General features: G+C 64.1%; 49 protein-coding genes and 1 other RNA gene (2 of these 50 cut by a window edge). 21 read left to right on the plus strand and 29 right to left on the minus strand.

Annotated elements, in window-relative coordinates:
- The 15 genes from ureC to P9239_RS08215 form a co-directional block, all read right to left on the minus strand.
- Positions 1-1,337, minus strand: partial view of an urease subunit alpha gene (gene ureC / locus P9239_RS08145; RefSeq protein WP_206466785.1) — the 5' portion only. Its footprint begins 370 nt before the window's first position; the window shows 1,337 of its 1,707 coding nt (coding positions 1-1,337); it begins with the start codon at positions 1,335-1,337; its stop codon lies beyond the left edge, outside the window.
- A 16-nt stretch (positions 1,338-1,353) separates the two neighbouring features.
- Positions 1,354-1,659, minus strand: a complete 306-nt coding sequence (locus P9239_RS08150) for an urease subunit beta (RefSeq protein WP_175944699.1) — start codon at positions 1,657-1,659, stop codon at positions 1,354-1,356.
- Positions 1,660-1,669: 10 nt separating this feature from the next.
- Positions 1,670-1,972, minus strand: coding sequence for an urease subunit gamma (locus P9239_RS08155; protein WP_008342482.1), 303 nt, complete (start codon positions 1,970-1,972; stop codon positions 1,670-1,672).
- 79 nt (positions 1,973-2,051) lie between these two features.
- Positions 2,052-2,771: an amino acid ABC transporter ATP-binding protein gene (locus tag P9239_RS08160; RefSeq protein WP_309749992.1), complete on the minus strand. Its 720-nt coding sequence runs from the start codon at positions 2,769-2,771 to the stop codon at positions 2,052-2,054.
- A complete protein-coding gene (locus P9239_RS08165; protein ID WP_309749993.1) occupies positions 2,758-3,408 on the minus strand; it encodes an amino acid ABC transporter permease in 651 nt (216 codons plus the stop codon). The genes P9239_RS08160 and P9239_RS08165 overlap by 14 nt, the downstream gene beginning before the upstream one ends.
- A complete protein-coding gene (locus tag P9239_RS08170) occupies positions 3,405-4,094 on the minus strand; it encodes an amino acid ABC transporter permease (protein ID WP_309749994.1) in 690 nt (229 codons plus the stop codon). The genes P9239_RS08165 and P9239_RS08170 overlap by 4 nt, the downstream gene beginning before the upstream one ends.
- 18 nt (positions 4,095-4,112) lie before the next feature.
- Positions 4,113-4,910, minus strand: coding sequence for a transporter substrate-binding domain-containing protein (locus P9239_RS08175; protein WP_309749995.1), 798 nt, complete (start codon positions 4,908-4,910; stop codon positions 4,113-4,115).
- Positions 4,911-5,083: 173 nt separating this feature from the next.
- Positions 5,084-5,944, minus strand: coding sequence for an urease accessory protein UreD (locus tag P9239_RS08180; RefSeq protein ID WP_309749996.1), 861 nt, complete (start codon positions 5,942-5,944; stop codon positions 5,084-5,086).
- 29 nt (positions 5,945-5,973) lie between these two features.
- On the minus strand, positions 5,974-6,666 hold the full coding sequence (urtE, locus tag P9239_RS08185) for an urea ABC transporter ATP-binding subunit UrtE (protein ID WP_309749997.1): 693 nt from the start codon (positions 6,664-6,666) through the stop codon (positions 5,974-5,976).
- Between the two features lie 15 nt (positions 6,667-6,681).
- On the minus strand, positions 6,682-7,566 hold the full coding sequence (gene urtD, locus P9239_RS08190) for an urea ABC transporter ATP-binding protein UrtD (protein WP_309749998.1): 885 nt from the start codon (positions 7,564-7,566) through the stop codon (positions 6,682-6,684).
- A complete protein-coding gene (gene urtC, locus P9239_RS08195) occupies positions 7,563-8,756 on the minus strand; it encodes an urea ABC transporter permease subunit UrtC (protein WP_309750000.1) in 1,194 nt (397 codons plus the stop codon). The genes urtD and urtC overlap by 4 nt, the downstream gene beginning before the upstream one ends.
- Positions 8,757-8,759: 3 nt before the next feature.
- Complete coding sequence (gene urtB / locus P9239_RS08200) at positions 8,760-10,376, minus strand: urea ABC transporter permease subunit UrtB (RefSeq protein WP_309750001.1); 1,617 nt, start codon at positions 10,374-10,376, stop codon at positions 8,760-8,762.
- A 78-nt stretch (positions 10,377-10,454) separates the two neighbouring features.
- Entirely contained in the window at positions 10,455-11,762 is a 1,308-nt protein-coding gene (urtA, locus tag P9239_RS08205; protein ID WP_309753941.1) for an urea ABC transporter substrate-binding protein, read from the minus strand.
- Between the two features lie 397 nt (positions 11,763-12,159).
- On the minus strand, positions 12,160-12,936 hold the full coding sequence (locus P9239_RS08210) for an SDR family oxidoreductase (protein ID WP_309750002.1): 777 nt from the start codon (positions 12,934-12,936) through the stop codon (positions 12,160-12,162).
- A 10-nt stretch (positions 12,937-12,946) separates the two neighbouring features.
- The gene (locus tag P9239_RS08215) at positions 12,947-14,386 is read right to left on the minus strand and encodes an aldehyde dehydrogenase family protein (protein WP_309753942.1); all 1,440 of its coding nucleotides are present in this window, start codon (positions 14,384-14,386) and stop codon (positions 12,947-12,949) included.
- Between the two features lie 189 nt (positions 14,387-14,575).
- Between P9239_RS08215 and ppa the strand changes: the two genes are divergently transcribed.
- Positions 14,576-15,103 (plus strand): inorganic diphosphatase, encoded by a 528-nt coding sequence (gene ppa, locus P9239_RS08220; RefSeq protein ID WP_250472821.1) that lies wholly within the window; start codon positions 14,576-14,578, stop codon positions 15,101-15,103.
- A gap of 85 nt (positions 15,104-15,188) precedes the next feature.
- Here ppa and P9239_RS08225 read toward each other — a convergent pair whose 3' ends face one another.
- The gene (locus P9239_RS08225; protein WP_309750003.1) at positions 15,189-15,488 is read right to left on the minus strand and encodes a GIY-YIG nuclease family protein; all 300 of its coding nucleotides are present in this window, start codon (positions 15,486-15,488) and stop codon (positions 15,189-15,191) included.
- Between the two features lie 148 nt (positions 15,489-15,636).
- Here P9239_RS08225 and P9239_RS08230 point away from each other — a divergent pair, with 148 nt between their 5' ends.
- From P9239_RS08230 to P9239_RS08250, 5 genes are all read left to right on the plus strand, one after another.
- Complete coding sequence (locus P9239_RS08230) at positions 15,637-16,779, plus strand: GNAT family N-acetyltransferase (protein WP_309750004.1); 1,143 nt, start codon at positions 15,637-15,639, stop codon at positions 16,777-16,779.
- Between the two features lie 71 nt (positions 16,780-16,850).
- Positions 16,851-18,905 carry an NAD(+) synthase gene (locus P9239_RS08235; RefSeq protein ID WP_309750005.1) on the plus strand — a complete coding sequence of 685 codons (2,055 nt, stop codon included), beginning with the start codon at positions 16,851-16,853 and terminating at the stop codon, positions 18,903-18,905.
- Between the two features lie 121 nt (positions 18,906-19,026).
- Positions 19,027-19,365, plus strand: a complete 339-nt coding sequence (glnK, locus tag P9239_RS08240; protein WP_008342452.1) for a P-II family nitrogen regulator — start codon at positions 19,027-19,029, stop codon at positions 19,363-19,365.
- A 115-nt stretch (positions 19,366-19,480) separates the two neighbouring features.
- Complete coding sequence (locus tag P9239_RS08245; RefSeq protein WP_309750006.1) at positions 19,481-21,238, plus strand: cation:proton antiporter; 1,758 nt, start codon at positions 19,481-19,483, stop codon at positions 21,236-21,238.
- Positions 21,239-21,370: 132 nt separating this feature from the next.
- Positions 21,371-22,795, plus strand: a complete 1,425-nt coding sequence (locus P9239_RS08250; RefSeq protein WP_309750007.1) for a type 1 glutamine amidotransferase — start codon at positions 21,371-21,373, stop codon at positions 22,793-22,795.
- 73 nt (positions 22,796-22,868) lie between these two features.
- Here the strand turns inward: P9239_RS08250 and P9239_RS08255 are convergent, their stop codons facing one another.
- From P9239_RS08255 to P9239_RS08265, 3 genes are all read right to left on the minus strand, one after another.
- Positions 22,869-23,549 carry a DUF2968 domain-containing protein gene (locus P9239_RS08255; RefSeq protein WP_309750008.1) on the minus strand — a complete coding sequence of 227 codons (681 nt, stop codon included), beginning with the start codon at positions 23,547-23,549 and terminating at the stop codon, positions 22,869-22,871.
- Between the two features lie 69 nt (positions 23,550-23,618).
- Entirely contained in the window at positions 23,619-24,605 is a 987-nt protein-coding gene (locus P9239_RS08260; protein WP_309750009.1) for a hypothetical protein, read from the minus strand.
- Positions 24,606-24,837: 232 nt separating this feature from the next.
- Positions 24,838-25,356 (minus strand): GNAT family N-acetyltransferase, encoded by a 519-nt coding sequence (locus P9239_RS08265; protein WP_309750010.1) that lies wholly within the window; start codon positions 25,354-25,356, stop codon positions 24,838-24,840.
- 186 nt (positions 25,357-25,542) lie between these two features.
- Between P9239_RS08265 and P9239_RS08270 the strand changes: the two genes are divergently transcribed.
- Positions 25,543-26,838: an MFS transporter gene (locus P9239_RS08270; RefSeq protein WP_309750011.1), complete on the plus strand. Its 1,296-nt coding sequence runs from the start codon at positions 25,543-25,545 to the stop codon at positions 26,836-26,838.
- Between the two features lie 75 nt (positions 26,839-26,913).
- Here P9239_RS08270 and P9239_RS08275 read toward each other — a convergent pair whose 3' ends face one another.
- The gene (locus P9239_RS08275; RefSeq protein ID WP_309750013.1) at positions 26,914-28,764 is read right to left on the minus strand and encodes a tetratricopeptide repeat protein; all 1,851 of its coding nucleotides are present in this window, start codon (positions 28,762-28,764) and stop codon (positions 26,914-26,916) included.
- Between the two features lie 126 nt (positions 28,765-28,890).
- Between P9239_RS08275 and P9239_RS08280 the strand changes: the two genes are divergently transcribed.
- The 3 genes from P9239_RS08280 to P9239_RS08290 all read left to right on the plus strand — a co-directional run bounded on the left by P9239_RS08280 (position 28,891) and on the right by P9239_RS08290 (position 32,106).
- Positions 28,891-29,232, plus strand: a complete 342-nt coding sequence (locus tag P9239_RS08280) for a metalloregulator ArsR/SmtB family transcription factor (protein WP_309750014.1) — start codon at positions 28,891-28,893, stop codon at positions 29,230-29,232.
- Between the two features lie 50 nt (positions 29,233-29,282).
- Complete coding sequence (locus tag P9239_RS08285; RefSeq protein ID WP_309750015.1) at positions 29,283-30,278, plus strand: cation diffusion facilitator family transporter; 996 nt, start codon at positions 29,283-29,285, stop codon at positions 30,276-30,278.
- Positions 30,279-30,372: 94 nt separating this feature from the next.
- Positions 30,373-32,106 (plus strand): FAD-dependent monooxygenase, encoded by a 1,734-nt coding sequence (locus P9239_RS08290; protein WP_309750016.1) that lies wholly within the window; start codon positions 30,373-30,375, stop codon positions 32,104-32,106.
- Positions 32,107-32,185: 79 nt separating this feature from the next.
- Here P9239_RS08290 and P9239_RS08295 read toward each other — a convergent pair whose 3' ends face one another.
- From P9239_RS08295 to P9239_RS08310, 4 genes are read right to left on the minus strand one after another with little or no spacing between them, the layout of a single operon-like run.
- Entirely contained in the window at positions 32,186-32,431 is a 246-nt protein-coding gene (locus P9239_RS08295; protein ID WP_309750017.1) for a formate dehydrogenase subunit delta, read from the minus strand.
- Positions 32,432-32,434: 3 nt separating this feature from the next.
- Entirely contained in the window at positions 32,435-35,362 is a 2,928-nt protein-coding gene (gene fdhF / locus P9239_RS08300; RefSeq protein WP_309750018.1) for a formate dehydrogenase subunit alpha, read from the minus strand.
- A gap of 19 nt (positions 35,363-35,381) precedes the next feature.
- A complete protein-coding gene (locus P9239_RS08305) occupies positions 35,382-36,938 on the minus strand; it encodes an NADH-ubiquinone oxidoreductase-F iron-sulfur binding region domain-containing protein (RefSeq protein ID WP_309750019.1) in 1,557 nt (518 codons plus the stop codon).
- Entirely contained in the window at positions 36,935-37,420 is a 486-nt protein-coding gene (locus tag P9239_RS08310) for an NAD(P)H-dependent oxidoreductase subunit E (protein WP_309750020.1), read from the minus strand. Before P9239_RS08310 ends, P9239_RS08305 begins: the two co-directional genes overlap by 4 nt.
- Before the next feature lie 126 nt (positions 37,421-37,546).
- Between P9239_RS08310 and P9239_RS08315 the strand changes: the two genes are divergently transcribed.
- The 3 genes from P9239_RS08315 to P9239_RS08325 all read left to right on the plus strand — a co-directional run bounded on the left by P9239_RS08315 (position 37,547) and on the right by P9239_RS08325 (position 40,495).
- A complete protein-coding gene (locus tag P9239_RS08315; RefSeq protein WP_309750021.1) occupies positions 37,547-38,617 on the plus strand; it encodes a substrate-binding domain-containing protein in 1,071 nt (356 codons plus the stop codon).
- 154 nt (positions 38,618-38,771) lie between these two features.
- Positions 38,772-39,041: a hypothetical protein gene (locus P9239_RS08320; RefSeq protein WP_309750022.1), complete on the plus strand. Its 270-nt coding sequence runs from the start codon at positions 38,772-38,774 to the stop codon at positions 39,039-39,041.
- A 377-nt stretch (positions 39,042-39,418) separates the two neighbouring features.
- Complete coding sequence (locus tag P9239_RS08325) at positions 39,419-40,495, plus strand: glycosyltransferase family 4 protein (protein ID WP_309750023.1); 1,077 nt, start codon at positions 39,419-39,421, stop codon at positions 40,493-40,495.
- A 1,226-nt stretch (positions 40,496-41,721) separates the two neighbouring features.
- Here P9239_RS08325 and P9239_RS08330 read toward each other — a convergent pair.
- The 5 genes from P9239_RS08330 to ompA all read right to left on the minus strand — a co-directional run bounded on the left by P9239_RS08330 (position 41,722) and on the right by ompA (position 47,416).
- Complete coding sequence (locus P9239_RS08330) at positions 41,722-44,136, minus strand: FG-GAP-like repeat-containing protein (RefSeq protein ID WP_309750024.1); 2,415 nt, start codon at positions 44,134-44,136, stop codon at positions 41,722-41,724.
- 528 nt (positions 44,137-44,664) lie between these two features.
- Positions 44,665-45,022, minus strand: a transfer-messenger RNA (tmRNA) gene (gene ssrA / locus P9239_RS08335).
- A 76-nt stretch (positions 45,023-45,098) separates the two neighbouring features.
- Complete coding sequence (gene gph / locus P9239_RS08340) at positions 45,099-45,863, minus strand: phosphoglycolate phosphatase (protein ID WP_309750025.1); 765 nt, start codon at positions 45,861-45,863, stop codon at positions 45,099-45,101.
- A gap of 4 nt (positions 45,864-45,867) precedes the next feature.
- A complete protein-coding gene (gene ubiG, locus P9239_RS08345; protein WP_309750026.1) occupies positions 45,868-46,566 on the minus strand; it encodes a bifunctional 2-polyprenyl-6-hydroxyphenol methylase/3-demethylubiquinol 3-O-methyltransferase UbiG in 699 nt (232 codons plus the stop codon).
- Between the two features lie 184 nt (positions 46,567-46,750).
- On the minus strand, positions 46,751-47,416 hold the full coding sequence (gene ompA / locus P9239_RS08350) for an outer membrane protein OmpA (protein WP_175944633.1): 666 nt from the start codon (positions 47,414-47,416) through the stop codon (positions 46,751-46,753).
- 663 nt (positions 47,417-48,079) lie between these two features.
- Here ompA and gyrA point away from each other — a divergent pair.
- The 8 genes from gyrA to rpsA form a co-directional block, all read left to right on the plus strand.
- On the plus strand, positions 48,080-50,743 hold the full coding sequence (gene gyrA, locus P9239_RS08355; RefSeq protein ID WP_309750027.1) for a DNA gyrase subunit A: 2,664 nt from the start codon (positions 48,080-48,082) through the stop codon (positions 50,741-50,743).
- 178 nt (positions 50,744-50,921) lie between these two features.
- A complete protein-coding gene (locus P9239_RS08360; protein WP_159838093.1) occupies positions 50,922-51,530 on the plus strand; it encodes a DUF2059 domain-containing protein in 609 nt (202 codons plus the stop codon).
- A gap of 185 nt (positions 51,531-51,715) precedes the next feature.
- On the plus strand, positions 51,716-52,798 hold the full coding sequence (gene serC / locus P9239_RS08365; RefSeq protein ID WP_309750028.1) for a 3-phosphoserine/phosphohydroxythreonine transaminase: 1,083 nt from the start codon (positions 51,716-51,718) through the stop codon (positions 52,796-52,798).
- A 44-nt stretch (positions 52,799-52,842) separates the two neighbouring features.
- Positions 52,843-53,925 (plus strand): prephenate dehydratase, encoded by a 1,083-nt coding sequence (pheA, locus tag P9239_RS08370; RefSeq protein ID WP_309750029.1) that lies wholly within the window; start codon positions 52,843-52,845, stop codon positions 53,923-53,925.
- A 59-nt stretch (positions 53,926-53,984) separates the two neighbouring features.
- Complete coding sequence (locus tag P9239_RS08375; protein WP_309750030.1) at positions 53,985-54,911, plus strand: prephenate dehydrogenase/arogenate dehydrogenase family protein; 927 nt, start codon at positions 53,985-53,987, stop codon at positions 54,909-54,911.
- A 17-nt stretch (positions 54,912-54,928) separates the two neighbouring features.
- A complete protein-coding gene (gene aroA, locus P9239_RS08380; RefSeq protein ID WP_309750031.1) occupies positions 54,929-56,233 on the plus strand; it encodes a 3-phosphoshikimate 1-carboxyvinyltransferase in 1,305 nt (434 codons plus the stop codon).
- A 58-nt stretch (positions 56,234-56,291) separates the two neighbouring features.
- Entirely contained in the window at positions 56,292-56,972 is a 681-nt protein-coding gene (gene cmk / locus P9239_RS08385; RefSeq protein ID WP_175944621.1) for a (d)CMP kinase, read from the plus strand.
- 151 nt (positions 56,973-57,123) lie between these two features.
- Positions 57,124-57,671, plus strand: partial view of a 30S ribosomal protein S1 gene (rpsA, locus tag P9239_RS08390; RefSeq protein ID WP_175944619.1) — the beginning only. Its footprint extends 1,186 nt past the window's final position; 548 of the gene's 1,734 nt are visible here — the first part of the coding sequence; it begins with the start codon at positions 57,124-57,126; its stop codon lies beyond the right edge, outside the window.

The following is a 57,671-nucleotide window of genomic DNA, read 5'->3' on the forward strand; positions in this document are numbered from 1 at the left end:
GCGGGCTTCACGCCGAAGAACGCCGGCTCCCAGAACACGAGATCGGCCCACTTGCCCGGCTCGATGGAACCGACTTCATGCGCGATGCCGTGCGTGATCGCAGGGTTGATCGTGTACTTCGCGACATAGCGTTTCGCGCGGAAGTTGTCGTTGCGTGCGTTGTCCTCCGCAAGCGCGCCGCGCTGCACTTTCATCTTGTGCGCCGTCTGCCACGTGCGGATGATGACTTCGCCCACGCGGCCCATCGCCTGCGAGTCGGACGACAACATCGAGAGCGCGCCAAGATCGTGAAGAATGTCTTCCGCTGCGATGGTCTCGCGGCGAATGCGCGACTCCGCGAACGCAATGTCTTCCGCAATCGACGGGTCCAGATGGTGGCACACCATCAGCATGTCGAGATGCTCGTCGAGCGTGTTGACGGTGTAGGGCCGCGTCGGATTGGTGGAAGAGGGCAGCACGTTCGGCTCGCCGCACACCTTGATGATGTCGGGCGCATGGCCGCCGCCCGCGCCTTCCGTGTGATACGTGTGAATCGTGCGGCCCTTGAACGCGGCCACCGTCGTTTCGACGAAGCCCGCTTCGTTCAGCGTGTCCGTGTGAATGGCGACTTGCGTGTCGGTATCGTCCGCGACGGAAAGACAGTTGTCGATGGCCGCGGGCGTCGTGCCCCAGTCCTCGTGCAGCTTGAGACCAATGGCGCCCGCCTTCACTTGCTCGATGAGCGGCTCCGGCAGGCTCGCATTGCCCTTGCCGAGAAAGCCGAGGTTCATCGGCCAGCCATCGGCGGCTTGCAGCATGCGTTCCATGTGCCACGGCCCCGGCGTGCAGGTGGTCGCGTTCGTGCCCGTGGCGGGACCTGTGCCGCCGCCGAGCATCGTCGTGACGCCGCTTGCGAGCGCCTCGTCGATCTGCTGCGGGCTGATGAAATGGATATGCGTGTCGATGCCGCCCGCGGTCACGATCATGCCTTCGCCCGCGATCACTTCGGTGGCCGCGCCGATCGCAATGGTCACGTTCGGCTGGATGTCGGGATTGCCCGCCTTGCCGATGGCGAAGATGCGCCCGCTCTTGATGCCGATATCCGCCTTCACGATGCCCCAGTGATCGAGAATCAGCGCATTGGTGATGACGGTATCGACCACGTCGGCGGACGTGCGCTGCGACTGGCCCATGCCGTCGCGAATCACCTTGCCGCCGCCGAACTTCACTTCTTCGCCATAGGTCGTGAAGTCCCGTTCGACTTCGATGATGAGATCGGTGTCCGCGAGGCGCACGCGGTCGCCGGTGGTCGGGCCGAACATTTCCGCATATGCGCGGCGGCCGATGCGTAGCGTCATGTCGTGAATATCCTGATCAGAGTGGGCCCATCACGAGGCCGTTGAAGCCATACACGTGGCGATTGCCCGCCAGCGCGACGAGTTCGACCGTGCGTTCCTGTCCCGGCTCGAAGCGCACGGCGGTACCAGCCGCGATGTTCAGCCGAAAGCCGCGCGTCTTCTCGCGGTCGAAGAGAAGCGCCGTGTTGACTTCGTAGAAGTGGTAGTGCGAGCCGACCTGCACAGGCCGGTCGCCGCTGTTCGCGACGACGACGGACACGGTCTCGCGGCCTGCGTTGAGTTCGTGCTCGCCGTCGTCGATCAGATATTCGCCGGGAATCATCGCGTGCGTCTCAAGGAATGGGATGGTGGACGGTCACGAGCTTCGTGCCATCGGGGAAGGTGGCTTCGATCTGTATGTCGGGGATCATCTCGGGCACGCCTTCCATGACGTCGTCGCGCGTGAGCAGCGTGGTGCCGTAATGCATGACTTCCGCGACGGTCTTGCCGTCGCGCGCGGCTTCCATCAACGCGGCTGAGATGAACGCGACCGCTTCGGGATGATTCAGCTTGAGGCCCCGTGCGCGGCGCCGTTCGGCGAGCAGCGCGGCCGTGAAAATCAGGAGCTTGTCCTTTTCGCGAGGCGTGAGTTTCATGAACTTGTTCTGTTAGGCGATGGGCTTCGTCATGCTAGCACTTGCTTCTACTTTTTCGGACCGCTTTGTGGCGGGCTTCTCATTGGATGAAGCGTTGCAGTTCGACGCTCGCGGGCCGCTCGAAGATCTGTTCGGGCGAGCCGGATTCCCACACGCGACCTTGATGCATGAAGACGACTTTGTCGCTCACGTTGCGCGCAAACCGCATCTCGTGCGTGACCATGATAAGCGTCATGCCATCGCGCGCAAGGTCTTCGACGACGGCCAGCACTTCGCCGACGAGTTCGGGATCGAGCGCGGACGTGATTTCATCGCACAAGAGCACGCTCGGATTCATCGCCAGCGCGCGTGCAATGGCGACGCGTTGCTGTTGTCCGCCGGACAATTGCTCCGGATAGGCATCGAACTTGTCGCCAAGGCCGACGCGTTCCAGCACCGTATGCGCGGTCGCGCGCGCCTTCGCCTTGTGAATCTTCTTGACGACCGTTTGCGCCAGCATCACGTTCTGCCCGGCGGTGAGATGCGGAAAGAGATTGTATTGCTGAAAGACCATGCCGACCTTGAGGCGCAGCGCGCGCAAGTCGGCGCGGCGCGCGTCGATATGCTCACCGTCGATTTCGATCGAGCCTTCGTCGATGCTCTCCAAGCCATTGAGCGTGCGCAGCAGCGTGCTCTTGCCCGAGCCGCTCTTGCCGATGATGGCTACCACTTGCCCGCGCTCGACCGAGAAGTCGATGCCCTTGAGGACCTGATTCGAGCCGAAATGCTTGTGCAGATTGCGCGTTTCAACGAGCGGCATGCCATTTCCTTTCGAGCGTGCGCGCATAGCGCGTCAGCGGATAGCAGAGAACGAAGTAGATGATCGCGACGAGGCCATAGACGAGAAACGGGCGGAACGTCGCGTTCGAAATCATCGTGCCGGCCTTCGTGAGTTCCGTGAAGCCGATGATGGACACGAGCGCCGTATCCTTCACTGCCTGCACCGCGAAGCCGACCGTCGGCGCCACGGCGATGCGCGTGGCTTGCGGAAGAATTACATGACGAAGCTGCTCGAAATAGCTCATGGCAAGACTGGACGACGCTTCCCACTGGCCCTTCGGCACGGCTTCCACCGCTCCGCGCCATATTTCCGCGAGATAGGCGCTCGTGAAAAGCGTGAGCCCGACGGTGGCGGCGAGCCACGGCGACACATCGATGCCGAGCAAGGGCAGCCCGAAGAAAACGAGGAACAGTTGCATCAAAAGCGGCGTGCCCTGGAAAAGCTGAATGTAGCCCTTCACCAGCGCGCGCAGGACCTCGTACTTCGATACGCGCATCAAGAGAAGCGCGAAGCCGGCGATGCCGCCGAGCACGAACGATACGAGCGACAGCACGACGGTCCAGCGCGCGGCCAGCAGCAGGTTCTCGACGATTTGCGTGAAAGTGAATTCGATCATCGCGCGCGGCTTCCGTTGGCGCGCGCGGCAGGCATGAGAAGACGCTTGCCTGCTGCATTGAGCGCCGCGCGCAGGACGAGCGCGAGCGCCAGATATGAAGCGGTGACCAGGAAGCACGTCTCGAATGCGCGAAAGTTGCGTGACTCGATATAGCTCGCGGCATACGTCAGATCGGGCACGGAAATCTGCGAGACCACGGCGGAGCCGAGCATCGTGATGACGATCTGGCTCGTGAGCGCGGGAAAGACCTTGGCGAGCGCCTGTGGCAGCACGATATGCCGAAAGACTTCCTTGCGCGACATCGCAAGCGATGCCGCCGCTTCGTGATGCCCCTTCGGCACCGCCGCGATGCCCGCACGAATGATCTCGATGGAATACGCGCCGAGGTTCAAGGTCATGGCGATGATGGCTGCGACATACTCGCTCAGATGAATGCCGAGCGCGGGCAGCCCGAAGAACACGAAGAACAATTGCACGATGAACGGCGTGTTGCGGATCGCTTCCACATAGCCGCCGACGACAGAACGCAGCCACGCGCGATGGCTGTCGCGACCCGCCGCGCCAGCGACGCCGAGGGATACGCCAAGCGCCGTCGAGATGGCGGTGAGCGCAAGCGTCGTCGCCGCGCCGCTCGCGAACATGCCCGCGTAGTTCGCGAAGTCGGCGAATTCCAGTTGATAGGCCATACGATTGGACGCCTTGCGTTACAGACTCGCGGGCAGCGGCTGGCCGAACCACTTCTTCGACATGGCGTTGAGCGTGCCGTCCTTCTTCGCCTGCGCGATGGTGTCGTCGATCTTCGCCATCAAGCGCGGCTCGTTCTTGTTCATGCCGACGAAGCAGGGCGAATCCTTGATGATGAACTTCGCTTCAGGCCGGCGCGGCGGATTTTTCGAAAGGATCGCCGCGGCGACGATATTGCCCGCCGCGATCAACTGCACTTGTCCCGAGAGAAACGCGGAGATGGTCGCGTTGTTGTCCTCGAAGCGTTTGATGGTGGCGTTCGGCGCCATTTGCGACAGCGCGATCTCTTCCAGCGCGCCGCGCGTCGCGCCCACCGTCTTGCCGGTGAGATCGGCGGGGCCGCTCACCTTGATGTCGGCGGGACCGAAAACGCCCTGGAAATAAGGCGCATAAGGCGTCGAGAAGTCCAGCACTTTCTCTCGCTCGGGCGTCTTGCCGAGCGACGAAATCACCAGATCGACCTTGTTCGTCGTGAGGTACGGAATGCGGTTCGCGCTGTTCACGGGCACGAGTTGGAGCTTGACCTTCATCGACTTTGCGAGCAATGCGGCCATGTCCACGTCATAGCCTTGCGGTTGCATGTCGGCGCCGATCGAGCCGAACGGCGGATAGTCCTCGGGCACGGCTACGCGCAGCGTGCCGCTCTTGGCGATGGTATCGAGCGCATCGGCGTTTGCCGGAGCAGTGAAGGCGAAGAGCGGCGTGACGGCGAGGGCGGTGAGTGCGATGCGTCGCGCACGGAACAACAGCTTCGGCATGGATGATCCTTCAGGCTTTGTGACGCCGCATTGCTTGCGCGGCTTTTGGAGCCGAGCTTCAAAGCGAGAGCCGTGCCATCGACACGAAAGCCTTATCTCACATGCGTTCGTAGCGGCATACGCGCCGTTGCGCACACAGGCGGGGCGCGCGTATGCGCCGTGATGGTGCGTGCTCAGGTGTTCCAGAGTCTGAGCGGTTGCGCAGCGGCGCCATGCACGAGCGGACGCAGTTGCGTCCAGCAATCGGTGAGTGCGCGTTGCAGCGGTTCCATTGATCGGCTGATGGCGCGCACGATCAACACGCCCGGCGCCACGCACGATGCGCCGGCGCGCATCTGATCGTTGAACGGCAACTGCGCGGTGAGGGCTTCGGCCAACGTGTCGTCGCATACGGGTCCGATGGCCCATAGCGTGCCGTAGGCCGGGAAGCCTGCGAGCCCTTGCGATGCTTCGCGCAACGGGTCGCTCGCATCGATCAGTGCGCGCTCGAACCACAGCATGCGTCCATCGCTACTCGCAATGCGCGATACCGCCTCGATGCGCCCTTGCGTCCAGCGTTCGCCGGCGGCGGCGCGGCCGAGCAACATCGCATCCCAGCCGATGGCCGTCGCGCCTTCATCGAGCGTGACGTTGAAGGAGAGCTCCACGTTCGACGATTCGAACACGATGTTGTTTTGCGGGAGCCAGTCGAGCTTCGCGTTTCGGGCAAGACGAATGTCGATGCGCTGCGTCGCGAGCTTGCCGTTCGCCTTGTACCACTTGGTCGCGCCGGGCGTGGTGATGACGGCATGCGTGTCTTCGCCGAGCTTCACGTCGATGGACAGACGGTCTCCACCCGCCACGCCGCCCGGCGGATGCACGATGACCGCGTGACAGATATCGCCTTCGGGATAGAGCGGTCGTTGCACCCGCAGCGGTCCTTCATGCTTGCGATGCGCGCAGACCGTGCGGCCATGCTGCCGGGCAAAGCCGAGTTCGAGCGTGCCGCGCCAGGTATCCGGCTGCGCGAGTGCCGCGTGAGATTCGTGATGCATGGAAGCAGTGCGTTAAGAGCGGTCCACCATCATACGGCGATCAGCTCGCGCACTCCATTCGCATCCATCTCCGAACCAGCGCCGCCAGCGACGATCTCGCCGCGACTCATCACCCAATAGCGATCCGCGAGTTCGCGAGCGAAGTCGTAATACTGCTCGACGAGCAGCACCGTCATGCCCATTTCATCGACGAGCTGACGCAGCGTGCGGCCGATATCGCGAATGATCGAAGGCTGAATTCCTTCCGTCGGTTCATCGAGAATGAGCAATTGCGGCTCGCTCATCAAGGCGCGGCCAATCGCGAGTTGCTGCTGCTGTCCGCCCGAAAGATCGCCGCCGCGCCGATGTTTCATGTCGCGTAGCACGGGAAAAAGCGCATAGATGTGGTCGGGAATCTTGGAAGGCGCCTTGCGGCTCGCCGCGCCGACGAGCAGATTCTCTTCGACGGTGAGACGCCCGAAGATATCGCGGCCCTGCGGAACATATGCGAGACCGCTCGCCACGCGCGCATGCGTCGGCATCGAGGATATCTTCGCGCCGCGCCATGTGATGTTGCCGCTGCGTGTCGGCACCACGCCCATCAGGCAGCGCAGCAGCGTAGTCTTGCCGACGCCGTTGCGGCCGAGCAGCACGGTGAGCTTGCCTTCGGGCACGGTCATCTTCACGTCGCGCAGAATGTGACTGCCGCCGTAATACTGATTCAGCGATTCGACTTCGAGCATGGAGTGGTTCCAGTATCAACGGCCAAGATAGGATTCGATGACGGCTTCGTCGCGCTTCACGCCGTCGAGCGTGCCTTCGGCGAGCACGCTGCCCTCGGCCATGACCGTCACCTTGCCGCTGTCGCCCGCGAGCGCCGCGACGAACTCCATGTCGTGCTCGACCACCATCATCGAACACGTGCCGCGCAGCTTGTTCAGCAAGTCGGCCAGTTCCATGGTTTCGTGATCGGTCATGCCGGCAGCGGGTTCGTCGAGCAGCAGCAGGGCAGGCTGCTGCATCAGCAACATGCCTATTTCCAGTCGCTGCTTCTGTCCGTGCGACAACTCGCCGGCAAGTCGTGTGGCCTGATGCTGCAAGCGAATCAGCTCAAGCGTCTCTTCGATGCGCGCCTGCGCCGCGCGATCCAGCCGCGCGCGCAGCGACGCGAACCATCGCTTGTCCGTCTTCATCGCGAGTTCGAGGTTCTCCCACACCGGATGATTCTCGAAGACAGTCGGCTTCTGAAACTTGCGGCCGATGCCGGTGCGCGCGATCACAGGCTCCGACATGCGCGTGAGATCGAAGGTCTGCCCGAGAAAGACTTTGCCGTCGTCGGGCCGCGTCTTGCCCGTGATGACGTCCATCATCGTGGTCTTGCCCGCGCCATTGGGGCCGATCACGCAGCGCAATTCGCCCACATCGATGGACAGCGTGAGCTTGTTCAGCGCGCGGAAGCCGTCGAAGCTGACGGTCACGTCTTCGAGATAAAGGATCGTGCCGTGCGATACGTCGATCTCGCCGGGCTGAAGCACATGGCCGAGTCCCGAGCGGACGTTGATGTTCTTGTGTCCTGATTCGCTCGAATCGGGCGCCTGAGGAATCGGCGGCAAGTCGACGATCAATGCGTAGTGCGCGGTCATTCTGCGGCGTCTCCTTGCGCTTTGCGGCGGCGAGCCAGGTCGATGAGACCCATGATTCCGTTAGGCAACAGCAGCGGCACGAGCGTGAAGATGAGGCCGAGGAAGAACAGCCAATATTCCGCGAAATACGCCGTGAAGAAGCTCTTCGCGCCGTTGACCGCGAACGCGCCGATGATGGGCCCGATCAACGTGCCGCGCCCGCCGACCGCGACCCAGATCGCCATTTCGATGGAGTTGGCGGGCGACATCTCGCTCGGATTGATGATGCCGACCTGCGGCACGTACAACGCGCCCGCGATGCCGCACAGCACCGCCGACACCGTCCAGATGAAGAGCTTGTACGCGAGCGGGCTGTAGCCCAGGAACATGAGCCGCGCCTCGCCGTCGCGCACGCCGGTCACGACGCGTCCGAGCTTGGACGTGACGATCCACCGCGCGACGAGAAAGGCGAGCACGAGCACCGCGAACGTGATCAAAAAAAGCACCGTGCGCGTGCCCGCGTGCGTGATCTGAAAGCCCGCGATGCGTTTGAAGTCGGTGAAGCCGTTATTGCCGCCGAAGCCCGTCTCGTTGCGATAGAAGAGCAGCATCGCGGCGAACGTCATGGCCTGCGTGATGATCGAGAGATACACGCCCTTCACGCGCGAGCGGAACGTGAAGAAGCCGAAGACCCATGCCAGCACGCCCGGCACCAGCACGACGAGGACCAGCGCATACCAGAGATGTTCCGTGCCTTGCCAGTACCACGGCAGCTTGTGCCAGTCGAGAAACACCATGAAGTCCGGCAGATCGCTCTGATATGTGCCTTCGCGTCCGATGGAACGCATCAGGTACATGCCCATTGCATAGCCGCCGAGCGCGAAGAAGAGCGCGTGACCTAGGCTCAGAATGCCGCAGTAGCCCCAGACGAGATCGAGCGCCAGCGCGCCGATGGCATAGCACATGAGCTTGCCGACGAGCGTCATCGCGTAGGCCGACAAATGGAACGTGCTCGTTTCCGGTAACACGAGCGCCGAGAGCGGCACGCAGATGCCCATCGCAACGATGAGCGCGAGCAGTGCGATCCAGCCATTACGCGGCAACAGCGCGGCGCGCGGTGGCAGGCCGAGTGCGAAGCCCGCGCGTGCAGCGCTTGAATCGGGTTGCGGCGCGACGTCGAGATTCGCGCTGATGTTGGTCGAGGCGGTCATGGATCAGGCTTCCGCGCTGCGGCCCTTCAGGGCGAACATGCCCTGCGGACGCTTCTGGATGAACAACACGATCAGCACGAGTACCGCGATCTTCGCGAGCACCGCGCCCCAGAACGGCTCGATGGCCTTGTTGACGAGGCCCAGCCCGAACCCGCCGATCACGGTGCCCGCGAGCTGGCCGACACCGCCGAGCACCACGGCCATGAACGAATCGATGATGTAGCTTTGACCGAGGTCCGGTCCGACATTGCCGATCTGCGAGAGCGCGCATCCGCCGAGCCCTGCAATGCCCGCGCCGAACGCGAAGGCATAGGAATCGACGCGTGCGGTCTTCACGCCGACACACGCGGCCATGCGGCGGTTCTGTGTGACGGCGCGCACGAAGAGGCCCAAGCGCGTACGCGTGAGCACGGCCCATGCGATCAGCACGACCGCGAGCGAAAACGCGAGTATGGTCAACCGGTTATACGGCAGGATGAGGTTTTGCATCACCGCGACGCCACCGCTCATCCACGAAGGGTTCGTGACCTGCACGTTCTGCGCGCCGAAGATCGTGCGCGTCGCTTGAATGAGGATCAGGCTGATGCCGAACGTCGTCAGCAGCGTTTCGAGCGGACGTCCATACAGATGCTTCAGCACGAGCCTTTCCAGCACGATGCCGACGAGCGCCGCGGCAATGAACGACGCGGGCACCGCGAAGAGCGGATACCAGTTGAAGGCCGCGGGCGCGTAATGCTGTACGAGGTTCTGCACGACGTAGGTCGCATATGCGCCGATCATCAGGAATTCGCCGTGCGCCATGTTGATGACGCCGATGAGGCCATACGTGATCGCGAGGCCGAGCGCCGCGAGCAACAGCACGCTGCCGAGCGAAAGCCCCGCGAAGATCGTGCCGAAGATCTCGCTGCGACGCTGGATCGAATCGAGTGCGTAGATGCCTTCCTGCGCCGCGTTACGCACGCGTTCATCGGGTTCGTTGAACGAGCCATCGGCTTTCTTCGCGACGATGGGGCGCAGCAGTTCATACATGTCGAGGTCGTGCCGCGCCGCGACGAGCTGCGCCGCTTCGAGGCGCTTGTTCACGTCGGGATCGTGCAGAGCGGTCATCGCCCAGAGCGTGTCGAGGCGCTTCTTCAACTCGGCGTCGGTCTCGGCGGCGCGGGCGCGGTCGATCATCGGCTTCATCGATGCGTCCGGGTTCTTCAGTAACGCGGCCACTGCTTCCCGACGCTTCGCCAGATCGGGCGATGCAAGCTGAAGGCCCGACAGCGCGCCCGCTACTTTCGTGCGCAATTGATTGTTGAGCGTGATGGCTTGCGCATCGGGTGCATCGGCGGTCTTGCCTGTGATCGGGTCCTTGTTGCCCTCGTCGGTCTGCACATAGACGTGGCCGTTATCGGTGGCGACGAGCGAGCCGTCCGCAAGCGCGTTGAGCACGGTGACAGAAGGCGCGTCCGCATTGGCAATCAGCTTGTCGATGGCGGCGGACTTGGCTTCGAAGTCGTCACCCGCGAGCGGTGCGAGGTCATCGGCGGTGAGCGCATGCGCTGTTAACGACGTGAGCGCGATGAAGAGCGCGAGCATCGCGCGAAAGAAGGGAAGCACAACGGAGCCGTTCATAAAGGCCTTTCTGGTGAGACTGGAACGGCCGCGCGCAACGTCGAGTCACGCGCGGCCTTGCTTCATGCCATCGATGCGTCAGGCGACGCGCACGCGCGAACGGCGCAGGAACGACGGAATCGACGTGACGATATCCGGCTTACCCTGATTACCCGCGATATACGGGCTCCACGGTTGCGCGCGGATCGCGGTCTTCGTCTTCCACACGACATTGAACTGACCGTCGCCGCGAATCTCGCCGATCATCACCGGCTTGTGCAGATGATGATTGCCATCCATCGTGAGCGTGAAGCCCGAAGGCGCGGCGAAGCTCTGGCCGATCATCGCGGTACGCACCTTGTCGACATCCGTGCTCTTCGCCTTCTCGACGGCCTGCTTCCACATGTGAATGCCGACGAAGGTCGCTTCCATCGGATCGTTCGTCACGCGCTTGTCGCCGCCCGGCAGGTTCTGCGTCTTCACCCATTCGGCGAACTGCGTCTCGAACTTCTTGTTGTTCGGGTTCTTGACCGACATGAAGTAGTTCCATGCCGCGAGATGGCCGACGAGCGGCTTCGTGTCGATGCCGCGCAACTCTTCTTCGCCGACAGAGAATGCGACCACGGGCACGTCCGTCGCTTTCAGGCCTTGATTGCCGAGTTCCTTGTAGAACGGAACGTTCGAATCCCCGTTGATCGTCGAAACGACCGTGGTCTTTCCGCCTTGCGAGAAGGTCTTGATGTTCGCGACGATGGTCTGATAGTCGCTATGTCCGAACGGTGTGTAGACCTCCTGAATATCTGCATCCTTGACTCCCTTCGAATGGAGGAAGGCGCGCAGGATCTTGTTCGTCGTGCGCGGGTACACGTAGTCGGTGCCGAGCAGGAAGAAGCGTTTCGCGCTGCCGCCTTCCGGTCCCATCAGATACTCGACAGCGGGAATGGCCTGCTGATTCGGCGCGGCACCGGTATAGAACACGTTGCGCGACATCTCTTCGCCTTCGTATTGCACGGGATAGAAGAGCAGGCCGTTGAGTTCCTCGAATACGGGCAGCACCGATTTGCGCGACACGGACGTCCAGCAGCCGAATACGCAGGCGACCTTGTCCTGCGTGAGCAGTTGACGCGCCTTCTCGGCGAAGAGCGGCCAGTTGGAAGCGGGATCGACGACGACGGCTTCGATCTGCCGGCCCATCACGCCGCCGTTCTTGTTGATATCGGCGATGGTCATGAGCGCGGTGTCCTTGAGCGATGTCTCGGAGATCGCCATGGTGCCGGAGAGCGAATGCAGCACGCCGACCTTGATCGGACCGCTATCGGCGGCTTGCGCTTTCGAGATGGGAAGCTGGCCCGCGAGGGCGAGCGCGCCCGACATGGAGCCGAGCTTCAGCAGACTGCGTCGTTTTATTGATGTGTTCCCCTTGCCGATATGTTTGTTTGCTCCGGTGTGGAGCAGAGATGAGGCGGGTCGTTTGGCGTGGTTGACGGCTGACCGGCGGGGAACGTTCTGCAAGGCCTATGCCAATGGGAGCTCTATCCAAGGCTGGCGGGGGTTTGCGGGATTTTTAGCCTGCTTTGGTCAGGCGAGGCGGGGCGCTGCGCGGATCGCGTTTGGTGCACGCGGGACGGGGCTTGCATTGTTACGGTGCGGGGGCGCGTTTTGTCGCGCGTGATGCTGAGAGAGGAGCGACTTTCCCGTGGCAGCAGGCGTCGCGTCGGTGCAGTGCATGCTGCCGCCCCGGCAACAAGTGGCGCAGGAGCCGACGCGAACCCACGTTCAGCGAAGAGGTACCCGACACATCCTTTCAAACACACCTTCCCCCATCCACCTCCAACGCCACCCCCGTAATGAACTCCGCCTCATCCGAAGCCAAATAAAGCGCTGCATTCGCAATATCCTGCGGCGTCGACAACCTCCCCAGCGGAATGGTCGCGAGAAACTTCTGGCGGTTCGCCGGCGTGTCCTCCATGCCCATGAATTCGGAGAGCAACCCCGTTTCGCCCATCACCGGATTGATGCAGTTCACGCGAATACGGTCCGGGCCCAATTCCACCGCCAGCGCCTTGCTCGCGACGATCACCGCCGCCTTGCTGCCGTTGTACCAGACGAGTCCGGGGCGCGGCCGCACGCCCGCCGTCGACGCGATATTGATGAACGCACCGCCGCCTTGCTCGCGAAAATACGGCACGAACTGCTCGACGCTCCAGTAGATGCTCTTCACGTTCACCGCGTACACGCGGTCGAATTCGGCCTCGGTGACATCCAGCACCGGCTTGTTACGGTGCGTCGTGCCCGCGTTGTTCACGACCACCTGCACGCTGCCGAAGTCCTGAATCGCGGCATCGAAGAGCGCCTGCCAGTCGTCGCGCTTCGTGACGTCGCCCGTGACGGCGATCGCGCGTCCATGCGTCGCCGATGACGACGACCCAAGCGCGATCTCGCTCGCCACGCGCTCGGCCGCCGGGCCGTTCAGATCGTTGACCACCACGTTCGCGCCTTCGCGCGCAAACGTCTTCGCAATGCCTTCGCCGAAACCCGAGCCCGCGCCCGTCACGATCACCGTTTTGCCTTGCAGTCGCATGTCGTCTCCCTTATCCGTGTTTGATGGCAATAGTCTTGAGCGTCGTGAAGCCGTACAGCGCCTCGAAGCCTTTCTCGCGTCCGTGTCCCGAATGCTTGACGCCGCCGAACGGCAGCTCGACACCGCCGCCCGCCCCATAGTTGTTGATGAACACTTGCCCCGAGCGCACGCGGCGCGCAAGCCGCATTTGCCTGGCGCCGTCGCGTGTCCAGATACCGGCGACGAGGCCGTAGTCCGTGCCGTTGGCGAGCCGGAGCGCGTCGGCTTCGTCGTCGAAGGGCATCGCGGCGAGCACCGGGCCGAACACTTCCTCGCGCGCCAGTCGATGCGTCGGCGGCACGTCGCGCAAGAGCGTCGGCGCCTGATAGAAGCCTGCTTCGGGCGCTTCGGCGACGACTTCGCCATGCGCGGCCATCGCGATGCCGTCGTGCTGCGCATCGGAGAGAAAGTCCCACACGCGCTGCTGCTGCTTCGCGCTGATGAGCGGGCCGCAGTCGAGATCGAGCTTGCTCGGGCCGACCTTCAGCGCCGCGAACGCCTTTGATAACCGGTCGATCAGCGGCTCGTAAGCCGCGCGTTCGATTAGCACGCGGCTGCCCGCCGAGCACGTCTGTCCCGCGTTCTGCACGATCGCCGCGACGAGCACGGGCAGGGCGGCGTCGAAATCGGCATCGGCGAACACGATCTGCGGTGACTTGCCGCCCAGTTCCAGCGTGACGGGCACATGATTGTCGGCGGCCATCTTGGTCACGGCCGCGCCGGTCGCAGGGGAACCCGTGAACGAGATATGGTCGATGCCCGGATGACGCGCGAGCGCCGCGCCCGCTTCATGGCCGTAGCCGGTGACGATGTTGAGCACGCCATCGGGCAGGCCCGCTTCGGCGGCGAGTTCGGCGACGCGCAACAGCGACAAACACGCGTCCTCGGCGGGCTTCACGACGCACGCGTTGCCCGTGGCCAGCGCCGCGCCGACGCTGCGTCCGAAAATCTGCAGCGGATAGTTCCACGGGACGATATGCCCGGTCACGCCGTGCGGCTCGCGAATCGTCAGCACGGTGAAGCCGGACTGATACGGCAGCGTCTCGCCGTGCAGTTTGTCGGCGGCGCCCGCGTAGAACTCGAAATAGCGCGCGATGCCGGTCGCGTCGGCGCGCGCCTGCTTGAGCGGCTTGCCGGTGTCGCGCGCTTCAATCTGCGCGATTTCCTCGTGGCACGCAGCGATCAGCATCGAGAGCCGCGCGAGAATGCGGCCGCGTTCGGCGGCGCTCGTCGCGCCCCAGACGCCGTCGTATGCGGCGCGCGCCGCGCTCACGGCGCGGTCGATGTCCGCGCTCGTGCCGCGCGCAAGCTCCGCGAACACTTGCCCGTCGGATGGATCGACCACCGGAATCGTCTCTCCGCCCGATGCGGCGATCCATCGGTTGCCGATGAAATGCTTCGCTTCCTCCATGCGCGTCTCCTTGTCGGTTCGTTCGCTCACTGTTGGTCGAATCGATGATCCAGCACCCGGGCCGCAGGGCGCCTTTGGCTATAATGCCTGAGTGTCTCACCTCGCAGCGCCCGCGTCCCATTCGTGACGCGTCCCAACGCGCCGCACGCAATTTCCCGGTTTCCGAACTCAACTTCTCAGAGAGTGCTCATGAGCTTCAACAACGTACCTCCCGGCCGTGATCTCCCGCAGGATTTCAACGTCATCATCGAAATTCCCGCGCAAAGCGATCCGGTCAAATACGAAGCGGACAAGGACATGGGCCTGCTCGTCGTCGATCGTTTCATCGGCACCGGCATGCGCTATCCGGCCAACTACGGCTTCATTCCGCAGACGCTGTCGGGCGACGGCGATCCGGTCGACGTGCTCGTCATCACGCCGTATCCGCTGCTCGCGGGTTCGGTGGTGCGCGCACGCGCGCTCGGCATGTTGCAGATGACGGACGAATCGGGCGTGGACGCGAAGCTCGTCGCCGTGCCGCACGACAAGGTCTGCCCGATGACGGCAAACCTCAAGTCCGTGGACGACGTGCCCGAATTCCTGAAGGATCAGATCAAGCACTTCTTCGAGCAATACAAGGCGCTCGAAAAGGGCAAGTGGGTGAAGGTGGAAGGCTGGGCGGGCATCGAAGCCGCGCACAAGGAAATCACCGAAGGCATCGCGAATTACAAGAAGTAAGCGCGCGTTTTTCCGCGTTGTGATCAGACGCCGCCGTCCGTTCGCCGGGCGCGCGGCGTTTTGTTTTGATGCGGCGCGAAGCGGATCAGCCGTTTTCCGCGCTCTCCGGTTCTGCGCGCGGCAGGACCGATTCCAACGTGCGCTCGCCCGCGACCAACGCGCGCTTCTGCTGCACCGGCAGGCGCTTGACCCAGTACTCGGCGCGCGACGCCTCCGATCTTCCCGCCACCTCGAACGATGCCACCACGCGCAGCGGCTTCTTCGCCCGCGTATAGCGGGCGCCCTTGCCGCTCGCGTGCGCGGTGAAGCGCGCTTCGACATCCGTCGCGATGCCGGTGTAGAGACTGCCGTCGTCGCATTCGATCAGATAGAGAAACCACGGCATCACGTGTTTTCATGGCTTGCAGACTGGATGCCGCGCATTATCGCCGATGCAGCCGCGCGAGCGCGCCGACGCCTTCGCGCGACTTGCGCGAGAATAGCCGCTTTCGGGCGCGCGAGCGCCCATCGGTCCATTCTGCGAGGGTGCCTGTTTGAATCGCGAGATCGAAATTCATGTCGTCGATACGCTCGACGACATTCCGGCCGACGACTGGAACCGGCTCGCCGGCGACAATCCGTTCGTGCGGCACGGCTTTTTGTCCGCGTTGCAAGAGACGCAATGCGCGGCGAAGCGCACCGGCTGGCGCGCGCATCATCTGATTCTGGAGCGCGGCGGGCAGTTCGCGGGCGCGATGCCGCTTTATCTCAAGTCGCATTCGCGCGGCGAATACGTGTTCGATCACGCCTGGGCCGACGCCTTCGAGCGTCACGGCCTGCGCTATTACCCGAAGGCGCTTTCAGCAGTGCCGTTCTCGCCTGTGACGGGGCCGCGGCTCATTGCCGCCGAGCACGAGGACCGCGTGTTGCTGGCGCGCGGCGCAATCGAGTTGACGCGGCGGCTCGACATCTCGTCGCTGCACGTTTTGTTTCCGCACGCGCAGGACATCGAGGCGCTCACGGACGCTGGCTACATGCTGCGCGAGGGCGTGCAGTTCCACTGGGAGAACCTTCCCGGCGACGGTTATGCGGACTTCGACGCGTTCCTCGCGACGATGAGCCACGACAAGCGCAAGAAGGTCAAGCAGGATCGCCGCCGCGTGATGGAGGCGGGCGTCACCTACACGTGGCTGCGCGGCGAGCAAATCGACGCGCGCGCGCTCGACTTCTTCTACGACTGCTACGAAAACACGTACCGCGAGCACTGGAACGCGCCGTATCTGTCGCGCGATTTCTTCGGCCGCATTCATGCGAATGCGCCCGACAGCATGCTGCTCGTGATCGCCGAAGCGGACGGCCAGCGGCTCGCGTGCGCGCTCAACATGATCGGCGGCGACGTCATGTATGGCCGCTACTGGGGCACGCGCGAGTTCGTTTCAGGGCTGCACTTCGAGACGTGCTACATGCAGGGCATCGCGTATTGCGTCGAGCACCGGCTCGCGCGCTTCGAAGGCGGCGCGCAGGGCGTGCACAAGATGTCGCGCGGGCTGTTGCCGACGCCGACGTGGTCCGCGCACTGGATCGCGGACGAGCGGTTCCGGGAAGCCATCGCCGAGTTCCTCGACGCCGAAACCGAAGCGATGGATCAGCATATCGAAGAACTGGAAGCGCATACGCCGTTCCGGAAAAAGGGTTAGAACTGCGATAATCGTCGCGGCTCTTTTCATGTCAAAAACAACGCTCCCACGCGCCGAAGGCAACGACGACCATGAGCACGAACTTCTTCAATCTATACAGTCACGACTTTGCGCGCGTCGCGGTCGCGATTCCCAACTGCAAGGTCGCCGATCCCGCCTTCAACGCGGCGGGGACCATCGAACTCGCGAAGCAGGCGGCGGCGCGCGGCGCGGTGCTCGTCGCGTTTCCGGAACTGGGGTTGTCCGCGTATAGCTGCGACGATCTCTTTCATCAGCGCGCCTTGCTCGACGCCTGCAAAGACGCGCTGCAAAGCATCGTCGATGCATCGAAGTCGCTCAAGATCGCGCTGATCGTCGGCATGCCGCTGCACATCGAGCACAAGCTCTTCAATTGCGCGGTCGTGATCGCGGACGGCGTCATTCGCGGCGTCGTGCCGAAAAGCTATCTGCCGAACTACGGCGAGTTCTACGAAGCGCGGCAGTTCAGTCCAGCCGATGCCGCGACCACGCATACCGTCACGCTCTGCGGACAGGAAGCGCCGTTCGGCGCGTCGCTGCTGTTTCAGATCAGGAATCTGCCGCTTTTCCGCTTCCACGTCGAAATCTGCGAGGACGTGTGGGTGCCCATTCCGCCGTCGTCGTTCGCGGCGCTCGCGGGGGCAACGGTGCTCGTCAATCTCTCGGCGTCAAATATCGTCGTGGGCAAGTCGGCGTATCGGCATCAGCTTGTCGGGCAGCAGTCGGCGCGGTGTATCGCCGCCTATCTGTACACATCGGCGGGCGAGGGCGAATCGACCACGGATCTCGCGTGGGACGGTCAGGGCCTCATCTACGAAAACGGTGAGATGCTCGCGGAATCCGAGCGGTTCTCGGGCGAGTCGCACATTATCTTCGCCGACGTCGATCTCGAGCGGCTGTCGCGCGAGCGCATGCGGCAAACCACGTTCGGGCGATCGACGCAGCGGCATGCCGACGAAGTCGCGCAGTTCCGCGTCGTCGAATTCGATTTGCCCGCGCCCGTTGACGACACCTTGCCGCTTGAACGGCGCGTGCAGCGTTTCCCCTATGTGCCGGCGGATGCCGCCCGCCGCGACGCGCGATGCAACGAGGTCTACAACATCCAGGTGCAGGCGCTGCTGCAACGGCTGCGCTCGTCGGGCATCTCGAAGGTCGTTATCGGCGTATCCGGCGGGCTCGACTCGACGCATGCACTGCTCGTGTGCGCGAAAGCAATGGACCGCCTCGGCTTGCCGCGCTCTAACATCCTCGCCTACACGATGCCCGGCTTCGCGACGAGCGAGCGCACGCTCAGGCAAGCGCGCGAGTTGATGGACGTGATCGGCTGCACGGCGGAAGAAATCGACATTCGTCCGAGCTGCACGCAGATGCTCGCCGATATCGGCCATCCGCACAGCGAGGACAACCAGCAGTACGACATCACCTACGAGAACGTGCAGGCCGGGGAACGCACGAGCCATCTCTTCAGGCTCGCGAATTTTCATAACGCGATCGTCGTCGGAACGGGCGATCTCAGCGAACTTGCGCTCGGATGGTGCACCTACGGCGTCGGCGATCACATGTCGCACTACAACGTGAACGCGAGCGTGCCGAAGACGCTCATCACGCATCTGGTGCGGTGGGTCGCGGAGTCGGGACAGATCGGCGATGCGGGCAGCGACGTGCTCGAAAACGTCCTCGCTACCGATATCAGCCCCGAGCTGATTCCCGGCAAGGCGAGCGGCGCGCTCGAACAGAAGACGGAGAGCGTGATCGGCCCGTACGAGTTGCAGGACTTCAATTTGTACTACACGGTTCGCTTCGGTTTCGCGCCGTCGAAGGTCGCGTTTCTCGCGTTCACGGCTTGGCGCGACCGCGAGGCGGGCGCGTGGCCGGAAGGTCCGAACGTCGCGCGCAATCAGTACGGCCTCGCGGACATCCGCAAGAATCTGCGCATCTTCCTCGACCGGTTTTTCCGCACGAGCCAGTTCAAGCGTTCGTGCATACCGAATGCACCGAAGGTGGGCTCGGGCGGCTCGCTTTCACCGCGCGGCGACTGGCGCGCGCCGAGCGATTCGCAGGCGACGGTGTGGCTCAACGATCTCGAACGCGTTCCGGAGAGCGAGTGATCGCAATTCGCATTCAACCCGGCCCGATGACTCGATGAAAGGCAGCTAGAATCGAAGTCATCGGTCGCGCGAGCGACGACACTTTCCCTGAACCGTCTGTTTTTCCGAAGCGAGGTCCGCCATGAAACGCATCACCGCCATCATCAAACCGTTCAAGCTCGACGAAGTTCGCGAGGCGCTCGCCGAAGTCGGTCTGACGGGCTTGACGGTCACGGAAGTCAAGGGCTTCGGACGCCAGAAAGGGCACACCGAGCTCTATCGTGGTGCAGAGTACGTGGTCGATTTCCTGCCGAAGGTGAAGATCGAGGTCGTCGTCGCCAACGATCAGACCGATCAAGTCATCGACGCGATCATCGGCGCGGCGCGTACCGGCAAAATCGGCGACGGCAAGATCTTCGTGGCCGACGTCGAGCGCGTAATCCGCATCCGCACCGGCGAGGAGAACGAAGCGGCGGTCTGATCGTCCGGCACTTCTCGCATCCCACGCCCGCTCACCGTAGCGGGCGTTTCTTTTCGGCTTCCGCGCATCTCCTGCTAACATCGACTGCCTATAATATTTCTGTAAGGATCTGTCGATGCACCACGCGATCGGCTTCATTCAGGATCTCGCCGTCATCATGGCGATCGCGGGCGTCGTGACGGTGCTGTTTCATCGCATGCGGCAGCCGGTCGTGCTGGGCTATATCGTGGCGGGCGTCATCATCGGGCCGTACACACCGCCGTTTCAACTCATCAACGACGAAGCCACTATTCAGACGCTCGGCGAACTGGGCGTCGTGTTCCTGATGTTTTCGCTCGGGCTCGAATTCAGCCTGCGCAAGCTCTTTCGCGTCGGCGCAACGGCGTTCGTCGCGGCGCTGTCCGAGATCGTGCTGATGATGTGGATCGGCTACGAAATCGGCCGGTGGTTCGGCTGGAGCGCGATGGACTCGCTCTTTCTCGGCGCGATGCTCGCGATCTCGTCGACCACGATCATCGTGAAGGCGCTCTCGGAACTCGGGCTGAAAGGCGAGGGCTTCGCGCAGCTCGTGTTCGGCATTCTGATCGTCGAGGATATTCTCGCCATCGCGATGCTCGTGCTGCTGTCCGGCATCGCACAGACGGGCGCGGTGAGCGCGGGCATGGCGGCCGTCACGCTCGGCAAGCTGCTGCTCTTCATGACGGTATCGCTCGTGGTCGGCATCGTGATCGTGCCGCGCGCGCTCGATTACGTGGCGCGTTCGAAAAGCGACGAGATGCTGCTCGTCACCGTGCTGGGCTTCTGCTTCGGCTTCTGTCTGCTGGTCGTCAAACTCGATTATTCGATCGCGCTCGGCGCGTTTCTGATCGGCGCGATCATGGCCGAATCGAAGCATCTCGCGCGCATCGAGCATCTGATCGCGCCAGTGCGCGACATGTTCTCCGCGATCTTTTTCGTGACCATCGGGCTCTTGCTCAATCCGTCGGTGCTGGTCGATTACGCATGGCCGATCGCCGTCATCACCGTGGCGGTCGTGCTCGGCAAGATCGTGTCTTGCGGGCTCGGCAGCTTTCTCGCGGGCAAGGACGGACGCACGGCGATGCGCGTCGGCATGAGCGTCGCGCAGATCGGCGAGTTCTCGTTCATCATCGCGTCGCTCGGGTTGTCGCTGAAGGTGACGAGCGGCTTTCTCTATCCGATCGCGGTGGCCGTTTCCGCGCTCACGACGCTCTTCACGCCGTATCTGATGCGCGCCGCCGATCCGCTCACGCTGCGCCTCGCCCGCGCAATGCCCGCGCCGCTCGCGCACACGTTCGGCGCCTATTCACAATGGCTCGCGAGCCTCGCGCCCGCGTCCGAAGGCGCGACGCTCTTCGCGATGACAAGGCGCATCGTGCTTCAGATCGCCGTGAATCTCGCGCTCGTCGCCGCGATCTTTCTTGGTGCATCGTATGCGGCGCCGTTCGTGTCGAGCCATCTCGCGCGCTGGCTCGACACGGACAATGCGCAACGCGTCGTGCTGTGGAGCGCGGCGCTCGTCATCGCGTTGCCGTTTCTGGTCGCGGTGTATCGCAAGCTGGAATCGCTCGCGCTGCTGCTCGCGGAAGTGAGCGTGCAGCCGGCGAAGGCCGGGCGCTTCACGCACGCCATCCGCTCGGCCGTCTCGGGTCTGATTCCGATCGTCGCGATGTTCGGCGTCTTTCTGCTCGTCGCTGCGCTGTCGGGCGGCATTCTCCCGCCATTCGGCTTGATGCTCGGCGTGCTGCTGTGTGTGGCGCTCCTCTTGACCGTGTTGTGGCGCTGGTGCGTGAAGATTCACGCGACTCTGCAGATCGCGCTGCGCGAGACGCTGCAGGAGCCGCGCGATCACTGAGCACGATCACTGAGCGCGTGACATCGCTCGCGATAATGTGAGCAAATGTGTGCTGGTTTGCTTCGCCCCGTTCGATGGGCGGATAATCGAAGCCTCTCCATTTGCTAGTGGCGCTGCGCGCCTGAAATCGGGATGAGCGAAAACAACACGTCCAACGACTCGGGCATCACCGGAAACAACGAAACGCCCGGCACGACGGCGGGGTCGCGAGGCGCGGACGCATCCGCCGCCGCGAAGGCGAGCGAGCGCGCGTCGACGGATGCGCCCTCGAGCGCGTCCACCGTCGAACCCGTGGACCGCAACGCGGCGCGGCGGGAAGAAGCGCGCCAGACGGCCCGCGATGCGCGTGCGCACATCGCGAGCGCAACCGCCGCGCAAGAAGCCGCGGCGCGCGCGGGAAGTCCGGCGAGTGCGGCACGCGTCGAACGTGTCGATGCCAAGACGAGCCTCGCGCAGAATCTCGAAGCCGCGACCGAAGCGGAAGCGCAAAGCACGCAGGCCGAAGCCGCGCTGGAAGCCGAAGCGGCATTAGAGGCCGAGGCGGAAGTCCAGGCGGAAGCCGCGCTTTCGCGGCCTGCCGCCGGTCTGCCGCCCGAGTTCACTGCCGCGCCCGATTTCGGCAAGTTCAATCCGCCGCCCATTCCGCCGCAATCCGCCGCTGAGACCACCGCTGCGCAGCCCGCCTATCTGAAACAGTCCGATTCGGCGTGGTCGGTGTTCGGCCGTATCGTCGCGGCGCGGGCGCGGCAAATCTTCGACCGGGCCGGGCAGCGCATCACACAACGCACGCTGCGCATCGGCGTCTCGGCGCGCATCTTCCATCCGGAACCGGGCGCGAAGGGTCTGCGCGGCAAGACGCTGCAGTATCTGGAGGAATCCATCGCGCACTGGGTCATGTCCCGCGACGTGCTCGTGTTCATGATCCCGACCGTCGGCCATCAAGGGATGCTGCATCCGAGCAATATCCGTCTGCGCGACTACGCGAAGCATCTCGACGGCCTCTTGCTGCAAGGCGGCGCGGACGTCTCGCCGCAGTCGTACGAAGAAGTGACGACGCGCCCCGAATGGCCCGGCGACCGGGTGCGGGACATGTACGAGCTCGAACTGCTGCACGAGTTTGTCGAATCGGGCAAGCCGGTGCTCGGCGTCTGCCGCGGCTGTCAGCTGATCAACGTCGCGTTCGGCGGCACGCTCTATGGCGATATCGCCACCGATGTGCCGACCGCGGGCGTTCACGTCAACGAGCATTACGACCAGCATCGCCACTCGATCCGCTTTCCGGACGGCTCGTCGCTCGTCAACATGTTCCCGAATCAGCGCGAAGCAATCGTGAATTCGATCCACCATCAGGCGGTGAGGACGCTCGGCCGCGATCTGAACATCGAAGCGGTGTCGTCGTCGGACGGCATCATCGAGGCGGTGCGGTATCGCAAGGCGCCGTTCGTGGTCGGCGTTCAGTGGCACCCGGAGTTTCATCGCGCGGGCGGCGACGAACTGCTCGATTGCACGCCGCTTCTGGATACGTTCTTGCGCGTGGCGCGCGAAACCCGCTTCTAAAGGCGCAGTTTCACCGCTGCGAAAGCACAAGGCCCGCTGCATCGAGCGGGCCTTGTCGTTTGAGTGCGGCGGATTAGCGCGCGGGCGTCGCGGTTGCCGGTGTCAGACCGGCCTCCGTGGCGCGCTGCAACTGATCGACCTGCTGCTGCAATGCGCGCAGCTTGCGTTCCGCTTCGAGCTTGTCGCCTTGCAGCGCAGCCGACTCCGCCTGGAGCTTCTGCTGACGCTCGGACACCTGCGAGTCCTGCTGTTGCGCGAGCGCGAGGTCAGCGGACAGGCGGCTCGCCCGGTTCGACGACACCGCGATCACGCGGTCCAGAAGCGCCGTCTGCGCCTGCAGCCGCGTGCGGCGGATTTCGCCGTCCGCAAGTTCGAAGCTCTTGCGCGCGAATTGGGCGTAAAGCGCCTCGGCGCGGTTTTCGTCCTGCGTCTTGACCACGCGCCACAACTGCGTTTCCTGCTGAAGCGCGACGTAGTAGACCATGTCCTTCGGCAAGAAATAGAGCTTCGCGCCGTAGCTCGCGTTGCGCGTGGAACGCAGTTCGGTGACGCTGCCCGCCTGCACGAGATCCTGCAATTCGGCCAGATTGCCGGCGGTCGGCGCGGAGCCGTCCGCTTTCACGTTCGACAAGTCTTCTGCGGGCAAGGCTTGCGCGGACTGCGCGACGGGTGCGGCGATCGTGTTGCCGAAACCGCCGATAGCGGACAAGACGACGGCGAGCGTCGCGATTGAGATAAGGCGTGAGTGCTTCATGTTGGCGTGATGCCGATAAGGTTAGCGGGCGGCTCGGGCCGTCGTGGTCTGGTTCGAGCGGACGTCGGCCTAACGGTGCTCGCGCGGCGACGTGACGTTGCTGTCGAGCGTCGGTGAGTGCTGGAGCACGGCGTAGAGCGCTTCGACGTTCATCGCGTTCGCGGAAGCGGACGGGCCCGCGCCAGTGTGCTGTGCAGTCGTCCGGGTGCCGTGCGAAGCTGCGATGTGCGATGCATGCTTCGCGTGCGCAACCGTAGCGGCAACGCGCGCGTGGGCGTGTGCGCGATTGACTTTCGTCCGCGCGACCGTTTCGGCGACGCTCGCCTCGCTTCGCGGCTTCATGCGCGCGTGCCGGACCGCGACGCTGCTTGCGGCTGGCTGGGCGCCGACATGCGATGCACCTCGCTCGTCGTTCGCCGACGTCAGCGACGCCGGCTGTTCGCTGCTTACGGGCTTGGATTGCGTGCTCACTGTCGTGACTTTCGCCTCCACGCCGGACGCGCCTTGCGCGACGATGGGCGTGGTTTCCACCGTTTCGGCGGGCGTTGCCTGCGCGTGCGCCGCAGTAAGCGCCGCCGCCGGCTCTTCGCTCGCGGGACGCTGCTTGTACCCGAAAAGCAGCCACGCGATCAGCGCAGCGCACGCAATGGCAATGGCCGTGCGAAGCGGCGTGTGCAGAAAGCCGGAGCGCCCCTGCTCGGGTGTGGGCGCGCTCACCGCGACCGGAATGGGCGTGACGTCGGCCAGCGCTTCTTGGCGTGGCATGGCGGAATCGGCCGCCTGCATCAATTGCAGCATCTTCCGGCGAATCTGGCCTTCCGAGAACACGCCCCACAAGCTGGCGGCGCGATACGGCGAGCCGGCGTCCGACAGGTGCGCCGCTTCGACGTAAGCGGTTTCGAAGCGCGCCGCGCTGATCGAAAATTCGGAGTCCGATTGAGCGGGACGCGTGCGCACAGGCGACCACTCGCGACCGAACGTCAGCGACGGATCGGCGAGGGGGCGTAGCGGCGGCAGGCGCAGCTTGCCTTCGATGGCGATCAGAGGTTCGGTCATGGAGATTCCAGATGCATGGTGCAGCACGCGGGACGTCGCCGCGTCCGGCCTGGTGTGCGTCTCGCCCGGCGAGGCACGGGGCTTCGGGCGCGTCGTGCGGCAAAGCCGAAGTTGACCCGCGATCATACGAAACGCCCGCGCGCCGTGCGACAGGATTACTCCGAAAGACGAATTTTTATAGGACCGCTGATTGACGGATGGCGGCGGCTGTGATTGCAAGTCTTGTGAGTCGTCAAGTAAGTGCGTGAACGTAGCGAAGAGAGACGACATCGACGCCGCCCAGCCGATCCGCTTCGCGGCCGGAGAGCGTCCAGCCGCGCGATTCATAGAAGCCGATCGCCGCCGTGTTCGCTTCGAGCACGGACAGATACAGATGACGCGCACCGCGCGCTCGCGCCCACTCGGCGGCGGCATGGAGCATGGCGCTGCCCGCGCCGCAGCCGCGAAACGCCGGCAGCGCGTGCAGGTTGTCGATCAGCGCGCCGCCGGTCTCGTCCGGCGCGGCGACACAGACAAAGCCGACCGGCTGGCCGCCCGCCTCCGCGATGAGCACGCAGCCCGCGCCTGCCGCGATCTCGGTCATCCGCGCGTGCCAATGTGCGGCGCGTTCATTGGGCATTTCTTGATCGATGAACGCGTCCGGCAGAATGCCGCGATACGCCGAAGCCCAGCTTCGGGCGTGCATCGACGCAATAAGCGCTGTGTCGCCGGCTTGCGCTTCGCGCAGTACCAAGTCAGATAATGTAGGCATGACGTCGGGTATAAGTAAGCAACTTTTAATGTGAGTTACCAGAAATTGGGTGTGATTTGTGCTGCAAACGGCGTGCAGGCGTTAAGATTCAGCTAGACCCACTCTTACAAAAAGTGTCAAGGGTTAACCCTAAGAAATCGGAATTGGCAGCTTCTGCTGCGATTCTCGCCAAGATTCGAGAAAGTCATGTCCACGACCCACGTTGCACCCGCCAATGAATCGAAGTTCAAGTCGGTTTTCCGCGTCGTCAGCGGAAACTTCCTTGAAATGTACGACTTCATGGTTTATGGCTATTACGCCTCGGCCATCGCCAAGACGTATTTTCCGAGCGGCAGCGACTTCGCCTCGCTCATGCTCGCGTTGTCCGTCTTCGGCGCGGGCTTTCTGATGCGCCCGGTCGGCGCCATCGTGCTCGGCGCGTATATCGACCATCATGGCCGGCGCAAGGGCCTCATCCTCACGCTGACGCTGATGGCGATCGGCACCGCGTGCGTCGCGCTCGTGCCGGGCTATGCGACCATCGGCGCGATTGCACCGATCATCGTGCTTGGCGGGCGGCTGCTGCAAGGCTTCTCGGCGGGCGTGGAACTGGGCGGCGTCTCGGTGTATCTGTCCGAGATCGCGACAAAGGGCAACAAAGGCTTCTATTGCTCGTGGCAGTCCGGCAGCCAGCAGGTCGCGGTCGTGTTCGCCGCGCTCATCGGCGTGATCATGAACCGCGCGCTGCCGCCCGAGCAGATGGGCGCATGGGGCTGGCGCGTGCCGTTCCTGATCGGCTGCCTGATCGTGCCGTTCCTCTTCATCATCCGCCGTTCGCTGCGCGAAACCGACGAGTTCCTCGCGAGAAAGCATCGCCCGGACATGGGTCAGATCGCGCGCTCCATTCTGCAGAACTGGCCGATCGTCATCGCCGGCATGGGCATGGTCATCATGACGACCGTGTCGTTCTACATGATCACCGCGTACACGCCGACCTTCGGCAAGGAAGTGCTGAAGCTGTCCGCCATCGACGCGCTCGTCGTTACCGTCTGCGTCGGCATCTCGAATCTCGTGTGGCTGCCGCTGATGGGCGCGCTGTCCGACCGTATCGGCCGCCGTCCGGTGCTGCTCTTCTTCACCATCGCGACGATTCTCACCTCGTATCCGGCGGTGCAGTGGCTGGTCGCGGACCCGTCGTTCGCGCGCCTCCTGATGGTCGAACTCTGGCTCTCGTTTCTGTACGGCAGCTATAACGGCGCCATGGTCGTGGCGCTCACCGAAGTGATGCCGGTCGATGTGCGCACCACCGGCTTCTCGATGGCCTACAGCCTGGCGACGACCATCGGCGGCTTCACGCCCGCCATCTCCACGTACCTGATTCACGCGACCGGCAACAAGGCCGCGCCGGGTCTGTGGATGGGCCTTGCCGCCGTGTGCGGGCTGATCGCGACGCTCGTGCTGTATCGCTCGTCGGAAGCGCGCAACCAGTACAAGACCGCCTGAGTCCGCCCGGGACCGCATACACGAAGCGCCTCGCGTCGATCCGACGCGAGGCGCTTTTCTTTGACGCGGAGCGATTCAGTCGCGCAACGCGGCCGCGACTTCCGCGACGACGCCATTCCAGTCGCCCGGCGCGCGTTGCCGCACGAGTTTCGCCTTCGGGTACCACTCGCTGCGTTTTTCATCGACGCCCCAGCGCCAGTCGGCGGCGAACGGCAGCATCACCCACAGCGGTTTGCCGAGCGCGCCCGCGAGATGCGCGACAGACGTATCGACCGAGACGACCGCATCGAGCCGGTCGACGATCGCGCCCGTATCCGCGAAGTTCTCGAGTCTTCCTTCGAAGCGGTGAATCGACTTCGCCTGCGGATGGGCAAGCAGCACGGCGCGCTCGTCCTCGGTGAGAAACGGCTGAAGCACGATCCAGTCGATGCCTTCGAGCGCGAAGAGCGGCGCGAGCGCCTGCACGGGCGCGGAGCGCGTCTCGCCCGGCTGCAACCGCCCTGACCACGCGATGCCGATCTTGCGCTTTGCCTGACCGCCTAGCGAGCCGCGCCATTTGCGGCGGTAATCGGCGGGCACGACGAGGTACGGCGTGCGCGCGGGAATGGCGTCGAGCGAGGTCACGCCGAGCGCGAGCGGCAGGCTCAGGAGCGGGCAGAACGCATCGGCGCCCGCATACGGTTCGTCGGCGCGGCTTCGCAGTTCGATGCGCGCCGCGTGCGCCGCCGGTGCGACGAGCGGCACGAGCGCGGGCTGCACTTCGAGCAGGAGCTTGCCGACGCGCTTGGCCGCGAACGCCGCGAAGCGCACGAACTGCAGCGTATCGCCGAACCCCTGTTCCGCGCGCACGAGCAGCGTGCGGCCGGCAAGCGGCTCGCCAGTCCAGCGCGGCAGCGGCGGCGCGCTCTCGCTGCCGGGCGTTTTCAGACGCCACTCGTATTCCGGCAGCCCGCGCTCGTAGTCACCGGTCGCGAGCAGCGCGAGACCCCGGTTCAGATGCGCGGCCGGCATCGCGGGATCGAGCCGCAAAGCCTGATCGAACGCGCGAACCGCGGCGGCGTGCGCGGCGAGGGCGAGATGCGAATTGCCGAGACACAGCCACGCGACCGCGTATTTCGGATCGAGGCCGACCGCGCGCTCGTAACACTGAACGGCTTCCTCGTGGCGGTTCAGCTTCGCAAGCGCGTGTCCGAGCCCGAAGTGGCCGGGCGCGAAGCGCGGCTGCGAGTGCACCGTCTTCTGTAGCGCGGGCAGCGCTTCTTCGGGATGGCCGCGCGCGTCGAGCAAATTGCCGAGGTTGAAATGCGCGGCGGCGTAGTCCGGCTCGGCGTCGATGGCCGCGCGAAAGTGCGCAATGGCGCCGGGCGCATCGCCGAGCGCGTTCAGCGCCATGCCGAGATTGTTGTGCGCGCCGGCGTGACGCGGCCGCAGCGCGAGCGCGCGGCGAAAGGCGCGGGCGGCGTCTTCGTGGCGTGACAGCGACGCCAGCGCGTTGCCGAAGTTGTTCCAGGCGGCGGCGTCGTTCGGCTGCAGGCGCAGCGCCTTTTCGAAGGCATCGGCGGCGTCTTCGTGGCGGCCGAGCGCCGTGTACGCATTGCCGAGGTTGTACTGCGCGAGCGGGAAGCCGGGCGCGAGGGTGAGCGCGTTGCGAAAGCGTTCGATCGCGTCGTCCAGACGCCCGAGCGCCTTCAGCGCGTTGCCGAGGTTGAGTTGCAAGGCGGCGTCCGTCGGGCGCAGATCGACGGCGCGCGCGACGAGCGCTGCGGCTTCTTCGTGCTGCCCTTGCTGATGGCGCAGCACGCCGAGGTAATGCAACGCTTCGACGTGGGAGGGTTCGGCGGCGAGCGCGGCCTGATAGTCGCGTTCCGCTTCGGTCAGGCGGCCGTCACGATGGGCCGCGAAGCCGCGGGCAAATACGGTGTCCATGACGGAGAATTTTTGCAAACCCCGCATTTTCCCACACTAGAAAGCGCCGCTCCCGATTCTTCTGTTGACATGTTGCGACGATGGTAACTAACATATGAACACCTATTCATATGTCGATGAGTCTCTGTGGCTTCTTCTTTTCCCGCGCCCAGCGCCGCGACGTCGGATGACCGCGTCGTCCCGCTCGCCGACCTGTTTCGACTGCTCGGCGATCCGACGCGCCTGCGCATCGTGCTGGCGTGCGTCGAGCAGAAGCGCGCGGTCGGCTCGATCGCCGAATCGCTCGGCTTGTCGCCGTCGCTCGTGAGCCATCATTTGCGCCTGCTGCGCGCGGCGCGAATCGTGCGGGCCGAGCGGCAGGGCAAGCAGGTGTTCTACGCGGCGGCGGACCGGCATATCAGCGGCATGCTGGCCGAACTGCTCGAGCACGTCGCCGAGCCGCACTCCGACGCGACCGACATCAACTGACACCGGCTCGACCACGGTCGAGCCATATGAGCACGAAAAACGAGCACGCAATGAGCACGCACACGCATCACGGACACGATCACCACGATCATCACGATCATCACGAGGACCACGAGCACGCCGCCCACGAGGATCACAGCCACGGGCCGGGCGGCCATCATCATCACCATGCGCCGCAGGCGGGGCAGGGCCGCACGTTCGCGCTGGCGGTCGGGCTCAACGTGCTGATCGTCGTCGTGCAGGCGGTCTACGGCCTGCTCGCGCATTCCACCGCGCTGCTCGCCGACGCAGGTCACAATCTGTCCGACGTCCTCGGTCTCCTGCTCGCGTGGGGTGCGGTGTGGCTCGGCACGCGCCGGCCGAGCGCCCGCTACACGTTCGGGCTCGGCAGTTCGTCGATTCTCGCTTCGCTCGCGAATGCGGCGCTGCTCCTGCTCGCGTGCGGCGCGATCCTCCTCGAAGCCATCCAGCGCCTGTTGAACCCTGCGCCCGTCGCGGGGCTCGACGTCTTCATCGTCGCGATGCTGGGCCTCGTCGTGAACGGCTTCTCCGCGTGGCTCTTCATGCGCGGCAGCAAGGAAGATCTGAACGTGCGCGGCGCGTTCATGCACATGGCCGGCGATGCCGCGATCTCAGCCGCCGTCGGCGTGAGCGGCCTCGCGATCATCTATACCGGCTGGTACTGGCTCGATCCGGTGATGAGCATCGTCGTGGTGGCGGTCATCCTGTACGGCACATGGGACCTTGGCCGCGATGCCATGCGTCTCGCGCTCGCCGCGGTGCCGCCGGGCGTGGACACGGGGCGCATTCGCGGCTATTTGTCCGGGCTGCCGGGCGTGCGCGGCGTGCATGACCTGCACGTATGGGCGCTCTCGACGACGGAAAACGCGTTGACCGTGCATCTCGTCATGCCGCAAGGCCATCCGGGCGATGCCTTCATGCAGGGCGTCGTCGCCACGCTGCGGCGCGACTACGCGATGCATCACTCGACCGTGCAGGTGGATGTAGCGGACGGCTGTTCCGAGTGCGTCTTGCAGCACCGCTGACCTGACGCGAGCGCGCACGGCCGCCGACAATCGTGCGAGCGGGCGTACACTAGCTGAAGACCAAATCCGCAAAAACCTGCCGGAGATTCCGTGCATGTTCACGCGCAAGCCCACTCCGAACGACACGCTCGACGTTGCGCCGGTGCTCATCGTCGGTGCCGGCCCGACCGGACTCGCCGCCGCGATGAGTCTCGCGCGCGCGCACGTTCCGGTGCGCCTGATCGACCAGGCGCCGCAACCTTCGCCGTACTCGCGCGCCATCGGCATTCAGGCGCGCACGCTCGAACTCTTCGAGCAACATCGCACGGTGGAGCCGTTTCTCGAACTGGGGCATCGGGCGCGCGTCGCGAATCTCTACTCCAACGGTCAGCGCCTGGCGCGGCTCGACTTCGATCCGCTGCAAACGCGCTATCCGTATCTGCTGTTTCTGCCGCAGTCCGAGACTGAGCGGCTGCTCGCCGAGCATCTTGCAGAGTCCGGCGTGACAGTCGAGCGCGGTGTCGCGCTGACGGATTTCACGCAGGGCTCCGCGGGCATTCAGACGACGCTGCGCCACCAAAACGGACGCGACGAAACGCTGCGTCCGTCGTTTATGATCGCGGCGGACGGCGCGCATAGCTCGGTGCGGCACAGGCTCGATATCGGCTTCGACGGCAAGACCTTCGATCAGACCTTCCTGCTCGCCGACGTTCAGGCCGATGTCGACTGGCCCGACGACGAATTCCACATCTTCGCGTCGCAAGAAGGGCTGGCGGCGCTCTTTCCGATGGGCGGCGGCCGCGCGCGTCTCATCGGCGATTTGCCTTCGCACGAGACGGCTCCCGGCACCGGCGCGCAGAACAGCGGTCCCGACCTCGACGCCTGCCGTGCGCTCGTCGAGCGGCGCGTGCATCATCGCGTGAAGCTCTCGGATCTCGCGTGGTCGTCGTATTTCCGCGTGAACAGCCGCATGGTGGACCGCCTGCGCGTGCAGCGTATTTTCCTCGCAGGCGATGCCGCGCATGTCCACAGCCCGGCCGGCGCGCAGGGCATGAACACGGGCATTCAGGAAGCCTTCAACATCGGCTGGAAGATCGCGCGGCTGCTCGCGGGCGGCGCGTCCGATCGCCTGCTGGACACGTACTACGCCGAGCGGCATCCGATCGAGCGCGACGTCCTGCGCCAGACGAGCATACTCACGCAGATGGCCGAAGCCGGACACGGTCCAATGAAGCTGATGCGCGAACACGTGATGCCCGCGCTCGCGGCTATCGGCCCGCTGCGCGACGCCATGCGCCGCACGGTGAGCGAACTGTCGATCAACTACCGCAAGAGCCCGCTCACGCTCGAACGCGTGCTCGACGGCGGACCGCGTGCCGGCGAGCGCGCACCGGATGCGCGCGTGCATGTCGTCGATGGTCCGCTCGGGCGTCTGCCGGGCGTCGGCTGTCTCTACGATCTGCATGATCCCGGCTGCTTCTCGCTGTTCCTGCTCGTCAGCCCGGCCGGCGAGGACGACATCGCGCTCGCGCCCGCGACCATCACCGTCGCGCACGCCATGCGGGACACCAATGTGGACGGCCTCGTGCAGTCCATCGAGGCCGTCTTGTCGGACGCGGTGCGCATTTGGCGCATCACCGATACCAACGGCGACGACGCGCAATCGCTCACCGAGCACTACGGCCGTACGCGCCCCGCGTTCTATCTCGTGCGGCCGGACGGCTATATCGCGGCGCGCGGGCGCGTGCCGGCGGATACGCAGGCGCTGCTGCGCCATTGCGAGACGTGGTTCGGCGAAGAGCGAGCGAGTAGCGGCGAGCGCGTCGCCGGCCCACAGCCGGAAGAGTGAAACGAAAAAGAAAAACGCCCCGATACTGCCGGGGCGCAATGGGCACTACAGAGAGCCCAAGGATTCTTGAAACGCGGAGTCAGGCGGTCGCCGCTTTCGGCTGAAGATCCGCCTTGTGGAGCGTGAGCGCCTCGCGCAGGATCGGCTCCATCGAGGCGCTTGCTTGCGGGTTATCCAGTGCATTTAAGATAGCAATCCGCATGCGCGGCTCCCAGAAGCGGCGGATGTGGTCCGCCACGCCATCGACCGCTTCGGCGTGATCCGGCATCGAATCGAAAAACTCGCCGATGCGGTTCGCCATCTCGATCAAATTATCCACGTCCATGTGTCATTTTCCTGAAGTCGTCGCCAGATTACGCATGTTGAGCAGTTCGAGCTGCTGGGTGCTGAAGCGCGAGTAGTCCTGCTGCCATTGCGACGTTTGCTCCACCGGCAAGACCTGCACCGCCGTGACCTTGTACTCCGGACAATTCGTCGCCCAGTCGGACGAGTCGGTGGTAATGACGTTCGCGCCCGATTCCGGGAAGTGGAACGTCGTATAGACGACGCCCGGTTGCATGCGGTCGGTGATCTTCGCGCGCAGCACCGTCTGCCCGGCGCGCGACTCGATGCCCACCCAGTCGCCCGTCTTGATGCCGCGGTCTTCGGCGTCGTGCGGATGAATCTCCAGACGGTCCTCGTCGTGCCAGCGCGAATTCTCGGTGCGCCGCGTCTGCGCGCCGACGTTGTATTGCGAAAGGATGCGCCCGGTCGTGAGCAGCAGCGGGTACTTGCGCGTGACCTTCTCCGGCGTCGGCACGAACTTGGTGATGACGAAGCGTCCCTTGCCGCGCACGAATTCGTCGATGTGCATCGTCGGCGTGCCGTCGGGCGCCTTCTCGTTGCACGGCCACTGGATGCTGCCCATTTCATCGAGCTTCTCGTACGACACGCCGTGGAACGTCGGCGTGAGACGCGCGATCTCGTCCATGATCTCGGACGGATGCGTGTAGTTCATCTCGTAGCCGAGCGCGCGGGAAAGCAGAATGGTCACTTCCCAGTCGGAATAGCCCGCGAGCGGCGGCATCACCTTGCGCACGCGCGAAATGCGGCGCTCCGCATTCGTGAACGTGCCGTCCTTTTCGAGAAAGGTCGAGCCGGGCAGCAGCACGTGCGCGTACTTCGCGGTCTCGTTGAGGAAGATGTCCTGCACGACGATGCATTCCATCGACGACAGCGCGTCCGCGACATGCTGCGTGTTCGGGTCCGACTGGACGATGTCTTCGCCCTGGCAATAAAGCCCCATGAACGAGCCGTGCGTGGCGGCATCGAACATGTTGGGAATGCGCAGTCCCGGCTCCGGTTGCAGCTTCACGTTCCACGCTTCCTCGAAGAGCGCGCGCGTCGCGGCATCGCCGATATGACGATAGCCCGGCAACTCGTGCGGGAACGAGCCCATGTCGCACGAGCCTTGCACGTTGTTCTGGCCGCGCAGCGGATTCACGCCGACGCCTTCGCGGCCGACGTTGGCCGTCGCCATCGCGAGATTCGCGATGCCCATCACCGTGGTCGAGCCTTGCGCGTGCTCGGTCACGCCGAGCCCGTAGTAGATCGCGGCGTTGCCGCCGGTCGCGTAGATGCGCGCGGCCTCGCGCACGTGCTGCGCGGGCACGCCCGTGACCGCTTCCGTCGCCTCGGGCGAGTTCTCCTCCAGCGCGACGAAATCGCGCCATTGCTGGAACGCGCGCGGCTCGCAGCGTTGCTCGATGAACGCTTCGTTCAGCAAGCCTTCGGTGACGATCACATGCGCGAGCGCATTGACCATCGCGACGTTCGTTCCGGGGCGCAGCGCGAGATGATGCGACGCCTTCACATGCGGCGTATCGACGATATCGATGCGGCGCGGATCGATCACGATCAGCGTCGCGCCTTCGCGCACGCGGCGCTTCAGGCGCGAGGCGAAGACCGGATGGCCGTCGGTCGGATTCGCGCCCATCACCACGATCACGTCCGACTTTTCGATGGACGCGAACGTCTGCGTGCCGGCGGATTCGCCGAGCGTCGTTTTGAGGCCGTAGCCGGTCGGCGAATGGCAGACGCGCGCGCAGGTATCGACGTTGTTGTTGCCGAACGCCGCGCGCACGAGCTTCTGCACGAGATACGTCTCTTCGTTCGTGCAGCGCGACGACGTGATGCCGCCAATCGAATCGCGTCCGTACTTGTCCTGAATGCGGCGGAATTCGCTCGCCGCATAGTTGATCGCTTCGTCCCACGACACTTCGCGCCACGGATCGGTGATCTTCGCGCGGATCATCGGCTTCGTGATGCGGTCCTTATGCGTCGCATAGCCCCACGCGAAGCGGCCCTTCACGCAGGCGTGGCCTTCGTTCGCCTGGCCATTCTTGTTCGGCGTCATGCGCACGACGGTGTTGCCCTTCATCTCCGCCTTCAGCGAGCAGCCGACGCCGCAGTAAGCGCAGGTCGTGACGACCGAATGCTCCGCCTGGCCGAGCATGATGACGCTCTTCTCCTGAAGCGTCGCGGTCGGGCACGCGGCGACGCACGCGCCGCACGACACGCATTCCGATTCCATGAACGGCACGTTTTCGCTTGCCGCCACGCGCGATTCGAAACCGCGTCCGGCGATCGTCAGCGCGAACGTGCCTTGCGTTTCCTCGCACGCGCGCACGCAGCGATTGCAGACGATGCACTTCGACGGATCGTAGGTGAAGTACGGGTTCGACTCGTCCTTCTTGTCCTTCAGATGGTTCGCGCCTTCGTAGCCGTAGCGCACTTCGCGCAGGCCGACGACGCCCGCCATGTCCTGCAGTTCGCAGTCGCCGTTGGCGGGGCAGGTGAGGCAATCGAGCGGGTGATCGGAGATATACAGCTCCATCACGTTACGGCGCAGCAGTTGCAGCTTGTCGCTTTGCGTGCGCACTTTCATGCCCGCTTCGACAGGCGTCGTGCAGGACGCCGGATAGCCGCGCTTGCCTTCGATCTCCACGAGGCACAGACGGCACGAGCCCCACGGTTCGAGCGAATCGGTGGCGCAGAGCTTCGGCACATTGACGCCGGCTTCTATGGCGGCCCGCATCACGGACGTGCCCGCGGGCACCGTGACCGACTGGCCGTCGATGTCGAGCGTCACGTCGATGTCGGCGTGGCGCAGCGGCGTGCCGTAGTCGGTCTCGTCGAACGGATCGCGGCGTTGCACCGATGCCGCGCTCTTGCACGCGCAGTTGCCCGAACCGCAGCCGTTAATGGTGTTGGACATGTTCTGTGTCTCCCTGCTTTTATGCAGCTTTCCGTGCCGGCGTGCGGGGCAGGCCGAAGTCTTCGGGGAAATGATCGAGCGCGGAGAGCACGGGGAACGGCGTCATGCCGCCCATCGCGCAGAGCGAGCCGCCGACAATCGTGTCGCAGAGTTCGCGCAGAAGCGTGATTTGTTTGACCGACGTATCGCCTTCCCGAATCTTGGCGATGACTTCCTCGCCGCGCGTCGAACCGATGCGGCAGGGCGTGCACTTGCCGCATGACTCGATGGCGCAGAAGTGCATCGCGTATTGCGCGAGTTCGGCGAGGTTCGAGGTGTCGTCGTGAATCACGAGGCCGCCGTGACCGACCACCGCGCCGACCTTCGCATACTCTTCGTAATCGAGCGGAATGTCCCACTGGCTCTCCGGCAGATACGTGCCGAGCGGGCCGCCCACTTGCACCGCGCGCGCTGGCCGGCCGCTCGCCGTGCCGCCGCCGAAATCGCGGATGAGTTCGCGCAGCGTCACGCCAAACGCAAGTTCCACGAGCCCGCCTCGCATCACGTTGCCCGCAAGCTGGAAGGGCAGCGTGCCGCGCGAGCGGCCCATGCCGTAGTCGCGATAGAACGCTGCGCCCTTCGCGAAGATGATCGGCACCGTTGCGAGCGTGATGACGTTGTTGATGACGGTCGGCTTGCCGTAGAGACCGGTGAGCGCCGGCACCGGCGGCTTCGCGCGCACGATGCCGCGCTTGCCTTCGAGCGATTCGAGCAGCGCCGTTTCCTCGCCGCAGACATACGAGCCCGCGCCCTTGGCGACGTAAAGCTCGAATGCGTGCGACGTGCCGAGCACGCTCGCGCCGAGCCATCCGGCATCGCGTGCGTTGTCGATTGCGCGATTAAGCGTCGCGATGGAATGCGGATATTCGCTGCGGACGTAGATATAACCTTTGGTCGCGCCGGTCGCGACGCCCGCGATGATCATGCCTTCGATCAGCATGTACGGATCGCTTTCCATCACGAGCCGGTCGGAGAACGTGCCGGAGTCGCCTTCGTCCGCGTTACAGACGATGTACTTCTGGTCGGCCAGCGCCGCGCGCACCGTCTTCCACTTGATGCCAGCCGGGAACGCCGCGCCGCCGCGCCCGCGCAGGCCGGAATCGGCGAGCGCCTCGCACACTGCGTCGCCGTTCATCGCGAGCACGTTGCGCAGACCTTGCAGGCCGCCGAGCGATACATAGTCGTCTATCGAAAGCGGGTCCGTGATGCCGATGCGCGCGAAGGTCAGCCGCTGCTGCTTTTTCAGATACGGAATCTCGTCGACGACGCCGACGCTCTTCTCGTGCGCGCCGCCTTCGTGAAAGCCTGCATCGAAAAGAGCGGCGATATCGGCTTCTTCGACGTTCGCGTAGCCGACGCGCCCTTGCGCCGTTTCCACTTCGACGAGCGGCTCGAGATAGAGCAGCCCGCGCGATCCGTTGCGCACGATTTGGACGTCGATGCCGCGCTGCTGCGCTTCGCTCGCGATGGCCTTGGCGATGCGGTCAGCACCGAGCGCGAGCGCGGACGAGTCGCAGGGAACGTAGATGCGCGTCATGCCGTCACCTCGCTGCTTTGCCTGGCCGCGTCGTACAGGCGATCGAATTTCTGCAGTGTCACTTTGGCGTGCAGTTCGCCGTTGATGGTCATGGCGGGCGAGAGCGCGCACTGGCCGAGGCAATACACGGACTCCAGTTCGGTGTCCTCTGCGTGGCCGCTATCGAAGCGACAGCCCGTGTGGCCTTCGATGTGATCCTTTAGCGCCTCGGTGCCCATGCTGCGGCACGCTTCCGCGCGGCACAGCTGCACGGTCACGCGCGCAGGCGGCGCCGAGCGGAAGTGGTGATAGTAGGTGATCGTGCCGTGAACCTCGGCGCGCGAAAGCGACAGCGCGCGGGCGAGCGGCGCGACGACTTCGGCCGGCACGAAGCCGGTTTCGTCCTGAATGGCGTGCAGGATCGTCATCAACGTCGCGCCTTGCACGGCGTGGCGGCGCACGAGTTCGTCTGCGTCGGCGGCGGACATCTGCGGATGTGTCATGGGGCTCCTCCGAGGCTCGGCATATGTTTTATCGGTGCATATTTCAGTCATATAATCGAAGCGCCGAGCCCGTGAAGCAACAATAGGCGTCGTGATATATCTTGGCAATAGGAAAGGACGATACATATGGTGGACGTCACCTGCCGCGCTGAACTGATCCTGAGAGACCCCGATGGCCGGGAAACCAGTCTCAGCGCGGTTGTCCCGCTTCTTCAGCTCGTGGCGCAGACGGGGAGCATCGCGAACGCGGCGAGCGCTAAGGGTTTGTCCTATCGCCACGCGTGGGGCTTGCTGCGCGAAATCGAGGCGCGGCTGGGCGGCGCGCTCATCACGAAATCGCGCGGGCGCGGCTCGGTGTTGTCGGAACTCGGCGAGTCCGTTCTGCGTGCGCAGCGTCTCTGCGGCGACCGCCTCGAAGCGCCGTTGCAGGCAGTCGCCGCCGATGTCGCCGACGAACTGAATCGCCGGCTCGCGGGCGAGATATCTGACTTGCGCATCCACGCGTCGCACGGCTATGCGGTGGCGACGCTCGTGCGCGCGCTCGGCGAACGGCGCGTGCCGGTGGACATCAAGTATCGGGAGAGCGCGGAAGCGGTGAGGGCGCTTGCGCGCAGCGAATGCGAACTCGCCGGTTTTCATTTGCCGATAGGTGAATTCCGCTCGACGTGCGCGGAAATCTACCGGCCGTATCTCGATCCGAAGAAGCATCAGCTCATTCGTCTCACGCGGCGCACGCAGGGCCTTTTCCTGCCGAAGGGCAATCCGAAGCACATCACCGGCTTGCGCGATCTCGCGCGCAGCGACGTGCGGTTCGTCAACCGGCAGCCCGGCTCGGGCACGCGCATGCTGCTCGACTTGTCGTTGCGCGGCGTGGGCGTCGATCCCGACGAGATCAACGGCTACGCGTCCACGGAACTCACGCATTCGGCGATCGCCGCGTTCGTCGCGAGCGGCATGGCGGATCTGGGCTTCGGCGTGAAGCCCGCCGCGCAGCACTTCGGACTCGATTTCATCCCGATCATCGACGAGGATTATTTCTTCGCCTGCGAGCGTGCGCGGCTCGACGAACAGCGGCTCGTGAGCGTGCTCGGCGTGCTGCGCAGCGCGGCGTTCAACGAAAGCGTGGCGCATCTCGGCGGCTACGATCCGCAACGCTGCGGGGCGCTCGTGGAGGTCGACGAAGGGCTTCGCGGTTGATGTGACGCCGGTCACGAAACGGACGGTAAGACGAATCTTTCCCCCGAAACCGCCCGGCTCGGCGAATTGCGTTAACCTAGCGGCTTCGGTTTTTGGTTTCACGTTCCATACGTTCCATCCGTTTGATAAGCGGCTTTGCCGCGCGCACATCGCCATGAAATTCACGTTGCTTGCATCGCTCTCGGCCGCACTTGTCGCTGGCGCCGTTTCTCTCGTTCCCGCCGCGTTCGCGCAGAATTCGCCCGGCATTCCCGGCGGCGTGCTGCAGGACAACTTCCGCATCAACGAGCATCCGCAGATGCCGTTCGCTGCATCCGCGCCGTCGGACAAGTATCAGCGCGGCACGTCCGCCATGCGTCGCCGGGGCGACAACGGCGATCCCGACGGCTGCAACCTCAAGTGCCCGAAAGACGGCTCCAACTAAAGCCGGATGAATCGCGGCGCGTGCAATGCGCGCCGTCAAGCTGCCTTCGGTCGGCTTTTGTCGCGGCTTTTGTCCCATCTATCGGCGCCATGTGCGCGCCGCCGCATACCGCGCGCAATGATTTCAGCAGCGACCGAAAAACGCTACGAGATGGCCGACGCCCCATGGGAGGCGAGGAGTACCTTGATCGACGTGTCATCGATCAGGCGTTCGATGCGCACAGCCGTTTTTCTCCGACTTTAATAACCATAAAAACAGGAAGTGCGCGGCTGCCCCGATAACGCGAATCACTGCGCGGCAGGCGGCGACGGACGTCACGCAACCTTGCGGCTTGACGTGCCCACGAACGCACTTCGGACCACCGAGGGACCGTACACATGCGAATTCTCCAGGTCATACTGGCGCCTCGCCTTTCGGGGGCGGAAGTTCTCGCCAAGGGCGTCGCGATCGGTCATCAGCGCGCGGGACACAGCGTCTCGATCGCCTCGCTGATGCCCGAGCACGACGACTTCCGGCACATCAGCGCAGAGCTGCGCGCGCACGGCGTTTCGTGCGTTTTCCCGGCGAAGAATCCGACGAAGCTGGGCCGGCTGCTTTTTCTGCATCGCGCGATCCGGTCGTTCAAGCCCGACATCATCTTCGCGCACGCGACGATTCCCGCGCTCTACGTGCGCGCCTTGCCGACGCGCGTGCCGATCGTCTGGGTCATGCACTCGGGCGCGAACGACTTCGCCAATGCCGCTCTCATGCGCGCGGAGCGCCTGCTGTCGAATCGCGCGAAGGCGGTGATCGGCGTGTCGCAGAAAAATATCGACGACTACGTGAAGGAGATCGGCCTGCATCCGTCGATGATCGTGGTGCCGAACGGCGTCGATGTCTCGCGCTTCGCCGACGATGCCGGACCGCGCGTCCCCGTCGCGCACAAGCAGATCGTGCAGGTGGGCCGCTATATTCCCGAGAAGAACCAGTTGCAGACGGTCGATGCGTTCGCGCACGTCGCGCGCGCCGATCGCGATGCGCGGCTCCTGCTGTGCGGCGTCGTCGAGAACCTCGACTATCACGCGGCGGTCGTGGAGCGCGTGGCGCAACTGGGGCTGAAGGATCGCGTGTCGATTCAGGGGCCGCAGCAGAACGTCGCGCAGATCCTGCGGGCATCGACCGTGTTCGCGATGCCGTCGAGCTTCGAGGCGCATAGCATCGGCTTTTTGGAGGCGCTTGCATCGGGCATTCCGGTGGTGGGCAACGCCATTGCGTCGTTTGCTTTCGCGGGCGGCTTTCCGGGAGTGCAACTGCTCGATACGAGCGATACCGCCGCCTACGGCCGCGCGCTTCTCGAAGCGCTCTCGCAGCCGCGCGCGACGCGTCCGCTGCAAGGTCTGACGCTGCAAAGCACGGCGGACCGGTATCTCGCGATTGCGCGCGATGTGCTGGATCTGCGCGTGGGCCTTACTTGAACGGGAATGGTTGAAGGAGGGTGCGCTGCCTTGCGGCGGAAGGTGGCGCGTTTTATTCGCCGCTTTAGTAGGCGAGCGTTTCAAGGCGGAGTGATTCGGAGTTAAGCCCGGGCGAATCGCTTTAGTCCGCGCGTCGGCCTAAGTTAAACGACTGTTTTGTAAGAGCACGCGCTGCCCGATGCAAAGAAAGCAGCGCGTTCCATCTTCGCCGCTCCAGTAGGCGAGCGTCTCGATCAAGAGAGATTCCAAGTTAGGCCGGGCAAATTGCGCTGATCTGCGCGTAGGTTTGGGCTCATAGGCAATGCTTTAGGAGCGCGCGCTGCCCAACGAAAGCGGCGGCACGTCTTTAGTCGCCGCCCAGCAGGCGAGCGTCTTAAGCCAGAGCGATTCCGAGACAAGCCGGGCAGATCGCTCTGATCTGCGCATCGGCCACAGCTAAAAGGCTGTTTGGAAAGAGCACGCGCTGCCCGATGCAGAAAGGGCAGCACGTTCTATATTGGCCGCCCCAGTAGGCGAGCGTCTTGAGCACGATCGATTTCGAGTAAGCCCGGGCAATCGCTCGAATTTGCGCGCAGGCCTCGGCTGAACGGCATTGATTCGAAAGAGTACGCGCTGCCCGACGAAAACGGCGGCGCTCCTTTATTCGCGGGCGACCAGCAGGCGAGCGTCTTAAGCCAGAGCGATTCCGAGACAAGGCGGGCAGATCGCTCTAATCTGCCCGTCGGCCTGACCCGAACAACCATGATTCGAAAAAGCACGCGTTGCACGGACGAGCACGGCGGCGCGCGATTTGTCACCGCTCCAGCAGGCGAGCGTCTAAAGCTAGGGCGATTCCGGACGAAGCCGGGCAGATCGCTATGTTCGGCGCGTTGGCCTCAGCTAAACGGCTGTTCCGAGAGAGCACGCGTTGTCCGATTCAAAAAGGGGCCAGCGCGTTCTACATCCGCCGCCGGAGCAGGCGAGCGTCTTGAGCCAGACCGGTTCCGAGTACAGGCCGGGCGAATCGCTCCGATCTTCGCGTCGACCTCAGCTGATCGGCCATGGTTTAAGCGCACGCGCTGCCCGATGCAAAGGAACGGCGCGTGATTTCTCGTCCTTCCAGCAGGCGAGCGTCAGCCAAAGCGATTCGCGTTTAGTGCGGACAGTTCGCCCGGATCTGCGCGTCGCCTCGGCTGAACGTAACGGTTCAAGATAGCGCGCCGCCCGAAGAAAGGGGCGGCGCGTTCCTATTTGCCGCCCCAATAGGCAAGTGTCTTGAGCCAGAGCGATTCCGAATACAGCCCCGGTAAATCGCCCCAGATCTGCACCGGCCCCAGCTTGAACGACGTGTCGATGTCATAGCCCGACAAGCTCGGCGCGCCGCCGGTGTAATAGAACTCCTTGAGAATCGCGTTCGCGCGCCGGAACAGGATCAGCGTGGCGTGGTTGTCGTGCTCGTTGCGGCGGATCAGGGCGGGCATCGAATCGGCGTAGGACGTGCCGGCCAGCGTCGCGGCGTCCTCGGCGGGGCCGAAGACCTTGCCGCCCTTGATCGTGAAGACGCGCGTGCTGGCCGAATCGGCGCGCGGTGCGAGCACCGCGAGATCGTCGATGCCGTCTCCGTCGATATCGCCCGCCGCGACTTTTACGAACGCGGCGCGCAACGCCGGATACACGTTCGTGCGGTAGCCCGGCTCGAACGCTTTTCCCGTGCTCGCCATGTGCGACAGCGCCAGCGCGCCGTTCACATTCTCCATTGCGATGAGTCCCGCGCGCTCCGAACCCGCCAGGCGCGCCGGCACAAAGCGGGCGCTCGCGGACAGCGCGGACGCGTCGAGCCAGAGCGCGGGCGCGCTGCCCGTCGCGCCGTTCGACGCAACCACCCAGAGGTCCAGTCCCGCGTCCTTGCGCTGCTGCGCGATCATGACGTCGGCGCGGCCGTCGCCGTTGAAGTCGCCCGCGACGTATTGCTGCGCGATGGCGGGCGTCCATTCGGCGCTCGTCTGTAACCACAGGCGCGGCGCGTCGAAGCGCGTGCCCTCGCTTTTCAGCAGCCAGAACGCAGTGCCTCCATCGCGCGGCGTGACGACCATCAGATCGGCGCGGCCGTCGCCGTCGAAGTCGCCGAGCAGGAAGCGCGCGCTGTCGAAGCACAGCGTATCGGCCTCGCAGGTCGGCGTGCTCGCCTGCGGATCGAACGGCACGGCGTTCAGATACCACGGCACCGCCTGATCCAGACGCGACATCTCTGCCACCCAGACGTTGAAACCAGGCCCGTCCTTGCGACGCTGGACGTACACCGTGCTGTCGCGCCCGGTTCCGCGCACGTCGCCGTAGAGCGCGCCTTCCTGCCGGGTATCGGTCCATACGGTCTGCGGGGTCGGCGACCAGCGAGACTCCGCAGTCAGAAGCGAGCACCGCCCGGCGGTGACGGCGCCGCCTTTCTCGCCGAGGCAGTGATTCTGCGGCGTGTACACGAAGCCGAAGTCCCACGGCGTCCAGCGCTGCGACGCGCTCTTCGTGTTGCACGCTTCTTCGACGAGCCCGGAATCCCGCTCCGCGATGCACGCGTGCGTGCTCGCGTTGACGAGCAGCGCGTCGTTCTTTTCGCCGGGCGTGGCCGGCAACTGCTGCCAGAACCAGTTCTGCGACGCATCGCTCGTACAGGCGCCGAGGCGCGGCGGCTGGCCCGCGCCGCCGGATTGCAGGCATCGGCTCGAATATTCGTTGACGAGCTGAAACGGGCGCAACTGGAAGTCCGGGCCGGCGTCGTTGGCGCGCGCGGCGCTCCAGTAACGGCGCGCGACCCAGTTGCCGTCCCACATGTATTCGTCGAAGACGTGGCCCGCGTCGTTGCCGTCGACGGAGAAGTAGCTGCCGACGACATCGCGCTTGCGCAAAGTCTGGGCGGCGTCGAGATTCTTCGGCAAGCCGCCGGTGGGGTAGGTCACGTGATAACCGATGGGCACATCGCGCTTCAGGCTCTGCGCGACCACGCGCGTGACGCGCGCGGCATAGATGTGATCCGGGTGCTCCATGAACGCGACCGTGTCCGGGTTCAGCGTGTAAATGGCGGTCGCTTCGGAGAGTATCGCGCGCACGGTCGCCGACAAAGACGCGCGATCGTACGTCGTCGCGCCGCTGCCGTCCGCCTGCATCGGATAGGTCGTTACCGTCTGGCCGCGATCCCACAGCAGACCGAGCGGCACCTTGCCGCCGCGGACGCCGCCGCCCGGCAGGCGCAACTCGAGCAGCTTCACGCGCGGCTGCCCGCTTAGCACGAGCTGGTGCACGGGCTTGCCGGCGAGCATGACCGTCGATTCCTGCCACTGATCCGGCACGCCCGCCATGCGCGCATAGGCGAGCTTGGTGCCGGTCTCGCGCAGCAGCACGTAGTCGAATTTCGCGCCATTCGCGCCGCCGACGAGGTGAACGGTGGTGATGCACCAGCCGGCGTCGAGCTTGTCGGTGATGCCCGGATTGACGAAGAGCAGGTCGTCATCGAGATGCGCGACCACCGTCACGAGCGTGCCGGCGTGGCAATCGGCCGTGGCCTGCCCCGTGGCCGCGCGGGCGCAAACAGGAACAAGCAAGGCGAGGACGGCCCACGCCAGCGCGAGCAATGTCGTTCGGAATGAATTGATGCGGCTTTGTCGGTACATGCTTTTCCCGCAACGCGAGCCGGTTCACGGAATAAAGCAGAAGATTGCCGCGCGCCGCCCCATGCAGTCGGTTGCCGAACGAACATGTATGAGGGATGCACGCGCGCGCTCGTCCTTTCGTCCGGACGAAAAAAAGCCCCGCCGATCGGCGAGGCAAAAGTACTTGGAATGAACTTCTCGCTCGTGGAAACGAGAAGCGCGAACAGGGTAATGCCGGCTCGTTCGGGGAAGAATCGGAATCGTCGGAGATGCTGACTGCGGCCAGCGTTCGTGATTGTCGAGTGCTCAGAGTCAGCCTTTACCGATGGCTGACTCTCAGCAATTTATTCGGACGGGTCCGATACGAAGCGCGCGCCGCGGCCTCTATTCTCTCGCCGTAGCTCGCGTCGTCCGTGCCGCGGCTATGTCTCTCAAGGATGTTTGCCCCGCCTCGTGCGGGGTTTTTTTCGTGCGCGCGTTAGGCATCATCGCGCGACCAACAATAAAAAACCCGCGACGCTTGCGCGATCGCGGGTTTCTGAAGCGGGGTGGTGGAGGCGGCGGGAATCGAACCCGCGTCCAGAAGCGCTCTACGACCAGTTCTACATACTTAGTTCTGTCTTTTGATTTAACCGCAACGACGCGGACGAACACGCTGCGTTACGGCGATTCACTAAATTTTCGATCTTGGCGTCGTGACGCCACCAAGACTTATCTGACGTATATGACCTCTCGCGGTATTGCTACCCTAACCCGTCAGCGAATTAGTGAGAGGACGGCGGCCCTTAGGCCGCCAGTGCGAACGTATCGTCGTTTGCAGTTACGTTTTTCCCATTGATTAACGAGGTGACGGGTCCTCGGTATGCCCTGACCGCTTCACAACCCCTGTCGAAACCAGGTCGCCCCCAAAGCGGAACGGTGATTATCCCACGAAATACTGTATGAGGCGAACGGCGGCTTTTTTCAAGAGCCCGCCCGCACCGTCACGGGATCTCGCGCAGCAGCAGTTGCAGCTCCTCGGTTGATTCGACGACGTGATCCGCGTGCCAGCGATGCGGCGGAATGTCGTCGCCGCAATAGCCGTAGGCGGCCGCGACCGTGATCATGCCGGCGGCGAAGCCGGCTTGCACGTCGCGCAGGTCGTCGCCCACGTAGACGATGCGCTCCGGCGCGACGTCGAGCAACTCGGCCGCGTGCAAGAGCGGCGCGGGATGCGGCTTCGAATGCGGCGTCGTGTCGCCACAGACGAGACAGCCGGCACGCGTGTCGAGCCCGAGCAACGCGACGAGCGGCGCGGCGAGCCGCGTCACCTTGTTCGTGACGATGCCCCAGCGCACACCGCGCGCGTCGAGTTCGTCCAGCAGTTCGGTAATGCCGGGAAACAGCGTCGTTTCGATGCAGAGGTCGGCTTCGTAGTTAGCGAGGAACTCTTCGCGCATCGAGGCGAACTCGTGGTGCTCCGGTCCAATCTCGAAAGCGCCGCCCAGTAACCCGCGCGCACCCGCGGACGCGTAAGGACGCAGCGCCTCCAGCGGACGCATTTCGAGCCCGCGGTCGTGGCGCATCTTGTTGACGGCCGCCACGAGATCCGGCGCGGTATCTGCGATGGTGCCGTCCAGATCGAACAGCACCGCCTGGCAAAGCCCCAGCGAGCGGCCGTCGGCGGCGCGTTGCGGTTGAGGCGTAGGATCGTCGGGCAGGAGCTTGGTCTGGACGATGCCCGTTTCGTTTTGCTCTTCCGGATTCATCGCGTCACGCTTCCCGACGGCAAGCCATCATGTAGTTGATGCTCGTGTCGTTGGAAAGGCCGAAGTGCTGCGACACCGGCCGGTAGGTGATGCCCTTGATATCGACCGGCAAAAGCGACGCCGTGCGGGCGAACGTCGCGAGTTCCGAGGGCTTGATGAAGCGCGCGTAGTCGTGCGTGCCGCGCGGCAGCATCCGCGCGATGTATTCCGCGCCGATTACCGCAAAGAGATACGCCTTGGCATTGCGGTTGAGCGTGGAGAAGAACACCCAGCCGCCGGGTTTGACGAGCGCGGCGCACGCCGCCACGGTGCCGGCCGGGTTCGGCACGTGCTCCAGCATTTCCATGCAGGTCACGACGTCGTACGAACCGGGCTCGCGAGCCGCCAGCGCCTCGGCCGAGATTTCCTCGTAAGCCACTTCGACGCCGCTCTCCAGGCTATGCAGGTCCGCGACGCCCAGTGCGTTCGACGACAGATCGATGCCTTTGACCGTCGCGCCGCGCGTGGCCATGGACTCCGACAAAATGCCGCCGCCGCAGCCGATGTCGAGGACACGCTTGCCCATCAGATGCGCGTGCGCATCGATCCAGTCGAGCCGCACCGGATTGAGTTCGTGCAGCGGCTTGAACTCGGCGTTCGGGTCCCACCAGCGATGCGCCAGATCGCTGAATTTCTGCAGTTCGTGGGGATCGACATTCGTCATGAGAAGAACCTTGGCTGAATCGTGGATCAATTAGGACCGAGTATATAGGCGGTCATCAGGGCCGGCAAAACGCGAGGCGCGCCTCGGGCCGGCATTCCGCAAGAAACTTCGTCAATGCGCCGGCGCCGGGCATAAAAAAACCCCCGCCGAGGCGGGGGTTCGATCTGCGGCAAGCCGGCAGAACTTACTGTTGCGGCTGACGCGTCGTGCCGACAACTTCGACTTCCACGCGACGATCCGGTGCGAGGCAGGCGATGAGTTGCTTGCGGTTCTTCTGCGTGCACGAACCCTTCGTGACCGGGTCGCGCTTGCCTTTGCCTTCCGTGTAGATACGGTTGGCTTCGATGCCCTTGCTGACCAGGTACGCCTTCACAGCTTGCGCACGGCGCAGCGACAGACGGTCGTTGTACTTGTCCGAACCGATGCGGTCGGTGTAACCCGTTGCAACCACGACTTCCAGGTTCAGCGCGCCGATCTTCGATGCGAGATCGTCCAGCGCGGTCTTGCCGGCCGGCTTCAGGACTGCCTTGTCGAAGTCGAACAGGGCGTCGGCCTGGTACGTGACCTTCTGGCTGGTGATAGCGGGTGCTGCCGGCGGCGGCGGAGCAACTGCCGGAGCCGGAGCTTGCGCGACCAGTGCGCCATCGCACTTCGCGTTAGCCGTGGCCGGCGTCCAAAATGCGTCGCGCCAGCACAGTTCGTTCGTGCCGTTCATCCACACATACTCGCCCGTGCCATTCACCCAGTTGTCATTGACGGCTTGTCGCGAGGCCGGCACCGATTGCGCCGAGGCCGATGCAGCCATAACTGCGGTAGCTGCAATGAACGCGAGCTTTGAAAGTTTATTCATATTTCTCCTCTCGAAATTGAGATTACCGCAGGTTTACTGCGAGCCTTGTAGACGAAGACCGGTCATACATTGCTCGAAGTATAACATTCCCCTGCGGAACAAAACGCTTTGTATAGACTTCGAGCAGTGTCTAACTTTGTGCGTTGGCATTTTGCCATATCGTTCCCTTGCAACGATAAAAATATCCCTGCACCGAGTTCGCCCGCAACCTTATGTGGTGCCTCCGCAACAAGAAAGGGACAGTAGCCGGTCACAGTCCGGGGAAGGCGCCGAACGTGCGCACTTCACGTGCCTGAACGTGCCTTCCTGCGTATCTTCATCGCTGCCGCTTCGCCGTTTCGCGAAGAGGTGAGGCGGCATGATAGCCCGGCTCGATGACCAATTGACGGAAATCGTTCCCCAGTTTTTGTAAGTAATTGGTACAGCGTTCATGGCCCGCGGCGCTTGCGAGTAGCGACTCCGAGTACTTCAACACTATGTATACGCACCGCCCCGGGCGCACATGGGCCGCGTGGTAGAATCTCGCGATGCGCTGCGTTCGCAGCGCCGCAGCGTACGCCGGCTACGCGCCTGGCCGGCGCAAGTCGCGCGGCCGGCTCGCGGGTGTCGCGAAACTGACGAACGCGCTGCCGTGTCGCTGCTGCACAGTTCAAGACACGGATAATGGATCAATTCGCCAAAGAGACTCTGCCTATCTCCCTCGAGGAGGAAATGCGCCGTTCGTATCTCGATTACGCGATGAGCGTAATCGTCGGGCGCGCGCTTCCCGATGTCCGCGATGGCCTGAAGCCGGTGCATCGCCGGGCGCTGTACTCGATGCACGAACTGAATAACGACTGGAATCGCGCGTACAAGAAGTCGGCGCGTATCGTCGGCGACGTGATCGGTAAGTACCATCCGCACGGCGACGCCTCGGTGTACGAGACCATCGTTCGCATGGCGCAGCCGTTTTCGCTGCGTTACATGCTGGTAGACGGCCAGGGCAACTTCGGTTCTGTCGACGGCGACAACGCCGCCGCCATGCGCTACACCGAAATCCGCATGGCGAAAATCGGCCATGAGTTGCTCGCCGACATCGACAAGGAAACCGTCGACTTCGGTCCGAACTACGACGGCAGCGAGAACGAACCGCTCGTGCTGCCGGCGCGCATTCCGAATCTGCTGATCAACGGCTCGGCGGGCATCGCGGTCGGCATGGCGACCAATATTCCGCCGCACAATCTGCGCGAAATCGTCGATGCCTGTCTGCATCTGCTGAATAACCCTGAATCGTCGGTCGACGAGCTCATCGAGATCGTGCCCGCGCCGGACTTTCCGACGGCAGGCATCATCTATGGCGTGGCCGGCGTACGCGACGGCTATCGCACCGGCCGCGGGCGCGTCGTCATGCGCGCGGCCACGCACTTCGAAGAGATCGACCGCGGTCAGCGCATGGCGATCATCGTCGACGAAATTCCGTATCAGGTGAACAAGCGCACGCTGCTCGAGCGCATCGCGGAACTCGTCAACGAGAAGAAGATCGAGGGCATCTCCGACATTCGCGACGAATCCGACAAGAGCGGCATGCGCGTCGTGATCGAACTGAAGCGCGGAGAAGTGCCCGAAGTCGTCCTGAACAACCTGTACAAGCAGACGCAGCTTCAGGACACCTTCGGCATGAACCTGGTCGCGCTCGTCGACGGCCAGCCGAAGCTGCTGAATCTGAAGGAAATGCTGGAATGCTTCCTGTCGCATCGACGGGAAGTGCTGACGCGGCGCACGGTGTACGAACTGCGCAAGGCGCGCGACCGCGGGCACGTGCTCGAAGGTCTCGCCGTCGCGCTCGCGAACATCGACGAATTCATCGCGATCATCAAGGCCGCGCCCACGCCGCCTATCGCGAAACAGGAGTTGATGAACCGTCCGTGGGACTCGTCGCTCGTGCGCGAAATGCTGACGCGCGCCGAGACGGAAGCGTCGGGTGGACGTCTCGCGTACCGTCCGGAAGGGTTGAATCCGGCTTACGGTTTGCAGGAAGACGGCCTCTACAAGCTGTCGGACGTGCAGGCGCAGGAAATCTTGCAGATGCGTCTGCAACGCCTGACCGGCCTCGAGCAGGACAAGATCGTCGGCGAGTATCGCGAAGTCATGGCGCAGATCGCCGACCTGCTCGACATCCTCGCGCGCCCGGAACGCATTCGCCAGATGATCGTGGACGAACTCGGCCAGGTGCGCGCGGAATTCGGCGACGATCGCCGCTCGCGCATCGAAATGAATGCGACCGAGCTCAATACCGAAGACCTGATCACGCCGCAGGAAATGGTCGTGACCATGTCCCATGCCGGCTACGTGAAGTCGCAGCCGCTGTCCGAATACCGCGCGCAGAAGCGCGGCGGGCGCGGCAAGCAGGCCACGCAGATGAAGGAAGACGACTGGATCGACACGCTCTTCATCGCGAACACGCACGATCACATGCTGTGCTTCTCGAACCGCGGCCGCGTGTATTGGATCAAGGTGTACGAAGTGCCGCAGGGCTCGCGCAACTCGCGCGGCCGTCCGATCGTCAACATGTTCCCGTTGCAGGACGGCGAGAAGATCAACGTCGTTCTGCCGATCAAGGAATTCTCGGCGGACAAGTACGTGTTCATGGCCACCGCGCTCGGCACCGTCAAGAAGACGCCGCTCGAAGCGTTCAGCCGTCCGCTCAAGAAGGGCATCATCGCGGTCGGTCTGGATGACGGCGACTACCTCATCGGCGCGGCCATCACCGACGGCGCGCACGACGTCATGCTGTTCTCGGACTCGGGCAAGGCCGTGCGTTTCGACGAAAACGACGTCCGCGCGATGGGCCGCGAAGCGCGCGGCGTGCGTGGCATGCAGCTCGAAGAAGGGCAGCAGGTCATCGCGCTCTTGGTGGCGGGCGGCGAGAACCAGTCCGTGCTGACGGCCACGCAGAACGGTTTCGGCAAGCGCACGCCGATCAACGAATACACGCGCCACGGCCGCGGCACGAAGGGCATGATCGCGATCCAGACATCGGAGCGCAACGGCAAGGTGGTCGCCGCGACGCTCGTCGATTCGGAAAGCCAGATCATGCTGATCACCACGTCTGGCGTGCTCATTCGCACGCGTGTGTCCGAAATCCGCGAAATGGGCCGTGCAACCCAAGGTGTTACACTCATCAGCCTTGACGAGGGCACGAAGTTGTCGGGACTGCAGCATATCGCCGAAGCCGAGGCGGACGCCGAGCTCGAGGAAGCGGACGCAGCCAATGCCGCAGCGGACACCGACGCCTCAACTGCACCGCCGGACGACACGCCGAACGGCGAAGGTGACGAAAGCGCCTGATATTTTTTGTGTCGCCCGTTTCCGGTTATCGCTTTTGAAAGCCTGAATTGGTTAAGCTGCGCGACGTGAGCCTGATGTCGGCGCTGCGCTCTTCATGTGAAAGAAGCGCAGCGGCGGCTATGCGGACGTGCAAGGCTCGTCGCCAGTGCTGACTGAATATTTTTTACAGGGAGTAATGATGCAAGGACGTTTCAAGCAGTGGATGTTGCTGGCCGCTTTCGTGCCGACTTTCGCGATGGCTCAGTCGCTTCAGAACCAGGCGCCGAACCAGGCGGCGGCGCCGGCCGCAGCAGCACCGGTTGATCCGGCCAAGCAAGCTGCGATCAAGGATCTGCTGGACGCAATCGACGCGCAAAAGCTCGTCGGCGCAATCGGCAACAGCGCACAGATGCAAGCGAAGCAGCTCGTTCCGGCCATCCTGTCGGACGCGCTGTCGGAGAACAAGTCGCTGAACGACAAGCAGAAGCAGGCAGCCGTCCCGACGCTGCAGAAGAACGCAGTGCCGAAGCTGGTGGACTCGGCTGGCCAGGTGTTCGCCACGGACAACTTCCGCCAGGACGCCATGAAGGCCCAGTACGACGCATACGCGAAGTACTACTCGACCGACGAAATCAAGGATCTGACGAACTTCTACAAGAGCCCGACGGGCCGCAAGTTCATTCAGGTTCAGGACCAGGTTGGCCGCGACGTCGTCAACGGTCTGATGCAGAAGTACATGCCGCAAGCCATCAAGGCGACCCGCACGCAAGCGGACCAAGAAGTGGCAAGCGTCAAGCCGGGCAAGTAAGCACGGCGCGACAACCGGAAAACTCGCAGCGGGGCGCGCTGCCCCGCGCGTTGGCGGGTTTTCAGGACAGTGCGATAATGGCTGTTTGCGCGAAAGCGCAAGCAGCCATTTCTTTTTCAGGCGCGCGTCATCCGCTGAACCAAGCGACTCGACGCAACGTCGCGCCTGCCATTCGGGATTTCCACATGCGCGTGTTCAATTTCTCCGCCGGCCCGGCCGCCATGCCAGAAGAAGTGTTGAGGCAAGCCGCCGACGAAATGCTCGACTGGCAAGGTAGCGGCATGAGCGTGATGGAAATGAGCCACCGCGGCGCCGAATTCATGTCGATCCATGAAGCGGCGCTCGCGGACCTGCGCGAACTGCTGAACGTGCCTGCGTCGCATCGGATTCTGTTTCTGCAAGGCGGCGGCATTGGCGAGAACGCCATCGTGCCGATGAATCTGCTCGGCTCGAAAAAGACGGTGGATTTCGTCGTGACCGGTTCGTGGTCGACGAAGTCATACAAGGAAGCGCAGAAGTACTGCACGCCGCACATCGCGGCCACCGGCAAGACGGAAGAGGGCTACACGCGCGTGCCGGCCATCGGCGAGTGGAAGCTGTCCGACGATCCCGCCTACGTGCATCTGTGCACGAACGAAACCATCGACGGCGTCGAGGCGTTCGACATTCCCGATCTCGGCGACATTGCGCTCGTCGCGGATGCGTCGTCGCACATCCTGTCGCGTCCGATGGACGTCGCCAAGTTCGGCGCGCTCTTCGCGGGCGCGCAGAAAAACATCGGCATGGCGGGCGTGACGGTCGTGATGGTGCGCGAGGACTTGCTCGACCGCGCGCTGCCCATCTGCCCGTCCGCGTTCGAATGGAAGACGGTCGCCGAGAACAACTCGATGTTCAACACGCCGCCCACGTACGCCATCTACATGGCCGGGCTCGTCTTCAAGTGGCTGAAGAAGCAGGGCGGCCTCGAGGCGATGGAAGCGCGCAACGTCGAGAAAGCGAAGCTGCTCTACGACACCATCGACGCGAGCGATTTCTACGTGAACAAGGTGAATCGGCAGAACCGTTCGCGCATGAACGTGCCGTTCTTTCTCGCCGATGAATCGCGCAATACCGATTTCCTGGCCGGCGCCAAAGCGCGCGGGCTACTGCAGCTGAAGGGCCACAAGTCCGTCGGTGGCATGCGGGCATCGATCTACAACGCGGTGCCGGTCGAGGGCGTCAGGGCGCTCGTCGACTATATGAAGGAATTCGAGCGGACGAGCGCGTGAACGCGCCGTCGCTCCTCTAACCGCATTCGCACAACACGCACCGCATGGACGACGATCTTAATTCAAGACTCAAACCGCTGCGTGAGCGCATCGACGCGCTCGACGCACAACTCATCGCGCTGCTGAATCAGCGCGCTTCGGTCGCCCTCGAAGTGGGCGAGGTGAAGAAGCACTTCAACGCGCCGGTGTTTCGCCCGGAGCGCGAAATGCAGGTCATCGCGCGTTTGCAGGCCATCAGCGACGGCCCGCTCGCCGCCGACCACATCAGCGCGATCTGGCGCGAGATCATGGCCGCGAGCCGCGCGCTCGAACAGACGCTGCGCGCCGCGTTCCTCGGGCCCGTCGGCACCTACAGCGAACAGGCGATGTTCGAATACTTCGGGCATTCCATCGAGGGGCTGCCGTGCCCGTCCATCGACGAAGTGTTCCGCTCGGTCGAAGCCGGGGCGGCACAGTACGGCGTCGTGCCGGTCGAGAATTCGGCGGAAGGCGCGGTGTCGCGCACGCTGGATTTGCTGCTGCAAACGCAACTCGTGATCGGCGGCGAACTCGCCTTGCCGATTCATCACAATCTGCTGACGGCGTCCGGCTCTCTCGAAGGCGTGACGCGCGTTTGCGCACACCCGCAGGCGCTCGCGCAATGCCAGCGGTGGCTCTCCGCGAACGCGCCGCATCTGGAGCGGCAGGCGGTGTCGAGCAATGCGGAAGCGGCCCGCATGGCCGTGGCGGACCCGACGGTGGCGGCCATCGCCGGCGACCGCGCCGCGACGCACTACGGCCTCGGTGTCGTGTATTCGCTGATTCAGGACGATCCGCACAACCGCACGCGTTTTGTCATCATCGGCAAGCAGCCGTCGGATGCGAGCGGTCACGACCAGACGTCGCTCATCGTGTCTGTCGCTAACGAGCCGGGGGCGGTGTTCAAGCTGCTGGAGCCGCTCGCGAAGCACGGCGTGTCGATGACGCGCTTCGAGTCGCGGCCCGCGCGTGTCGGGACGTGGGAGTACTACTTCTATATCGATCTCGAAGGCCATCGCAACGATGCGTCGGTGGCCGCCGCGCTGGAGGAACTCGGGCAGAAGGCCGCGTTTCTCAAGATTCTCGGGTCGTATCCGCGCGCCCGGTAAAATCCGCGCTTTCAGCAGTTCTGTCTTCCGCGTCGTCGACGCGTTTTTTGCGATGTCCCGTGGCCGCGTTCACTTTCAATAAACTGGTTATTTTCGGCGTCGGCCTGATCGGCGGGTCGCTCGCGCGCGCACTGCGCGAACGCGCCGGGCTGGCCGGGCGCGTGGTCGGCGTCGGGCGCTCGGCGCAGTCGGTGGCGCGCGCGGTCGAGCTGGGCGTAATCGATGAAGCCGCCGCGCTCGATGACGACGCCGCGCTCGCTCGCGCGTTGCAGGGCGCCGATATCGTGCTGCTCGCCGCGCCGGTCGCGCAGACGCAGCCGTTGCTCGCGCGCATCGCGCCGTTTCTGGACGCGCACGCCATCGTGACGGATGCCGGCAGCACGAAGAGCGACGTCGTCGCGGCGGCGCGCGCGGCGCTTTCCGAGCGCGTCGCGCAGTTCGTGCCGGGGCATCCGATAGCCGGGCGCGAGTCGAGCGGCGTCGATGCCGCGTTGCCTGATCTGTACGTCGACCGCAATGTCGTGCTGTGTCCGCTGACCGAGAACGCACCGCAAGCCGTCGAGCGCATTGCCGCGATGTGGCGCGCGACGGGCGCGGCGGTGCACACGATGAGCGAGGCGCAGCATGATCGCGTGTTCGCGTCGGTGAGCCATCTGCCGCATGTGCTGTCGTTCGCGCTCGTCGAGCAGATTCTCGAAGCGCCGGACGCGCAACTGAAGTTTTCGTTCGCGGCGGGCGGTTTTCGCGATTTCACGCGCATTGCGGCGTCGAGCCCGGAAATGTGGCGCGACGTGTGTCTTGCGAACCGGGCCGCGCTGCTGGCTGAACTCGACGCCTACGCGGACGTGCTCGCGCGGTTTCGCGCGGCCATCGACGCATCGGACGGCGCGGCGCTCGAAGCGGCATTCGCGCGCTCGCGCGTGGCGCGCACGGAGTGGCAGGAACGCGGCGGCAAGACGATTCCCGGCGATTCGCCCACGAAATAAGACACCCAGGACACAGCATGGAACATCTCGATCTCGGACCTTTCGCGCGCGCGTCCGGCACGGTGCGGCTGCCCGGCTCGAAAAGCATCTCGAACCGCGTGCTGCTGCTCGCCGCGCTTTCGACCGGCGAAACGGCGATCACCAATCTGCTCGATTCCGACGACACGCGCGTGATGCTCGCCGCGCTGGAGACGCTCGGCGTGACGCTCAGGCGCGATGGCGAGCGCGTGATCGTCACGGGCACGGGCGGCGCGTTTCCGTCGAAGTCGGCGGAGCTTTTTCTCGGCAACGCGGGAACGGCGGTTCGTCCGCTGACGGCGGCGCTCGCGGTCAACGGCGGCGAATATCGCGTGCACGGCGTGCCGCGGATGCATGAGCGGCCCATCGGCGATCTCGTCGACGGGTTGCGTCAGATCGGCGCGAAAATCGACTACGAGCAGAACGACGGCTTCCCGCCGCTCAAAATTCACGCGTCGCATATCGCCGTGGACAAGCCCATTCGCGTGCGCGGCGACGTGTCGAGCCAGTTTCTCACCGCGCTCCTGATGAGCCTGCCGGTTATCGAGGGCCGGAGCGGCCCGGTGACGATCGAAGTCGAAGGCGAGCTCATTTCGAAGCCGTATATCGAGATCACGGTGCGGCTGATGGAACGCTTCGGCGTCACTGTCGAGCGCGACGGCTGGGCGCGGTTCACCGTTCCCGCGGGCGCGTCGTACCGGTCTCCCGGCGCGATCATGGTGGAAGGCGACGCGTCGTCCGCGTCGTATTTTCTGGCGGCGGGCGCCATCGGCCACGGGCCGGTGCGCGTGGAAGGCGTCGGGCGGTCGAGCATTCAGGGCGACGTCGGCTTCGCGGATGCGCTCAATCGCATGGGCGCGAACGTGATGATGGGCGACGACTGGATCGAAGTGCGTGGCGTCGAGTCCGACGACGGCAAGCTCGCGCCCATCGACATGGACTTCAACCTGATTCCCGACGCCGCGATGACCATTGCCGTGGCCGCGCTGTTCGCGAACGGCACGACGACGCTGCGCAACATCGCGAGCTGGCGCGTGAAGGAAACCGACCGCATCGCCGCGATGGCGACCGAATTGCGCAAGGTCGGCGCGACAGTCGAAGAGGGCGCGGATTATCTGGTCGTCACGCCGCCGGCGAAACTGACCGCCAACGCCGCGATCGACACCTACGACGATCACCGCATGGCGATGTGCTTTTCGCTCGTGAGTCTCGGCGGCGTGCCGGTGCGCATCAACGATCCGAAGTGCGTGAACAAGACTTTCCCCGACTATTTCGACCGTTTCGCGACGCTCGTGAGAACGTGAGCCGTGCAATGTCTTCCATCACCAGAACAGCAATAACGGGCCGAAACGGCCATACGCAATGAAACCGAGCCGTCCATTCGACCCCACTCCAGTCATCACCATCGACGGGCCGACGGCGTCCGGCAAGGGCACGGTCGCGGCGGTCGTCGCGGCCACGCTCGGCTTTCACCTGCTCGACAGCGGCGCGCTGTACCGGCTCGCCGCGCTCGCGAGCGTCCGTTACGGCATCGACAAGGGCGACGCCCCCGCGCTTGCAAACCTCGTCGGCGACCTGCATATCACCTTCCGCGAGGGATGCGCGCAGCTCGACGGCGTCGATGTATCGACTGAAATCCGCGCCGAGGAAATCGGCAATCGCGCGTCCGCGATCGCGGTGCATCCCGAAGTGCGGCAGGCGCTCGTCGCCCGCCAGCGGGCGTTCCGCAAGCGCCCGGGACTCGTCGCCGACGGCCGCGACATGGGCACGGTCATCTTCCCCGACGCCACACTGAAGGTCTTCCTGACCGCGAGCGTCGAGGCCCGCGCGGCGAGACGCCATAAGCAATTGATGCAAAAAGGCTTTTCTGCTAATATGGATGACTTGCTGCGCGATTTGCGCGAACGCGACGCCCGCGACATGAACCGGGCAGCCGCGCCGCTCAAGCCTGCGGCGGACGCGAAGACGCTGGACACCTCCGGTTTGTCGATCGATCAAGCGGTCGAGCAGATCATCGGCTGGTACAGCGAAGTGCGCGTGTAGCTGAAACTGTAGTAGATGTGCCGGTTCGCCCGCCACTTGCGGTCGGCTGCCGGATAGTTGGGTGCTCCGTCATGTGGCGGAGCGTGTGTTAAACCCCTTAACCCCGTACGGCTCCGCGCATCGTCGGCCATAGGCCATTAGCGCAAAAGCTGTGCAAATATTGATTTTTATGTCCGACCTGCAAACCTCCACCCCGAATAACGAATCTTTCGCGGCTCTGTTCGAAGAGTCGCTGACCAAGCAGGACATGCGCGCTGGCGAAGTGATCTCCGCCGAAGTCGTGCGTGTCGACCACAACTTCGTGGTCGTAAATGCTGGTCTGAAGTCCGAAGCCTATATTCCGCTCGAAGAGTTCCTGAACGACGCGGGTGAAGTGGAAGTGCAGGCGGGCGACTTCGTTTCCGTCGCGATCGACGCGCTGGAAAACGGCTATGGCGACACCATCCTGTCGCGCGACAAGGCGAAGCGTCTGGCTTCGTGGCTGTCGCTGGAAAAGGCGCTGGACAACAACGAGCTCGTCACCGGCACCATCACCGGCAAGGTGAAGGGCGGCATGACCGTGATGGTCAACGGCATCCGCGCGTTCCTGCCGGGTTCGCTCGTGGATACGCGTCCGGTGAAGGACACGACCCCGTACGAAGGCAAGACGCTCGAATTCCGCGTCATCAAGCTCGACCGCAAGCGTAACAACGTCGTGCT

Source organism: Caballeronia sp. LZ062 (assembly GCF_031450785.1).
Classification (GTDB): Bacteria; Pseudomonadota; Gammaproteobacteria; order Burkholderiales; family Burkholderiaceae; genus Caballeronia.

Bases quoted from the DNA above. Each gene is read 5' to 3' on its own strand.
- P9239_RS08150 (WP_175944699.1), bottom strand. From the start codon at position 1,659: ATGATTCCCGGCGAATATCTGATCGACGACGGCGAGCACGAACTCAAC.
- P9239_RS08155 (WP_008342482.1), bottom strand. From the start codon at position 1,972: ATGAAACTCACGCCTCGCGAAAAGGACAAGCTCCTGATTTTCACGGCC.
- P9239_RS08160 (WP_309749992.1), bottom strand. From the start codon at position 2,771: ATGCCGCTCGTTGAAACGCGCAATCTGCACAAGCATTTCGGCTCGAAT.
- P9239_RS08165 (WP_309749993.1), bottom strand. From the start codon at position 3,408: ATGATCGAATTCACTTTCACGCAAATCGTCGAGAACCTGCTGCTGGCC.
- P9239_RS08170 (WP_309749994.1), bottom strand. From the start codon at position 4,094: ATGGCCTATCAACTGGAATTCGCCGACTTCGCGAACTACGCGGGCATG.
- P9239_RS08175 (WP_309749995.1), bottom strand. From the start codon at position 4,910: ATGCCGAAGCTGTTGTTCCGTGCGCGACGCATCGCACTCACCGCCCTC.
- P9239_RS08180 (WP_309749996.1), bottom strand. From the start codon at position 5,944: ATGCATCACGAATCTCACGCGGCACTCGCGCAGCCGGATACCTGGCGC.
- urtE (WP_309749997.1), bottom strand. From the start codon at position 6,666: ATGCTCGAAGTCGAATCGCTGAATCAGTATTACGGCGGCAGTCACATT.
- urtD (WP_309749998.1), bottom strand. From the start codon at position 7,566: ATGACCGCGCACTACGCATTGATCGTCGACTTGCCGCCGATTCCTCAG.
- urtC (WP_309750000.1), bottom strand. From the start codon at position 8,756: ATGACCGCCTCGACCAACATCAGCGCGAATCTCGACGTCGCGCCGCAA.
- urtB (WP_309750001.1), bottom strand. From the start codon at position 10,376: ATGAACGGCTCCGTTGTGCTTCCCTTCTTTCGCGCGATGCTCGCGCTC.
- P9239_RS08210 (WP_309750002.1), bottom strand. From the start codon at position 12,936: ATGCGACTGCAAGGCAAAACGGTGATCGTGACGGGCGCGGGCTCGGGT.
- P9239_RS08215 (WP_309753942.1), bottom strand. From the start codon at position 14,386: ATGGAGGAAGCGAAGCATTTCATCGGCAACCGATGGATCGCCGCATCG.
- ppa (WP_250472821.1), top strand. From the start codon at position 14,576: ATGAGCTTCAACAACGTACCTCCCGGCCGTGATCTCCCGCAGGATTTC.
- P9239_RS08225 (WP_309750003.1), bottom strand. From the start codon at position 15,488: ATGCCGTGGTTTCTCTATCTGATCGAATGCGACGACGGCAGTCTCTAC.
- P9239_RS08235 (WP_309750005.1), top strand. From the start codon at position 16,851: ATGAGCACGAACTTCTTCAATCTATACAGTCACGACTTTGCGCGCGTC.
- glnK (WP_008342452.1), top strand. From the start codon at position 19,027: ATGAAACGCATCACCGCCATCATCAAACCGTTCAAGCTCGACGAAGTT.
- P9239_RS08245 (WP_309750006.1), top strand. From the start codon at position 19,481: ATGCACCACGCGATCGGCTTCATTCAGGATCTCGCCGTCATCATGGCG.
- P9239_RS08250 (WP_309750007.1), top strand. From the start codon at position 21,371: ATGAGCGAAAACAACACGTCCAACGACTCGGGCATCACCGGAAACAAC.
- P9239_RS08255 (WP_309750008.1), bottom strand. From the start codon at position 23,549: ATGAAGCACTCACGCCTTATCTCAATCGCGACGCTCGCCGTCGTCTTG.
- P9239_RS08260 (WP_309750009.1), bottom strand. From the start codon at position 24,605: ATGACCGAACCTCTGATCGCCATCGAAGGCAAGCTGCGCCTGCCGCCG.
- P9239_RS08265 (WP_309750010.1), bottom strand. From the start codon at position 25,356: ATGCCTACATTATCTGACTTGGTACTGCGCGAAGCGCAAGCCGGCGAC.
- P9239_RS08270 (WP_309750011.1), top strand. From the start codon at position 25,543: ATGTCCACGACCCACGTTGCACCCGCCAATGAATCGAAGTTCAAGTCG.
- P9239_RS08275 (WP_309750013.1), bottom strand. From the start codon at position 28,764: ATGGACACCGTATTTGCCCGCGGCTTCGCGGCCCATCGTGACGGCCGC.
- P9239_RS08285 (WP_309750015.1), top strand. From the start codon at position 29,283: ATGAGCACGCACACGCATCACGGACACGATCACCACGATCATCACGAT.
- P9239_RS08290 (WP_309750016.1), top strand. From the start codon at position 30,373: ATGTTCACGCGCAAGCCCACTCCGAACGACACGCTCGACGTTGCGCCG.
- P9239_RS08295 (WP_309750017.1), bottom strand. From the start codon at position 32,431: ATGGACGTGGATAATTTGATCGAGATGGCGAACCGCATCGGCGAGTTT.
- fdhF (WP_309750018.1), bottom strand. From the start codon at position 35,362: ATGTCCAACACCATTAACGGCTGCGGTTCGGGCAACTGCGCGTGCAAG.
- P9239_RS08305 (WP_309750019.1), bottom strand. From the start codon at position 36,938: ATGACGCGCATCTACGTTCCCTGCGACTCGTCCGCGCTCGCGCTCGGT.
- P9239_RS08310 (WP_309750020.1), bottom strand. From the start codon at position 37,420: ATGACACATCCGCAGATGTCCGCCGCCGACGCAGACGAACTCGTGCGC.
- P9239_RS08315 (WP_309750021.1), top strand. From the start codon at position 37,547: ATGGTGGACGTCACCTGCCGCGCTGAACTGATCCTGAGAGACCCCGAT.
- P9239_RS08320 (WP_309750022.1), top strand. From the start codon at position 38,772: ATGAAATTCACGTTGCTTGCATCGCTCTCGGCCGCACTTGTCGCTGGC.
- P9239_RS08325 (WP_309750023.1), top strand. From the start codon at position 39,419: ATGCGAATTCTCCAGGTCATACTGGCGCCTCGCCTTTCGGGGGCGGAA.
- P9239_RS08330 (WP_309750024.1), bottom strand. From the start codon at position 44,136: ATGTACCGACAAAGCCGCATCAATTCATTCCGAACGACATTGCTCGCG.
- gph (WP_309750025.1), bottom strand. From the start codon at position 45,863: ATGAATCCGGAAGAGCAAAACGAAACGGGCATCGTCCAGACCAAGCTC.
- ubiG (WP_309750026.1), bottom strand. From the start codon at position 46,566: ATGACGAATGTCGATCCCCACGAACTGCAGAAATTCAGCGATCTGGCG.
- ompA (WP_175944633.1), bottom strand. From the start codon at position 47,416: ATGAATAAACTTTCAAAGCTCGCGTTCATTGCAGCTACCGCAGTTATG.
- gyrA (WP_309750027.1), top strand. From the start codon at position 48,080: ATGGATCAATTCGCCAAAGAGACTCTGCCTATCTCCCTCGAGGAGGAA.
- P9239_RS08360 (WP_159838093.1), top strand. From the start codon at position 50,922: ATGCAAGGACGTTTCAAGCAGTGGATGTTGCTGGCCGCTTTCGTGCCG.
- serC (WP_309750028.1), top strand. From the start codon at position 51,716: ATGCGCGTGTTCAATTTCTCCGCCGGCCCGGCCGCCATGCCAGAAGAA.
- pheA (WP_309750029.1), top strand. From the start codon at position 52,843: ATGGACGACGATCTTAATTCAAGACTCAAACCGCTGCGTGAGCGCATC.
- aroA (WP_309750031.1), top strand. From the start codon at position 54,929: ATGGAACATCTCGATCTCGGACCTTTCGCGCGCGCGTCCGGCACGGTG.
- cmk (WP_175944621.1), top strand. From the start codon at position 56,292: ATGAAACCGAGCCGTCCATTCGACCCCACTCCAGTCATCACCATCGAC.